The following is a 56,595-nucleotide window of genomic DNA, read 5'->3' as shown; positions in this document are numbered from 1 at the left end:
CCGCGAGCAGGGGGCCGCGGTGGCCGTCCGCGGCCGGGCCGCGGATCTCGATGAAGCGGCCCTGCGACCAGCGCCCGATCAGGAACTGGTCGAACTCGTGCGGGCCGTGCTCGTCCATGCCGCCCTGCGCGTGGCGGTGGGTGAGGTAGCGGTGGTACAGCGCGAACTGCTCGTCGGTCTGCTCGGCCGCGACGATGCGCACTTCCAGGTCCGCATTGCGGGCCAGGCAGCGGCGCTGGCTGCGGTCCGGCGCGAAGCGGGCCACGGGGATGCGCACGGCCACGCAGGCGTGGCAGTCGGCGCAGTGTGGGCGGTAGACCAGATCGCCGGAGCGGCGGAAGCCCCAGCCCAGCGCCATCGGGTACAGCGTGCCCAGGCGAGGATCGTTGGGATCGAGCACCAGATCGCGTGCGGCCCGTTCCGGCCAGTAGCCACAGGGGTGGTCGCCGGTCTGGAACAGTCGCAGCTCGTCGTCGCGGTCGCCGTGTATTGCCATGCCCACAGCATAGCCCCGTGCCGTCGCAGCCGGCACGACTGTCTGCCAAATGAATGTGGCCGGCCGGGCTGTCAACGCTGCTGGCGTCCACGCGTTGTTACCGGTGTGGGTGCCATGCACCACACGCAGAACCCCTTACGAACCGGAGTTACCCATGCGCAACCGCAAATCCCTCCTGCTGCTGGCCCTGCTGCTGTCCACCGGTGCTGCCGGCCTGGCGGTCGCCGCCGATACCCCCGTCGCCGGCGACAAGCCTGCCCGCGCCAAGCTGGATACCAATGGCGATGGCTTCATCGACCGCACCGAAGCGGCGAAGGCCCCGCGCCTGGCCGCGCAGTTCGACACCCTGGACACCAACAAGGACGGCAAGCTCTCCCGCGAGGAACTGCCGCGCGGGCACGGCAAGCGCCACGGGCGTGGCCCGGGTGGCCATGGCGACTGGATGGCCAAGCTGGACACCAACAAGGATGGCCGCATCAGCCGTGAGGAAGCCAAGGCCGATCCGCGCCTGGCCGCGCGCTTCGATGAGATGGACGTCAACAAGGATGGCTACCTGGACAAGGCCGACCGCGAGCTGCGCATGAAGCAGCATCGTGACGCCTGGTTCGCCGCGGCCGACACCAACAAGGACGGCCAGCTGAGCAAGGCCGAGTTCGATGCAGCCAAGGGCCCGTTCGGTGGCCCGCGTGGCGATCATCGCGATGGCAAGCACCGCGACGGCAAGCCGCCGATGGCGCCGAAGGCACCGGCGGCGAAGTAAGCATCCCGCTGAAGCTGCGCAGGACGAAAGCGCCGGTCATCGACCGGCGCTTTTCTGTGTCAGATCCGGCCGTTCCTGTACATCGCCCAGACGATGGTGCCGACCACGAACAGGTTCATCACCCACAGCGCCTTGCGGCCGTACAGCGACTCGTACTTCCAGTTCGGGCCGGTGCGTCCATGGCGCGCCGCATCGCGCGCGATCATCGGGGCCATGATCCGCTGCAGCGGAACGAGACACTGATAGTTGATCAGGCCAAGCCCGATCGCCAACGCCACCACGGGCCAGTACCAGGCAAGCGGCAGGAAGCTCAGGGCGAAGACGGCGACGCACGTCAGCATGGCAGTGAACGTGCTGTAGTGCACGAACCCGCGGATGGCGGTTCGCTCACTCTCGTTCTCGGCGTACGAGAGCAGGTAACGGCCCCCCAGGTAGCTGCCCAGTACGCCCCCGACCACGCTGCCGGCGATCGCACCCCAGGCGAAATCCGGCGGCAGCACGTGGCTCTGGCTGGCTGCCGCACTCAGTGAACCCAGGGCGGCACCGCCGGAAACACTGGCACCGCCCAGCCCGAGCTTACTGGTGCCCAGCCCAGTGCCGAGCAGGATCGCGGCACTGGCCGTACCGGGCGCGGCGACCAGCACCATCGAGACCACCGTTGTGGCGAACGCGGCACTCGGCGCGCTGCTGCGCGCGAACTCGCTGAAGCGGCGCATCATCTCGTCGCGAACGGTGGCGCGAGCGCGCGAGAGGCGCTTGCGCACGGCGGCATCGCTGAGGCCGAGCAGATCGGCGACCTGCTGCGAGCTCTGGCCTTCGCGGTAATACAGCAGCAGGGTCTCGCGGCTGTCTTCGGGCAGCGCCGAGATGATCTCTTCGGCCGCCAGTTCCTCTTCCACCCGCTGCAGGTGCTCCGGGGCGCTCGGGCTGGGGTCGGCGGCCATGTTGATGGCGATTTCGGCGGCTTCGCCGGAGAGCGGACGGCCGCGGTTGGCGCGCAGCCAGTCGCGGGCCAGGTTGCGGGTGATCTGGCGCAGCCATGGCAGGAAGCTGGCATGGCTGTGCAGCTGGTTGAGCTGCTGCCAGGCCTTGATGAAGGCCTCCTGCGCGATGTCCTCACTGGCGTGCACGTCGCGGGTGATCGCCAGCGCGATCGCGGTGACCGTGTTCTGGCAGGCCAGCACGATGCGGCCGTAGGACTGCTGGCAGCCACCGGCGGCGGCGGGCAGCTCGCGTTCGAGCGTGGTGGTCAGCGGATGCGGCGTCATGGTGTCCTCCCCCGGGGATGGTCCCATCATGACGCGTGCCGGGCCCGGATGTGACCGGGTCGTGCCGGCCGCTGGCCGGCTCTGCAGGCTTCCAACCGCACGAGGAGCCGGCCAGCGGCCGGCACTACGTTATTCGGTGGGCTGGATCCGGACCCGCACTTCCTCTTCTTCCGGTGGGGTGGCCGCCGGTGCGGTCGGCGTCGAGGCCGGCTGGGTCACCGGTGCCGGGGCGGGCGCCACCACCGGCGCGCCGCGGTGGCGCATGACCACCACCATCGCCACGGCAGCGATCACCAGCAGCAGGCCGATGCGGATGCGCCAGGCCCAGTTGCGCGGGGCGTCGGCCTGGGCGACCTCGTCGCGGAACGCGAACTGCGCGGTCGGGTGGTCGCGGCGGGTGGTTTCCAGCAGGCGCGCATCACGCAGGATCTCGCGGGCGCGCGGCTGGTCGTCGGCATGCACCACCCACAGGGTCGGATGGGTCGTGGCCTTTTCCTTGTCCAGATAGCTGAACTGGCTGCCGCGCTTGCTGTGGTACGAGCGCCCGTTGGTGATGCGCACTTCAATGCCGGCGTCGCGCAGCAGCTGGGCCACGCCTTCGACGGTTTCCACGCGCTGGCTGTTGAAGATCTGTCTCATGTCAGTCCTTGGCCGGTACGGCGGCGGCCGCGGCACTGTCCTCGACCACCCGGATCAGGCCTTCCTGTGCGGTGCTGGCGACCAGGATGCCGTTGCGGGTGAAGAACTGGCCACGCGCCAGTCCGCGCGAATCCTGCGCGCTGGGGCTGTCGAGCGAGTACAGCAGCCAATCGTCGGCGCGGAACGGGCGGTGGAACCAGATCGCGTGGTCCAGCGAGGCCATCTGCACGTGCGGCTGGTAGTAGCTGATGCCGTGCGGGAAGGTCGCGGTGCCGAGCAGATGGAAATCCGAGGCGTAGGCGAGCAGCGCCTGGTGCAGCTCAGGGGCATCGCCAACGGTCTCGTTCAGGCGCAGCCACACCTGGTGGTACGGCGGACGCTTGGGCGGATTGAGTTCATCGCGCGGGTACACGTGGCGGAACTCGAACGGGCCGCCCCGCGAGAGCCAGCGCTGCACCTTGATCGGCAGGCGATCCAGGACCGCCTGCGGCAGCGGCTGGTTCGGCTCGATGTCTTCGGGCTGCGGCACTTCCGGCATCTTGTGCTGGTGCTCGGCGCCGGTCTCGGCCTGCTGGAACGAGGCCGCGCAGAAGAAGATCACCTTGCCGTGCTGGATCGCGGTGACCCGGCGCACGGAAAAGCTGCCGCCATCGCGGGTGCGGTCCACGTCATAGACGATGGGATGGTCGATGTTGCCCGCGCGCAGGAAGTAGGCGTGCAGCGAATGCACGTGGCGGCCGTTCTCGACGGTCTTCTGGGCGGCCGACAGCGCCTGGCCCAGCACCTGGCCGCCAAAGACGTACTTGGTGCCGATATCGCGGCTCTGGCCGCGGAACAGATTGTCTTCCAGGCGTTCGAGCGAGAGCAGGTCGATCAGCTCGGAAACGACGGGTTCGTGCGTGGCGGACAAGGGAAGCAACCTGGGGTGGGCGAACGCAAATTATAGGGTAGTGCCGGCCCATGGCCGGCAACCACGCACCACTTCGATCTTTCATTGCCTGGTTGCCGGCCAGCGGCCGGCACGACCGGTGTACATGGCGTCGAGAAGCGCCGGCCAGCGGCCGGCACTACCGGTGTGCGCGGGTGCGTCAGCCGTGGTGGGTCATCCCTTGCCCAGCCTGGCCACCAGCCCCTGCAGTGCCTGCTGGGCGTCCGGGGCGTACCAGGCCTCGACGAAGCGGTCGAGCTGGATCAGATCGGCGTGCAGGGCCTCGTGCAGGTCGGCGCGGGCGATGGTGCGGGTCAGCAGCATCGGCTGCCGCGGCAGCTTGAGCAGGCTCTGCAGCCAGGCCACGGCGCGGGCGACGACCAGGTCGGCATCGACCACCTCATCGACCAGCCCGATCTCCAGCGCACGCTCGGCCGGCACCATCTCGCCGCCGACCAGCAGGGTGGTGGCCCGGTGATGCCCGACGACGCGGCGCATCAGGCGCTGGATCCCTTCCGGCGCAACCAGCCCGACCTGGACCTCGTTCAGGCCGATCACGGTGGGATGGGCGGCATCGGGGCTGCGCGCGATGATCCGGTAGTCGCAGCACAGGGCGAGCACGCAGCCACCGGCCGGGGCGTGCCCGGTCAGGGCTGCCACTACCGGTACGCGGCATTCGGCCAGCGTGCGCACGGCGCCGAAGAAGGCCTGCCAGCTGTCCAGCAGCTTGTGCTTGTCCTCGCCGTGGCTGAGCAGGTGCGGCACGTCCATGCCAGCGCTGAAGATGCGCTCGCTGCCCGAGAGCACGATGCCGTGCACGTCATCGGCCATGGCCTGGTTGATCGCCTGGATCAGGTGCCGGCACAGCTCGGTGTCCAACGCATTGACCGGGGGACGCGCCAGCCGCAGTTCGCGGATGGGGCCATGGTTGATCACCTCGATGAGCGTCGTCATGCTGCAGTCTCGTTGCGGACAGGGAACGAAGCCGATGATAACCAAACCATTCGTGTGCGTATTGTTGGGGGTGTGTGCGTTCGCAGCATCGGCGGTGGCCATGGCGGCGGAGCCCGCCTGCGTGTCGCTGCGCGATGGTTGGCTTCGCCTGCCTCCGGGCGCGATGCCGATGGCGGCCGGCTACGGCCAGATCCGCAATGACTGTCGCGCCCCGGTGGTGGTGGTCGCTGCAGGCAGCAAAGCGTTCGGCGATGTGTCGCTGCACGAAACCACGCTGGTGGACGGGGTCAGCCGCATGCGCGCGGTGGAGCGCCTGCCCATCGCGGCGGGCGCGACGGTCGAGCTGAAACCCGGTGGCCTGCACCTGATGTTGATGCAGCCGGAGGTGGCGCTGAAAGCGGGGGCGCAGCTGCCGTTGCGGCTGAGCCTGGAAGACGGGCGCAAGGTGGATGGAACGTTGCAGGTGCGCAGCGCGCTACCGTAAACCTTCATGGGGCGTAGAAGGGTAGTGCCGGCCGATGGCCGGCATTACCTTTCAGTTCGGCGCGGCGAAACCTGTCAGCTTGACGCGGCGGAACCTGTCAGCTTGACGCGGCGGAACCCATCAGCTCGATGCCGTACGGATCGCCTCGGGCAACGGCGCGCTCTTGCCGGTCTGCGTGTCCATCCAGACCACCACCACGTTGCCGTCCGAATACAGCGTGCTGTCGTTCTTCTCGTCCACGATGCGGTGGCCGATGGTCACGCTGCTAAGGTAGCTCTAAGACCAGTCGAAGGAGAACAGCACCGTTCGGCTTACCGGTTCGTACAACATCACGATCGCATCGGCGCCTGCCGCGCACCAATTGTAGCCGGCCACCTCGGCCACGGCGAAGAATTTGTGGCCGTCGCGGGTAACGGTTACGTCTTCCATATCCGCAGTACGGTCGCGTTCGTGCATGACTGGAAGAATCGAAATCTCGAAAGCTGGCGGGATTTCTGCCGTCTCTGTCCAGTTTCCCCATGAAATCGGCCCGCCCAACGTATCAAGGAATGCATGTTCCCTGGGCTCGCCATCGCCGTAACGTGAGTAGCTGGCCAGTTTGCTGTGCTGCTGGAAGTACGCTTTGGCTTTGGCATGGCTGTCACGCATTTCGGCGACGTGCGTGCGCCCACCTTCGTCTTCTACCGCATCTCCCTGAAAGTATCCCTCGTTGCCGAGAAAGCGCATGCGGTCATCCGCAGTCAGCTCGAAGGCGATCCAGTTGCTGCCGGTGAAATCATTATGCTGATCTTCGGTGTTGTCACCGATGCAGCCCTCATACGGCTCGATCGGGCACAGCATGGTTGCCACCTGGCCAGCCAGTTCCGGGCGCAGCACGCCAAGGTCGATCTTCAGCAGCGGCAACAGGTGCTGGCTGAGCCAAGCCTGGTCGGCAGGGAAGACGTCGTTGGGGAAGGGGACCATGCCGGGCAGCAGGTCGCGCAGTTCGGTCTGGTGGATCATCTCAGTCCTTTGAAGGTTCTCGGTGGCAGAGTCGAGCAGCCTCGACTCTACCAAGTGCTGCCAGGCTCGTCAGCTCGATGCCGTACGGATCGCCTCGGGCAACGGCGCGCTCTTGCCGGTCTGCGTGTCCATCCAGACCACCACCACGTTGCCGTCCGAATACAGCGTGCTGTCGTTCTTCTCGTCCACGATGCGGTGGCCGATGGTCACGCTGCTGTTGCCGAGGCGCTCGACGAACAGCTCCACCACGATGTCGTTGGGCCACACGATCGGCAGGCGGTAGTTGACGTTGGTCGCCGCCACTACCGGTGCGATGCGGTCGGTCATCGAAACGCCCTCCACCCCCAGCATCCAGCGCACACGCGCTTCTTCCAGGTAGGAGATGTACTTGGCGTTGTTGACGTGGCCCATGCTATCCATGTCGCGCCAGCGGACGCTGATCGGTACGCGGGCGAGGATCTTGTGTTCGCTGCTCATTACTTCTTCTTCGCCTTCGTGGTCTTGGCAGGGCTGGTTTTGCTGGGGGTTGCCGCACGCGTGGCGGCAACCGCCTTCTTGGCCACCTTGGCCGGCTTTTCCGGCTTGGCCTTGCGCGGCGGGCGGGCGTCGGGCTTGTTGGCCACGGCCGCCGGCTGTTCCGGGCGCGCGCTGGTGGAAGGCAGCATCTTGGCAAGGAACTGGCCGGTGTACGAGGTCGGGCAGGCCGCCACGTCTTCCGGCGTACCTGTGACCAGGATGGTGCCACCGCGATGGCCGCCTTCCGGACCCAGATCGACGATCCAGTCGGCGGTCTTGATCACGTCCAGGTTGTGCTCGATCACCACCACCGTGTTGCCTTCGTCGCGCAGCTTGTGCAGCACGCCGAGCAGCGCCTCGATATCGTGGAAGTGCAGGCCGGTGGTCGGCTCATCCAGGATGTACAGCGTGCGGCCGGTATCGCGGCGCGACAGTTCCTTGGAGAGCTTCACACGCTGCGCTTCACCACCGGACAACGTCGTCGCGCTCTGGCCCAGCTTGATGTAGCTCAGGCCCACGTCGACCAGCGTTTCCAGCTTGCGCGCAATGCTCGGCACCGGCTCGAACAGCTTCAGCGCATCTTCGACGGTCATCTGCAGCACGTCGTTGATGTTGTAGCCCTTGTAGAGGATCTCCAGCGTTTCGCGGTTGTAGCGCTTGCCATGGCAGACATCGCAGGGCACGTACACGTCCGGCAGGAAGTGCATTTCCACCTTGATCAGGCCATCGCCCTGGCACGCTTCGCAGCGGCCGCCGCGCACGTTGAAGCTGAAACGGCCCGGCGAATAGCCACGTGCACGTGCTTCGGGCACCTGCGCGTACAGCTCGCGCAGCGGCGTGAACAGACCGGTGTAGGTGGCCGGGTTCGAGCGCGGGGTGCGGCCGATCGGCGACTGATCGATGTCCACCACCTTGTCGAACAGATCCAGCCCGTCCACTTCCTTGTAGGGAGCGATCGGGTGCGAGGAGCCATTGATCTCGTTGGCCGCCAGCGAGAATAGGGTGTCGTTGATCAGGGTCGACTTGCCCGAGCCGGACACGCCGGTGATGCAGGTCAGCAGGCCGGACGGGATGTCCAGGTCCACGCCCTTGAGGTTGTTGCCGCTGGCGCCGCGCAGGTGCAGCGTCATCTTCGGGTTGGGCTTGTGCCGGCGCGCGGGGATCTCGATGGCGCGCTTGCCCGACAGGTACTGGCCGGTCAGCGAACGCGGTGCATCCAGGATGTCCTGCAGGGTGCCCTGGCCGACGATCTCGCCGCCATGCACGCCCGCGCCCGGACCGATATCCAGCACGTAGTCGGCCAGACGGATCGCGTCTTCGTCATGCTCGACCACGATCACCGTATTGCCCAGGTCGCGCAGGCGGGTGAGGGTGCCGAGCAGGCGTTCGTTGTCGCGCTGGTGCAGGCCGATGGACGGCTCATCCAGCACGTACATGACGCCGACCAGGCCGGCACCGATCTGCGAGGCCAGCCGGATGCGCTGGGCTTCGCCACCGGAGAGGGTATCGGCCTTGCGCTCCAGGGTGAGGTAATCCAGCCCGACATCGACCAGGAAGCCGAGGCGTTCACCGATCTCCTTGACGATCTTGCCCGCGATCTCGCCGCGCCAGCCGGGCAGGGTCATGCCGCTGAAGAACTTCAGCGCGTCGTCGATCGGCATCACCACCAGTTCGGGCAGTGCACGGTCGGCCACGAACACGTTGCGCGCAGCCTTGTTCAGGCGCTGGCCGTTGCACTCGGGGCAGTTGCGTTCGCTGATGTACTTGGCCAGCTCTTCGCGCACCGCGGCCGATTCGGTTTCTTTGTAGCGGCGCTCGAGGTTGGGAATGATGCCCTCGAAGCGATGCTTGCGCTGGGTGCGGCCACCGGCTTCGGTGAAGTAGGTGAAGGTGATGGTTTCATCGCCGCTGCCGTACAGCACGGCCTGGCGCACATCCTCGGGCAGGCTCTGCCAGGGGGCGTCGGTGTCGAACTTGTAGTGCTTGGCCAGCGAGGCGATCAGCTGGAAGTAATACGCATTGCGGCGGTCCCAGCCGCGCACGGCACCGGCCGAGAGCGACAGCTCCGGGTGCACCACCACGCGCGAGGGATCGAAGAATTCGGCCATGCCCAAGCCATCGCAGCCCGGGCAGGCGCCGACCGGCGAGTTGAACGAGAACAGGCGCGGCTCCAGCTCCGGCAGCGAGTAATCGCAGACCGGGCAGCTGTACTTGGACGAGAACAGATGCGCAGGCGCATCCTCCACATCCAGCGACTGCACCGAGACCATGCCGTCGCCCAGCTTCAGCGCGGTTTCAAAGCTTTCGGCCAGGCGCTGCTTGATGTCCTCGCGCGGGCGGAAGCGGTCGATCACCGCTTCGATGGTGTGCTTCTGGCGCAGCGCCAGCGGCGGCACCGCATCGATTTCATGCAGCTGGCCATCCACGCGCACGCGCACATACCCCTGCGCGCGCAGCTGGTCGAAGACCTGGGCGTGCTCGCCCTTGCGCTCGCGGATCACCGGGGCCAGCAGCATGTAGCGCTGCTCGGCGTCCAGGGTGAGCACGTGGTCGACCATCTGGCTGACCGTCTGCGCCTCCAGCGGGTAGCCGTGGTCCGGGCAGCGCGGGCTGCCGACGCGGGCATACAGCAGGCGCAGGTAGTCGTAGATCTCGGTGATCGTGCCGACGGTCGAGCGCGGGTTGTGCGAGGTCGACTTCTGCTCGATCGAGATCGCCGGGGACAGGCCCTCGATGTGGTCCAGGTCCGGCTTTTCCATCACGCTGAGGAACTGGCGGGCATAGGCCGACAGCGACTCCACGTAACGGCGCTGGCCTTCGGCGTAAATGGTGTCGAACGCCAACGACGACTTGCCCGAGCCGGACAGGCCGGTGATGACAATGAGCTTGTCGCGGGGCAGGTCGAGATCGATGTTCTTGAGATTGTGCGTCCGCGCGCCGCGGATGCGGATGAAATCCATCGCCATGGGGGATCCGTTGTGGGGCTTCGGCTCAGGGAGCCGGCAAGCGGGTGGGGCAATCGGAAACGGCAATCGGTCAGCCTACCGAGCTTGGGATTTGGGGGCAATCGCGGACTTTGCCACCCCCATGTCTCATTCCCTGAGACCCCGCCAGCCGGTTTCCTGAACCGTATTCAGCCAAATCCGGGTCAGAGCAGGGGGTGGGTTGACCCGAAGTGGTTGAAGTCATTAAAATTCCGCTTCTGTCCGCCCTCGATGGCGGCAGTCCATAGACCACAATAACTACAGAGGAAGTCTGGTCATGTACGCAGTACTGGTAACCGGCGGTAAGCAATACCGCGTGGCGCAGGGCGAAACGCTCCGCGTTGAAAAGCTCGAAGTCGAAGTCGGCAACGAGATCAAGTTCGACAACATCCTGATGCTGGGCGACAGCGATGGCATCAAGCTGGGCGACGCGCTGAGCGGCGCTTCGGTCACCGCCAAGGTCGTGTCCCAGGGTCGTGCCGACAAGGTCCGGATCATCAAGTTCCGTCGCCGTAAGCACCACATGAAGCGCCAGGGTCACCGTCAGTACTACACCGAAATCGAGATCACCGGCATTGCCGGTGGCAGCAAGTAATAAGGAGAAGCAGTCATGGCACATAAGAAGGGCGTAGGCTCATCGCGCAACGGTCGCGACTCCAACCCGAAATACCTCGGCGTCAAGATCTTCGGTGGCCAGGCCATCGACGCCGGCAACATCATCGTGCGTCAGCGCGGCACCCAGTTCCACCCGGGTACCGGCGTTGGCCTCGGCCGTGACCACACCCTGTTCGCGCTCGTCGACGGCAAGGTGGAGTTCTCGGTCAAGGGCCCGAAGAAGCGTCGTACCGTCAGCGTCGTCGCCGAAGCCTGATCTTCAGCGGTACGCAGGCGCCCACGCCACGGCGTGGGGTCGCTGACGAAAGCCCCGCTTCGGCGGGGTTTTTCGTTGGTATCGAATATCGGGCGGGACATTTCCCGCCGCCGGCCCTGGATCGTACCGGGGCCGTTAGACTCTGCGGTGGGGTGCACCTCGCGCCCGCCGCCTCCAGATTGGCATCCAGAATCATGAAACTTGTAGACGAAGCAGAAATCCAGGTGATCGCCGGCAATGGCGGCAACGGCTGCATCGGTTTCCGTCGCGAGAAGTTCATTCCGCTGGGCGGGCCGGACGGTGGCGACGGCGGTAATGGCGGCAGCGTGTGGATCCGCGCCGACGAGAACCTCAACACCCTGGTCGACTTCCGCCATGACCGCATCTTCAAGGCGCAGCGCGGCGAGAACGGCATGGGCCGCCAGGCCTACGGCAAGGGCGGCGAAGACCTGGTCATCACCGTGCCGGTCGGCACCGTGATCATGAACGTCAGCACCGATGAAGTGATCGGCGACCTGACCGGCCATGGTGACCGCCTGCTGGTCGCCAAGGGCGGCCGCGGCGGCCTGGGCAACATGCATTTCAAGAGCTCCACCAACCGCTCGCCGCGCCAGGCGCTGCCGGGCGAAGAGGGTGAAGAGCGCCTGCTCAAGCTCGAACTGAAGCTGCTGGCCGACGTGGGCCTGCTGGGCTTCCCGAACGCCGGCAAGAGCACGCTGATCCGCGCCGTGTCCGCTGCGACGCCGAAGGTTGCGGATTACCCGTTCACCACGCTGTACCCCAATCTGGGTGTCGTGCGCGTGGAGAACTACCGCAGCTTCGTGATCGCCGACATTCCCGGTCTGATCGAGGGTGCGGCCGATGGTGCCGGCCTGGGCGCGCAGTTCCTGCGCCACCTGCAGCGCACCCGCCTGCTGCTGCACCTCGTGGACATCTCCCCGATGGAAGGTGGCGTGGAAGGTGTCTCGCCGATCGAGCAGGTCCGGGCGATCGAGCGCGAGCTGGAAAAGCACGACCCGGAGCTGCTGAACAAGCCGCGCTGGCTGGTGCTGAACAAGGCCGACCTGATGTTCGAGGACGAGGCCAAGGCTGCCGCCGAGAAGATCATCGCCGAGCTGGGCTGGACCCAGCCGTGGTACCTGGTCTCGGCCCTGGGCCGTGAAGGCACCTGGCCGATCATGAACAACATCATGGCCTTCTTCGATCGGCAGAAGGAAGACGAGGCGCAAGCGCGCGATGCGTACTGAGCGCACCCGCGCGCCCCTGAGAAACCCGGCTCCGGCCGGGTTTTTCTGTGGTGCCGCCGTCGCCGCCAGCCGGGCTGGACGTCGCAGATCGCAGGCAACAAAAAACCCGGCCGGGGCCGGGCTTTTCTCTGCGGCTGGATCGAAGCCACGCGTGGCGTGGCTCTACGACACCCGCAGCGCCGTATCAGGCGGCCTTGATGGCCTTGATGCGCGCGGTCAGGCGGCTCTTGTGGCGAGCAGCCTTGTTCTTGTGGATCAGACCACGCGAGCTGAAACGGTCGAGGATCGGCTGGGCAACAGCGAAGGCTGCCTCGGCGCCGGCGGCGTCATTGGCATCCAGAGCCTTGATCACCTTCTTGACAGCGGTGCGCAGCATCGAACGCTGAGCCGTATTGCGCGCGTTGCGCACGACGGTCTGCTTGGCGCGCTTCTTGGCGGACTTGATATTGGCCACAGTGGTGGTTTCCTGAAAAATCGGTGTAATGGGAACAGCAAGCTGGAAAGTATGATGGCTCGAAAAATGTACGTCAAGTCAATTGTCAAGAGGGAACACGGGTGAGTTCACCAAGGATGTTGCGGGGCCTGCTGTCTTTCAGCAGCATGACCATGATTTCGCGGGTGTTGGGGCTGGTTCGCGACCTGGTCATCACCACCACGTTCGGCACCAATGCGGTGACCGACGCCTTCTGGGTCGCCTTCCGGGTGCCCAATTTCCTGCGCCGCCTGTTCGCCGAGGGCTCGTTCGCCACCGCGTTCGTCCCGGTGTTCACGGAAGTGAAGGAAACCCGCTCCCACGCCGAACTGCGCGAGCTGATGTCGCGGGTGGCCGGCACCCTGGGCGGGGTCCTGCTGCTGGTCACCGCGCTGGCGCTGATCTTCGCGCCCCAGCTGGCGACCCTGTTCTCCAGCGGGGTGGATACCGACCCGGCCAAGCATGGCCTGCTGGTGGACCTGTTCCGGCTGACCTTCCCGTTCCTGCTGTTCGTCTCGCTGACCGCGCTGGCGGGCGGGGCGCTCAACAGTTTCCAGAAGTTCGCGATGCCGGCGCTGACCCCGGTCATCCTCAACCTGTGCATGATCGCCGGTGCGCTGTGGCTGGCCCCGCGGCTGGGCGGTACGCCGGAGAAGCAGATCCTGGCGCTGGGCTGGGCGGTGCTGGCGGCCGGGCTGCTGCAGCTGCTGTTCCAGCTGCCCTCGCTGAAGGGCATCAACCTGCTGACCCTGCCGCGCTGGGGCTGGCAGCATCCGGGCGTGCGCAAGGTGCTGACCCTGATGGTGCCGACCCTGTTCGGTTCTTCGATCGCGCAGATCAACCTGCTGCTGGACACCGTGATCGCCGCCAAGCTGACCGACGGCTCGCAGTCCTGGCTGTCGCTGGCTGATCGCTTCCTGGAGCTGCCGCTGGGCGTGTTCGGGGTGGCGCTTGGCACGGTGATCCTGCCGGCGCTGGCCCGCCACCATGTCAGCACCGACAAGGCCGGCTTCTCCAGCGCGCTGGACTGGGGCCTGCGCACGACCCTGCTGATCGCCGTTCCGGCCATGCTGGGCCTGCTGCTGCTGGCCGAGCCGCTGATCGCCACGGTGTTCCAGTACGGGCGCTTCACTGCCTTCGATACCCGGATGACCGCGCTGTCGGTGTACGGCCTGAGCTTCGCGCTGCCGGCGTTCGCGCTGCTCAAGGTGGTCCTGCCGGCCTTCTACGCCCGCCAGGACACCCGTACCCCGGTCCGCGCCGGCGTGGCCGCGCTGGTGGCCAACATGGTGTTCAACTTCATTCTGCTGGCCGTGCTGTACCAGGTGATGGTGCCCGACGCGCTCAAGGCGCAGGGCGTGTGGGTCGCGCTGGGCAAGCAGCCGGGCCTGCACCTGGCGCTGGGCATTGCCAGCGCGCTGTCCAGTTATCTGAACCTGGGCCTGCTCTGGTACTGGCTGGGCAAGACCGATGTGTATCAGCCCAAGCCGGGTTGGGGCGGCTATGTCACCAAGCTGGGGCTGGCCTGCGTGGCCATGGTGGCGGTGCTGCTGGCCCTGCGTTACGGGATGGCGGACTTCACCGGCATGGACAAATGGCACCGGATCGGCAACCTCGCGCTGCTGGTCGGCGGCGGTGGCCTGACCTACCTGGTGGCCCTGATCGCGACGGGCTTCCGCCCGCGCCACCTGCGGGAGCATTGATCCGGGGGCAGCCCGGCTATACTTCATGGCTATCTCTTGCAAAGCATCGGCCCTGGTGGGCCGCATTCCACGTAGATGAGCAGGCTGTTTAGAAGCGTCGAAGGCGGGCAGTTGTTCCCGCACGGAAGCGTGGTCTGCATCGGCGCATTCGACGGCCTGCACCTGGGTCATCGTGCGTTGGTGCGCCACGCCGTTTCGCGCGCGCGCGCATTGGGTGTGGCCGCCGTGGCAGTGGCCTTCGAGCCGCTGCCGCGCGAGTACTTCGCCCAGGGCGAGCCGCCGCCGCGGTTGACCCTGGCCCGCGACAAGGTCGCGATGCTGCGCGAGCTCGGCGTCGATGCGATCGGCCTGCTGCGCTTCGACGCGCGCATGGCCGCGATGCAGGCCGAGGATTTCGTCGAGCAGCTGCTGGTGCACCGGCTGAGCGCGCGCGAGGTGTGGATCGGGCCGGAGTTCTGCTTCGGCAACCGCCGCCGCGGCGATCTGGCCCTGCTGCAGGCGATGGGCCGCGAGCGTGGCTTCAGTGCCGACGAGATCGAACCGGTGGATCTGCACGGTGAGCGCATCTCCAGCACCCGCATCCGTCAGTTGCTGCGCGCCGGTGATTTCAGCCACGCCGGCGATCTGTTGGGCAGGCCGTATACGATTGGAGGCAGGGTAGTGCGCGGCCGCCAGTTGGGCCGTACGCTGGGGTTCCCGACCGCCAACCTGCGCTTCCCGAAGACGCCGGCGTTGTCGGGGATCTATGCCACCTGGGTCCACGGCGTGTTCGACCAGCCGTGGCCCTCGGTCTCCAGCTTCGGTACGCGTCCCACCGTGGATGGCGTGGAGCCGCTGCTGGAGGCGCACCTGTTTGATTTCCAGGGCGACCTGTACGGTCGCCACATCGATGTCGAATTCGTCGCCAAGTTGCGCGACGAAGAAAAGTTCCACGATCTGGCCGCGTTGACCGACCAGATGCACCGTGACGCCGAACAGGCCCGTCACATCCTTTCCGAACACAGATTGCGAGCCACTGCGTGAGCCAGGACTACAAAGCCACCCTTCATCTGCCGGCAACCGAATTCCCGATGCGCGGCGACCTGCCCAAGCGCGAGCCGGGCATTCTGTCGCGCTGGGAGGACGAGGGCCTTTACGCCCGCCTGCGCGACAACGCGCAGGGCCGCCCGCTGTTCGTGCTGCACGACGGCCCGCCCTACGCCAATGGCCAGATCCATCTGGGCCACGCGGTCAACAAGATCCTCAAGGACATCATCGTCAAGTCGCGCTACCTGGCCGGCTTCGATGCGCCGTACGTGCCGGGCTGGGATTGCCACGGCCTGCCGATCGAGATCGCGGTCGAGAAGAAGTGGGGCAAGGTCGGCGTCAAGCTCGATGCGGTCGCGTTCCGCCAGAAGTGCCGCGAGTTCGCCGAAGAGCAGATCGAACTGCAGCGCCGCGACTTCAAGCGCCTGGGCGTGATCGGCGATTGGGACAACCCGTACAAAACGCTGAGCTTCGATTTCGAAGCCAACGAGATCCGCGCGCTGTCCAAGGTCTTCGCCAACGGTCACATCGTGCGCGGCGCCAAGCCGGTGCACTGGTGCTTCGACTGCGGCTCGGCGCTGGCCGAAGCCGAGATCGAATACCAGGACAAGACTTCCCCGGCGATCGACGTGGCCTACGTGTCGCGTGATTCGCAGCAGCTGGCCGCGCGCTTCGGCGCGACCCTGCCGGCTGATGTCGAGGTTGCGGTGCCGATCTGGACCACCACCCCGTGGACGCTGCCGGCCTCGCTGGCGGTGTCCCTCGGTGCGGAGATCGAGTACGTGCTGGCCGAAGGCCCGGCCCACCACGGCAAGCGCCGTTGGCTGGTGCTGGCCGCCGCGCTGGCCGAGCGTTCGCTGCAGCGCTATGGCGTGGACGGCCTGGTCGTGCACGGCCGTGCCACCGGCGCCGCGCTGGAAAACCTGCTGCTGGCCCATCCGTTCTATCCGCAGCGCGACATCCCGCTGCTCAACGGCGAGCACGTCTCCGACGAAGACGGTACCGGTGCGGTGCATACCGCCCCGGGCCATGGCCAGGAAGACTTCGTGGTCAGCCAGCAGTACGGGCTGATGGACAAGTACAACGCCGGCCAGATCAATCCGGTCGACGGCCGTGGCGTGTACCTGTCCTCGACCCCGCCGGCCGGCGATGTCGAGCTGGCCGGCGTGCACCTGTGGAAGGCGCAGCCGCTGATCGTCGATGTGTTGCGTGCGTCCGGTGCGCTGCTGGCGTATGTCGAGATCGTGCACAGTTACCCGCACTGCTGGCGCCACAAGACCCCGGTCGTGTTCCGTGCCACCCCGCAGTGGTTCATCTCGATGGACAAGGCCAACCTGCGCAGCGATGCGATGGCCGCGATCGACAACGTCGGCTGGTTCCCGAGCTGGGGCAAGGCGCGCATCGGCTCGATGGTCGATGGCCGTCCGGACTGGTGCATCAGCCGCCAGCGCACCTGGGGTGTGCCGATCGCGCTGTTCACCCATCGTGAAACCGGTGAGCCGCACCCGCGTACCGTCGAGCTGATGCAGCAGGTCGCCGACCGCGTGCAGGCCGAAGGCATCGACGTGTGGTACTCCCTGGACAGCGCCGAGCTGCTGGGCGATGAAGCGCCGCACTACGAGAAGGTCACCGACATCCTCGATGTCTGGTTCGACTCGGGCGTGACCCATGAAGGCGTGCTGCTGGCGCGTGGCTTCGGCAAGCCGGCCGATCTGTACCTGGAAGGCTCGGACCAGCACCGCGGCTGGTTCCAGTCCTCGCTGCTGACCGGCGTGGCCATCGACAAGCAGGCCCCGTACAAGCAGTGCCTCACCCACGGCTTCACCGTGGATGAGAAGGGCCGCAAGATGTCCAAGTCACTGGGCAACGGCATCGAGCCGCAGGACATCATGAAGACCCTCGGCGCGGACATCCTGCGCCTGTGGATCGCCTCGGCCGACTACAGCAACGAAATGTCGCTGTCGCAGGAAATCCTCAAGCGCAACGCGGATGCCTACCGGCGCCTGCGCAACACCGCGCGCTTCCTGCTCGGCAACCTGGACGGCTTCGACCCGGCCCAGCATCGGGTGGCCCCGGCCGACATGGTCGCGCTGGACCGCTGGATCGTGCATCGCGCCTTCGAGGTGCAGGAGAAGATCAAGGCGGCGTACACCGGCTACAACATGGCCGAGATCGTGCAGCTGCTGCTGAACTTCTGCAGCGTGGATCTGGGCTCGGTGTATCTGGATGTCACCAAGGACCGCCTGTACACCATGCCGGTGGACTCGCGCGGCCGCCGCTCGGCGCAGACCGCGATGTACCACATCGCCGAAGCGTTCACGCGCTGGATCGCGCCGATCCTGAGCTTCACCGCCGATGAGCTGTGGGGGTACCTGCCGGGCGAGCGCAAGGAGAACGTGCTGTTCGCCACGTGGTACGAGGGCCTGGCTCCGTTGCCGGCCGATGCACCGCTCAGCGCGGCCGATTTCGACCAGCTGCTGGCCCTGCGCGAGCAGGTCGCCAAGGTGCTTGAGCCGATGCGCGCCAATGGTGCGATCGGTGCGGCGCTGGAAGCGGAGATCACCGTCGCCGCGGATGGCGAGACCGCCGCGCGCTGGCAGCCGCTGGCCGAGGAGCTGCGCTTCCTGCTGATCAGCGGTGACGTGCAGGTGCGCCCGGCGACCACCGACGAGGTGTTCGTCAGCGCCCAGCCGACCGGCAAGCAGAAGTGCGTGCGCTGCTGGCATTACCGCGCCGATGTCGGCTCGGTCGCTGCGCATCCGGAACTGTGTGGCCGCTGCGTGACCAACATCGATGGGGCCGGCGAAGACCGGCGGTGGTTCTGATGGCCGCCGCCCGTCCGCGTCCGAACGCGCTGATCTGGCTGCTGCTCTCGGCGGCGATCATCATCGCCGACCAGTGGAGCAAGGCCTGGGTGCTGTCCAGCCTGCCCGAGTACGAGCCGGTGGTGGTCATCGAGGGCTTCTGGAACTGGTTCCGCACCTATAACACCGGTGCGGCATTCAGCTTCCTGAGCGATGCCGGTGGCTGGCAGCTGTGGTTCTTCACCGCACTGGCGGTGGGCATCAGCGGCCTGATGGCCTACTGGATGTGGGGCACCGCTCGCGGCGCCTGGCGCAGCGCCGTGCCTTACGCGCTGGTGATCGGCGGGGCGATCGGCAACGTGATCGACCGCCTCATGCACGGTCATGTGGTCGATTTCATCCAGTGGCATATCGGGGACCATTACTGGCCCTCGTTCAATATCGCTGATTCGGCGATCGTGCTCGGCGCGGTGGGTATCGCCCTGTTCGGCCTGTTCGACGGCAAGGCTGCCAAAAAAGCGGGATAATTCCCTCCTGTATCCGTAACAACCCGGCTCACGCCGGCCGGAGTATCTGACCGATGGATGTGTTGCTCGCCAATCCGCGTGGTTTCTGTGCCGGTGTCGATCGTGCGATCGAGATCGTCAAGCGCGCGATCGAGACCCTGGGTGCGCCGATCTACGTGCGCCACGAGGTCGTGCACAACCGGTTCGTGGTTGATGACCTCAAGGCCCGCGGCGCGATCTTCGTCGAGGAGCTCGACGAAGTGCCCGACGACAACACGGTGATCTTCAGTGCCCACGGCGTTTCCCAGGCCGTGCGCCAGGAAGCCGACCGACGTGGCCTGAAGGTGTTCGACGCGACCTGCCCGCTGGTCACCAAGGTGCACCTGGAAGTGGCCCGCCACTGCCGCGCCGGCCGCGACGTCGTGCTGATCGGCCACGCCGGGCACCCGGAGGTGGAAGGCACGATGGGGCAGTGGAGCCGCGAGCGCGGCACCGGCCAGATCTACCTGGTGGAAGACGTGGAGGACGTCGCCACGCTGGTCATCGACCAGCCGGAGAACTTCGCCTACACCACCCAGACTACGCTGTCGGTAGATGACACCCGCGGCATCATCGACGCCCTGCGCACCCGCTTCCCGGCGATGCAGGGCCCGAAGAACGACGACATCTGCTACGCCACGCAGAACCGCCAGGACGCCGTGCGCGACCTGGCCAAGCGGTGCGACCTGGTGCTGGTGGTCGGCTCGCCGAACAGCTCCAACTCCAACCGCCTGAGTGAACTGGCGCGCCGTGATGGCGTGGAGTCCTATCTGATCGACGGTGCCGACGAGATCGATCCGGCGTGGGTCGCCGGCAAGAAGCACATCGGCCTGACCGCCGGTGCCTCGGCCCCGCAGGTGCTGGTGGATGGCGTGATCGCGCGGCTGAAGGAACTCGGTGCCACCGGCGTCGGCGAACTGGACGGTGAGCCGGAATCGATGGTGTTCGCGCTGCCGAAGGAACTGCGCCTGCGACTGGTCGACTGACCAGGCATCGCGACGCCACGCATGCCGTGGCGCTGCCCCGGTAGTGCCGGCCGCTGGCCGGCAGCACACCCCGGTTGGCCCTGATCCCATCCGGCAGACAGAACGTCACCGCACTCGGCTGTGCCAATCATGGCCGCAACGCGACGCATGACCTTTGGCCATGGGGCAGGGCGGTAACGCAGGGCTAGGATCGAGGCTTCCCCCGCTGGAGCCTGCCTGATGAAGATGCGTGCCATTGCCCTGTCCGTGTTGCTGGCCGTGTCCGCCACCGGCGTACAGGCGCAGACACCGCCGCCGCAGGATGTGGCCTTCCCCGGCCTGCTGCGCATCGACGTGGACGCACGTGACATCGGCCGACGGATCTTCAAGGTCAAGGCCACGGTGCCGGCCAGACCCGGCCCACTGACCCTGCTGTACCCGCAGTGGTTGCCCGGGGCACATTCACCGAGTGGCCCGATCGACAAGCTCGCCGGCCTGGTCGTCACCGCCAACGGCAAGCCACTGCAGTGGACGCGTGATCAGTACGACGTCTATGCCTTCACCGTGGAGGTGCCGCAGGGCGCCAGCGAAGTGGTGGCCGAGTTCAAGTTCCTCTCTTCGCAGGGCAACCAGGGCCGCGTGGTGATGACCCCGGACATGCTCAATCTGCAGTGGAATGCCAATTCGCTGTATCCGGCCGGGGTGATCACCCGCAACATCCAGGCGCAGGCCACCGTCACGCTGCCGCCGGGCTGGTCATATGCCACCGCGCTGGATACCGAGCGCCGCGAGGGTGACACGGTGGTGTTCAAGCCGATCAGCTACGACCACCTGGTCGACTCGCCGCTGTTCGCCGGGCGCCACTTCCAGCGCTTCGACCTGGACCCCGGCGCGAAGGTGCCGGTGCACCTGAACGTCTTCGCCGATGAGGCCAGATCGCTGGCCGCCAAGCCCGAGCAGATCCAGGCGCACCGCGCGCTGGTGCAGCAGATGTACAAGCTCTACGGCGCACGCCACTTCGACCGCTACGAGTTCCTGCTTGCGCTGACCGACAAGCTCGGTGGCATCGGCCTGGAGCACCAGCGCTCCAGCGAGAACAGCGGTGACACGGGTTACTTCACCGAGTGGGACAAGACCTGGCTGGGCCGTGATCTGCTGCCGCACGAGTTCAACCACTCCTGGAACGGCAAGTACCGTCGTGGCGCCGATCTGACCACCGCCAACTTCAACGTGCCCATGGGCGACAGCCTGCTGTGGTTGTATGAAGGCCAGACCCAGTTCTGGGGCCAGGTGCTGGCCGCGCGTTCCGGGCTGTGGAGCCAGCAGCAGACCCGTGACGTGCTGGCCAATGTGGCGGGCACCTACGATCGTGGTCGCCCGGGCCTGGCCTGGCGCAACCTGCAGGACACCACCAACGACCCGACCATCGCCCAGCGCCGCGCATTGGCCTTCCGCAACTACCAGATGAGCGAGGACTACTACTCCGGCGGCCAGATGGTCTGGCTGGAGGTGGAGGGCAAGCTGCGCGCGCTGACGGGTAACAAGCGCGGCCTGGACGACTTTGCCAAGGCGTTCTTCGGCATGAATGACGGCGACTGGAATGTAAATCCCTACACCTTCGACGAGGTGGTGAGCACGCTCAACGGCGTGGCGCCGTTCGACTGGGCCAGCTTCCTGCGCGAGCGCCTGGACGGGCATGGTCCGCTCACCGGGGGCCTGGAAGCGGCTGGCTGGAAACTGGTGTACACCGATACACCGAACGAGGCGTTCAAGGCACAGGAAACCCGCGGCAAGAACAGCAACCTGCTCTACTCCATCGGAATGTCGGTCAGCGAATCCGGCTACATCGGCGATGTGCTGTGGGACAGCCCGGCCTTCAATGCCGGCCTGACCCCCGGCATGAGCGTGGTCGCGCTCAATGGCCGGGTGTTCAAGGCCGAGCAGTTGAAGGAGGCGATCACCGCAGCCAAGACCGACAAGGCGCCGCTGACGCTGCTGGTGAAGAGCTTCGACCGCATCGATACGGTCACGCTGGATTACCACGATGGGCTGAAGTACCCGTCGCTGGAGCGCATCGCAGGCAAGCCGGATCGACTGGCGGAGTTGTGGAAGGCGCGGTGAGTGCGCTGCGTGGAGGCCGCCGGATCAGTCTGCGGTCTCCACCTCCTCTGCACTGTTGCATACCCGCTTCGGCGCGCACAGCCGATCCAGCAGGGCCAGCGTGACGCCATTGCTCCAGCCGAAACCGTCCTGCAGCGGGTACTCGCCGCCACCGCCGCCGGCGGCCGAACCGTCCACCACATATTTCTCCACCAGCTTGCCCTCGCGGTCATACACCGTCTGCACCGTGCGCAGGAAGCGCGTGCCGATCCGGCGGGCGAGGGCGTCCTGCCCATAGCGCTGCAACCCGTCCACCGCGACCCACTGCAACGGCGCCCAGCCATTCGGGGCATCCCATTGCTGACCGGTCACCAAGGTGGTGCTCAGCAGCCCGCCATCGCGCAGCAACTGAGCCTGGACGGCCTCCGCAGTACGGCGTGCCTGCGTGCGCCCGGCGACGTCCAGCCACAAGGGAAACAACGCCGCCGCGGTCAGGGCAGGGCGGGTCTGGCCACGCTCCAGATCGCGATCCACGTACCAGCCTTGCTGGTCATCCCAGAGCAGCTGGTTGATGGCGTGCTGACGTGCCTTCGCCAGCTGGGTGAAGGTGCGCGCAGCGGCGCGATCACCGGCCGCCTTGCTGGCGCGGGCCACGGTCATCTCGAGATGGAACAGCAGGCTGTTCAGATCCACCGGCACGATCGCGGTGGTGTGGATGCTCGCCAATGCAGACGGCTCGGCGAGCCAGCGCGAGCTGAAATCCCAGCCGGACTCCGCGCCGGCGCGCAGATCGCGATAGATCTGTGAGGGCGTGCGCTGCGGTGCCTGCGCAGCCGTGGCGAGGTCGTCCATCCAGGATTCGGTGCGCGGCACCGCGCGGTCGTCCCAATAGCGGTTGAGCAGCTGGCCATCGGCCAGCCTGACCACCCGCTCGCGTGCCTCGCCAGGTGCCAGGCTTTCCGCGCCGCGCATCCAGAATGCATGCTCGATGCGCAACTGCGGCAGATAGCGGCGGTAGGCCTCAACGCCTTCATGCGTGGCGAGCAGATCCACCATCAGGCTGAAGAAGGGGGGTTGCGAGCGGCTCAGGTAGTAGCTGCGGTTGCCGTTGGGGATATGGCCGTAGCTGTCGAGCTGGAACGCGAAGTTGTCCACCATGTCGCGCACCTGCTGCCAGCGACCACTGGAGGCCAGCCCGAGCAGGGTGAAGTAGCTGTCCCAGTAGTACACCTCGCGGAAGCGCCCGCCGGGCACGACGTAGGGCTTGGGCAGCGGCAGCAGCGAGCCGTTCGGATCCACCGTGTCGGTGGTTCGGGTCAGCACGGGCCACAGCCCCTCGATGTGCGCGCGCAGCGTCTCGCCCGCTGGCGGCACGTAGGGCTGGGTGTCACCAGGCACTGCGAAGTGCTCGGCTACGAAGGCTGCCAGGTCGAACCCGGGCTGCGTCCTGGCGCGCTGCCACTCGGTCAGTACGGTCGCCGCCGGCTGGCGGGGGACCGCATCGGCGAAGGTCTTCTGATCCTTGAACAGGTGCGCGCCCTGGACCTGCTGGAACAGGGGCTGCCACTGCTGGTCCGGTGTCTGCGGCGTCGGCACCGTGCCTTGTGCCTGCGCGGCGGCGCTCAAGAACAGGGATGACAGCAGCAGGCCGGCCAGGCGGGAACAGGGGCGCATGGGATACCTCCGGAAGTGGGGAGCCCACTGTAGGGGCCGGCGCGTCAAGGGCTGGTGCGGCGGCAGCGGGTCGTGCCGGGGCATTGGGGCATGGGCGCTTCCATGGTGGGGCGCTTCCCTGATTGACCAAAGTGGTCGACACCCCCTAGAATTCACGACCTCGCCGGAATAGCTCAGTTGGTAGAGCGGCGCATTCGTAATGCGTAGGTCGTAGGTTCGATTCCTATTTCCGGCACCAGATACAGCAAAAAGCCCCGGCCTTGGTCGGGGCTTTTTGTTTGGGGCGGCGTGGCGGGTCAGCTCACTCCGCACCGCCGACGGCCGGATGCGACGACCGCCGCCGGAACTTCCGCGACAACCAATCCCCCGCATCATCCACCACGGTGAAGGCCGCCGGAATCACGATCAGGCTCAACAGCGTGGAGGTGATCAGACCACCGATCACGGCGATCGCCATCGGTGCACGGAAGCTGGAATCGCCGGCAAAGCCCAGCGCGATCGGCATCATGCCTGCGCCCATCGCCAGCGTGGTCATGATGATCGGCTGTGCACGCTTGCGGCAGGCATCGATCAACGCGTCGTGCTGGCTCATGCCGTGTTCGTCTTCGGCCATCACCGCGTAATCCACCAGCAGGATGGAGTTCTTGGTGGCGATGCCGATCAGCATCAGCAGCCCGATCAGCGCCGGCAGCGAGAGCATGTTCTGGGTGATCAGCAGCGCGCCGAACGCGCCACCGGCACAGAGCGGCACCGCGGCGAGGATGGTGATCGGCATCAGCGCATGGTTGAACAGCAGCAACAGCACCATGTAGATGCAGATCAACCCGGCCGCCATGGCCAGCATGAAACCGATGAACAGCTCGACGAACACTTCCGCATCGCCGGTGTTGAGGAAGGTGACGCCCGGCGGCAACTGCTTGACGCCCGGCAGGGCCTGCACTTCGGTCATCACATCGCCCAGTGGGCGGCCGTTGAGTTCGGCGGTGAGGGTCACGTTGCGCTGGCGCTGGTAGCGTGAGATCTGCGAAGGGCCACTGCCTTGCTGGATGTCAGCCACGGCCGCCAGCGGGACCGGGCCATTGCGGCCGGGCACGCGCAGCTGGCTGATCAGGCCCGGGTTGGCGAGCGTGGCTTCGGCGAAGCCGACCCGGATCGGCACCTGCCGGTCGGGCAGGTTGAGCTTGGCCAGGCGCTGTTCGTAATCGCCAGCCGTGGCGATGCGGGCGGCCTCGGCGATATCGGCCGTCGCCACGCCCAGGTCGGCGGCGCGGGCGGGGTTCGGCACGATCTGGAGTTCCGGGCGCAGCAGCGAGGCCGTGGAGGTGACGCTGCCCAGGCCCTGGATGCCGCGCAGGTCGCGCTCCAGCGCAGTGGCGGCATCCTGCAGGCGCTGCGGGTCGTCACCGGAGAGCACCAGCTGCAGCAGGTTGCCGGGCTCGGAGCTGACATAGCTGACCCGCACGCCGGGGAGGTCGGCCAGGCGCTCGCGGGCCTCACGCTCCAGCACGCGCTGGTCGCGGTCCCGTCCGTCGGCGCTGCCCCAGTCCAGCACCAGGGTGGCCTTGCGCGGTTCGCCGATGCCGGTCGCACCGGGGTCGCCCAGGTCCAGCACGCTGCCGACGGCGCTGTAGACCTGCTTGAGTTCGGGCATGTCCTTGAGCAGGCCGCGCGCATGCTCGGCGACGGCCACGGTCTCCTGCAGGCGGGTACCCGGCGGCAGTTCGAGGTTGAGGTTGCTGCGGCCCAGATCGGACTGTGGAATGAAGGTAGCCGGGATAAACGGCACCAGCGCCAGCGAGGCCACGAACAGGCCGGTGGCGATCCACAGCGTGCGTCCGCGATGGCGCAGTGCGGCGTCCACCCAGCCCAGGTACCACGTCATCAGCTTGGATTCTGGCTTCTCCTCGCCATGTGGCTTGAGCAGGTAGGCGGCCATCATCGGGGTGAGCAGGCGCGCCACCAGCAGCGAGAACAGCACGGCAGTGGCGGCGGTCCAGCCGAATTCGCGGAAGAACTTGCCGGCGATGCCCGGCATGAAGGCGACCGGCACGAACACGGCAGCCAGGGTCAGCGACGTGGCGATCACCGCGTTGCCGATCTCGCCGGCGGCCTCGCGCGCGGCTTCCAGCGGCGGCTTGCCCATGCGCAGGTGGCGCACGATGTTCTCGATCTCCACGATCGCATCGTCCACCAGGATGCCGACCACGACGGAGAGCGCGAGCAGCGTGATGATGTTGAGGGTGAACCCGAAGAAGTACATCACCGCGAACGTCGGGATGATCGACAGCGGCAGCGCCAGCGCCGACACCCACGTCGCGCGCCAGTCGCGCAGGAACAGCCACACCACCAGCAGCGCCAACAGCGCGCCTTCCCAGAGCATGGTCATCGAGGAATCGTAGGAGCGGTGGGTCTCATCGATCGCCGTGGTGACCAGGCGGAAGTCGATGCCCGGATGCTCGGCCTTGATCTTGTCCAGCGCGTCATGCACGCCGGCTTCCACCTTGACCTCGCTGGAGCCGCGCGTACGCGACATCGAGAAGGCCACCACGCCCTTGCCATCCAGCAGGGCGGCCTCGGTGGGGTCAGCGGCGCCGTCGGTCACGGTGGCCAGCGTGGAGAGCCGCACCGCGCGCCCGTCCGGCAGCGCAATGGAGTAGTCACGCAACGCCTGCGCGTCACCGACAGTACCCAGCGTGCGGATGGTCTGCTGCGCGCCTTCAACCTCGGTCTTGCCGCCGGCACGCTCCACCTGGATGCGGGCCAGTTGCTGCGAAACATCGCCGGCGGTGATGCCCATCGCGATCAGCGCATTGGGATCCAGATCCACCCGGACCTGGCGCTGCACGCCGCCCACGCGGGTAACGCGTGCGACACCGGGTACGCCGTACATCGCACGCGAGATATCACGGTCGACGAACCAGCTGGCCTCATCGGTGGTCATGTGCGGGGCGACCAGCGCATAGGTCATCAGCGAACCGCCGATATCGACCTTGGAGATCACCGGCTCCTGGATGTCCTGCGGCAGATCGGTGCGGATGCGGGTGACCGCGTCGCGGGTGTCGTCCAGCGCGGTGGCCAGATCGGCTTCCAGCTGGAACTCGATGGTGGTGGTGCTGACGCCTTCGCTGACCGAAGACATCACGCGCTTGACGTTGTTGACCGTCGCCACCGAGTCCTCGACCTTGCGGGTCACCTCGGCCTCCAGCTGGCTGGGCGAGGCGCCGGGCTGGGTGACGGTGACGGTGGTCATCGGGAAGGCGATGTCCGGGAAGCGCGCCACCGGCAACTGATGGAAACCCCACAGGCCGGCCACGCACAGCACGAAGAAGATCAGCAGCGCAGGCAACGGGCGTTTGATCGCCCAGGCGGAGATGTTCATCGTGCGGCGGCCTTGGTCGCAGCGACCACACGCACGCGGTCGCCCTCACCGAGGAAGCCGGCGCCATCCACCACGACCTGGTCACCGGCCTTCAGGCCTTCAAGGATCGCAGTGCGGCCCTGCACGGCCTGGCCGGTGCTGACGCGGTGGCGGGTGGCCTGCTGCTTGTCGTTCACGGTGAACACATAGTTGTGGCCGTCGCGCTGCACGATCGCCGCGGTCGGGATGGTCAGCACCGGGCCGTCGCCGGTGACGATGCGGCCATCCACGTAGATGCCCTGCTTGAGTGGGCCGGGGGCTGGCAGGTCGGCATAGATCGTGCCGGTGCGGGTCTGTCCATCGACACCCGGGGTGACCGCGCGGATGCGGCCACTGACCACCTGGCCCGCATACGGCAGCTCAACCGTGTTGCCGACGGCGACATCGGCCAGCTGGTTTTCCGGCAGCTCCGCACGCCACTCCAGGCGGCCATCGCGGATCAGGCGCAGCAGCTCGGTACCGGCGGAGACCACCTGGCCCGGCTGCACCAGGCGCTTGGAAATCAGGCCGTCGGCGGGTGCGCGCAGGTCGGCGAAATCGCGGCGCAGCTTGGCCGCGTCGCGCGCGGCACGTGCGGTGGAGGTCTGCGCTTCGGCATTGATGCGTGAGGCGCGCAGCTCATCCAGGCTGCTTTCGCTGATCAGCTGCTGGGCGGCCAGCTTGGCGCTGCGCTCGTAGTTCATGCGGGCCAGTTCCTGCGAGGCCTGCGCCTGTCGCAACGAGGCGTCGGCCTGCGCCAGCTCGCTGTCCAGGGTGCGGTGGTCCACCTGCAGCAGCACCTGGCCCCGCTTGACCCATTGCCCCACGTCCACCAGCAACGCGGTCACGCGCTGGCCACTGATCTCCACGCCCAACTGCATTTCTTCATAGGCGGTCACCGGCCCGGAGACCAGCACCGTGCGGGCCATGGTCTGCTGCTGCGCGGGCGCCAGCGAGACCGGCAGCGCGGAGCTGGCGGCCGTGGCGTCGGCCGCGGCCTTGTCGTCCTTGCCGCCGCAGGCGGACAGCAGCGCGACAGCCAGGATCAGGGAAAAACTGCGGAGGTAGGGTGCACGCATCGAGAGGCTTTCCGGGTCGGAACAGCGGGAAAAGAAAGGCATCGGGAAATCAGGATTCGCGCGACAGGCGTCGTTCGATGCCATCGAGCATCAGGCCCAGCCCCTGCTCGAAGCGGGCGTCGAAATCGACCTCGCTCCATGCATCACGGGCCTGCCAGCAATGGGGGAAGCGCGCCTCGGCCAGCGCCATGAAGGCCTCACCCAGCGCTTCCATGCTGCCGTCGCCGGGCCAGGACTGCTCCTCGATCACGAAGCCCATCGTGTAGTACACCAGGTCCATCGCCGCGGTCGCGGCAAAGCGTGCCGGCGCGCCGGCGCCCATCAGCGCGGCGATGCTGGCCTCACCTACCCGCAGCACGTTCTCGGTGGCCAGGAAGGTGCCCGCATACACCCGCGCACCATCGCGGCGCGCTTTAAACGCCAGGCGGAACTCACGCCCGATCTGCAGCAGCGTCTGCCGCCATGGCTGTCCGTCGGGAATCACGCGAGCCACGTCGCAGATCATGGCGTCGGCCATGGCGTCGATCAGCGCCTGTTTGCTCTTGAAGTGCCAGTACAACGACGGCGCCCGGATGCCCAGCGAGCAGGCCACTTTGCGCAGGGTAATGCCCTCCAGGCCGGCCTCGTCGAGGATCCGGAAGGCCGCCTTGACGATGTCTTCCCGCGCGATGGGTTGGCGCACTGTGTTCTGGCCTAACGTTGTTAGGGGGCGAATCTAACAGTGTTAGGTTCGCGCCGACAAGTGCCCGTGCACAGATCTCCAATGGGCCCGCGGGACGTGGCTGATGGGTTCAGGCGCGCCCAGGGAGGGGGCCGGGGCCCCAAGCGCCCGGTTGGCTCAGGGGTCGATCAGGTCAGGCTCCAGGACCGCCATCCGGACCCGGTTGCGCCCGCTGGTCTTGGCGTCATACAGCGCCTCATCCGCCCGGGCGATCAGCGCCTCCAGCAGCCGCTGGTCGCGACCTGGCAACGCCTCGCCGATCGCGCCCCCGACGCTGACGGAGACGGCAACGCGCTCGCTGCCCACGAGGATCGGCTCAGCGGCCACCGCACTGCGCAGTCGCTCGGCGGCGGCGGGAATCTCATCGACGGGCGACGCCGCCAGCAGGGCGATGAACTCTTCGCCGCCGAAGCGGGCGAACAGATCGCGCTCCCGCAGGGCGTCGCGGCAGCGCTTGGCGACTACTTTGAGGACTTCATCGCCGACCGGATGGCCGTAGGTATCGTTGATCTTCTTGAAGTGGTCCACGTCCACCATCAGCACCGCCACCGCACGGCCGTTGGCTTCGCGGGCGGCGATGATCTGGGCCGAGCATTCTTCGAAATGACGGCGGTTGGGGACGCCGGTCAACGGGTCCGAGGACGCCAGGCGGCGCAGCTCGGCGGCCATCAGCAGGTCCGCGGTGACATCGGTGAACAGCCAGATGCGCCCGTGTGCGCCGTTGCCGCGTACCGGATGGGTGTCCACTTCGAAGGTGCGTTCGCCCAGGGTCCAGTTCTGCTTGGCGGCGAACTGATCGTTGTTCATCTGAGCGCTGTAGGCCAGTTCCAGCTCGGCGTGGTTGTCGCAGCGTTGGCGCAGGGCGCGCATCGGGCCGGCCAGATCCGCCGCCCGGTGATTGCCAGCCGTGCAGCCCAGCAGCTCCGCGGCGTGCTCGTTGACCGCCGCGCCGACGCCATCCCCGTCGATCAGCACGATGCCCGCCGGCACGCTTTCAAACAGGTCCAGGAACTGATTGCGGACGATCGTGCCGCGCGCGGCTTCGCGCCGTGCGGACAGCAGTCGGGCCACGCTCGTGGCCAGCAGTGGCACCTGTGCCGTCAAGGTTGCAGGGGCAGGGACGCTCCGCCAGAGCAGCAGCAGGCCACTCAGCGGCGCGCCGTGGGAGGGGGCCGGAACGTACAGCAGGCGGGCGGGACGGCCTTCCAGGGCATGGATGATCGCCGTCGGCAGCCGGAAGTCCGCTGCGTCCATGGCCTCGCCGCTCCAGCGCGCCTCGAGGATGCCGCTGCGCGCCAGGTTGAAGCTCGACGAGGGCAGTGCCGGGGCCGAGACAGCCCAGGTCGCCCTCCCGCCGGCGTCCACCTCCACTGCCATCACCAGGTCGGCGTGGGAGGCGAGACGGGCGAACTGGCACAGCGCGGCAAGCGCTTCACTGTCGGAGGTCGTCACCGCGTGGGGCCTGCCAAACGCTGTTCGAGAATGCGCATGACGTCATCGGGTGCCGTCATGTGCGGGATGTGACCGGAAGCATCGATCACATCCAGGGTGGCGCCATCGATCGCGTTGGCCAGCCACTGGCCGACGGCGACCGGTACCGCCACGTCGTGCGCGGTCTGGATCAGGTGGACCGGCGTGGAAACCCGCGCAGCCAGGCTGCGCAGATCTGAGGTGAAGATCGTGCGCGAGGTATTGAGCGCGATGTCCGGGCGCATCTGGAACAGGGTGTTGGAGAAATCGGCAACGACCGCGCTGTCTTCCACGCCGACGACCATCGGGGCGAAGCCGGCGATCCAGGCCTGGTAGTTGGCGCGCATGCTCTCGAACAGTTGCTCCAGGTCCTGCGGTTTGAAACCGCCGGTGTAGCCGTCATCGTCGAGATAACGCGGCGACGCACCGATGATGACCAGCCGCTCGAACAGCTCCGGCCGTGCCACCGCAGCGGCCGCGCCGATCATGCCGCTCATCGAATGGCCGACGTAGGTGCAGTTGTGCACGTCGAGCTCATCCAGGATGTCGAGCAGATCGTCGGCGTAGCCGAACAGCGAACCATGGCGTTCGAAATCGTAAGTCTGCGCACCTTGCGGGCCACAGCCGGCAAGATCGAAGGAGATCACGTCATAGCGCGCTTCAAACCACGGGCGCAATGCATTCCATGCGGTCTGATCGGTACCAAAGCCGTGTGACAGGATCGCGACCGCCTTGCCCTCACCACTACGGCGCCCGTTGAACCGCTCGAAACTTTCCACGCACATCCACCCATGGCGTCTTGCAAGGGCCGAATACTAGGTCACGGGCGCGCGTGGGTCCAACGCGTGGCCATGGCGAATACCAGTTGCCGCAGATAGCCGCCGATGAAACTGGCGATGGCACCGGCGAGGGTACCCAGCAGCAAACGCAGGGTGATGCGCGCGATACGACGGGCATGCAGCCGCACCCATGGCAGCAGTGCCATCGCCTGCGCACCCATGAGCAGGACCAGTACATCCAGACCCAGCGCATCCACCACGGGCAGCAAGGGCGCCAGCAATGGATTGCAGGCCATCACGATCACGGCCGCGCACGTGAGCACGAACAGGCCGCGCCGGGCCATCGGCGTGGCGGTCCAGCGGAGAAGGCGGGCAGTCAGGGACACGGCAGGCTCCAGGCAGTTGGCCGGAGTGTACTGCGGTATCGTGATGCTCGAACTCCCGGGGATCGCCTCATGAAGATCGCAGTATTCAGCGCCCGCCCGTACGACCAGCAGTTTCTCGATGAGGCCAAGCAACGCCGCGGGGCAGGGACGTCCTTCGAGTTCCTGTATTTCGATGCCGCGCTGGAGGTACATACCGCGGCACTGGCGCAGGACTGCGAGGCGGTCTGTGTGTTCGTGAACGACCGGTTGGACGCCCCGGTACTGCAGGCGCTGCATGCACAGGGGGTGCGCGCGATCCTGCTGCGCTGTGCGGGCTTCAACAATGTCGACCTGGCCGCGGCGGAGCAGTTGGGCCTGTTCGTGGCACGCGTGCCGGCTTACTCCCCCGAAGCCGTGGCAGAGCATGCCCTGGCCATGGTGATGACGCTCAACCGGCAGACCCACCGCGCCTACAACCGGGTGCGCGAGGGCAACTTCATGCTCGATGGGTTGCTCGGCCGCACCCTGCACGGCAAGACCGTGGGCATCGTCGGCACCGGTCAGATCGGCCTGGCCACCGCCCGCATCTTCAAGGGCATGGGCTGTACCGTGCTGGGCCACGATCCGTATCCATCGCCCGGATTCACCGCCGTTGGCGCATCGGTCGCGCTGGAGGACCTGCTGGCCCGATCAGACATCGTCTCGCTGCACTGCCCGCTGACGCCGGACACCCATCACCTGATCGACGACGCCTCACTGGCCGCAATGAAGCCCGGGGCGATGCTGGTCAATACCTCGCGCGGCGGGCTGGTGGATACCCATGCGGTGATCCGCGCGCTGAAATCGCGCCGCCTCGGCCACCTGGCCATCGATGTCTACGAGCAGGAGAGTGGGCTGTTCTTCCAGGACCGGTCCGGCGAGATCATCGACGATGACGCGTTCCAGCGCCTGATGACCTTCCCCAACGTGCTCGTGACGGGGCACCAGGGCTTCTTCACGGTCGAGGCGCTGCAGGAGATTTCCGACATCACGCTGCGCAACCTGGCGGACTTCGCCAGTGGGGCGGCGTGCGCGAATCGGGTGCGGGCGGTCTGAGCGGCGCCGCGGGTGACGTGGGGCGTCGGTACGTGTACCGTGGCCGCCCGCCGGCCGTTGCGCAGCACGCGCCGGGACACTGCAACCGGGTCCGCGCTGGCCAGCCCCGGAACTGACCCGTTCATGTCTATACAAGGGCCGGAATGTTGCCGAATCGGGTCATTGCCCGGCACTGCGACAACGTGTCGCAGCCCAAAACAGGCCTTTCCTGCGCTGGATCATTGTCAATGCCTTTCTTAAATGATGCGTGACGGCCTAAAATTGGAAGGCTGACATGATCGTCCTCCGTGCCTGTCCCCTTGGACCGGCACCACCGGCTTTGGCTGGGACGGAGGCGGGCTTGAACTGGCATTCCCTACGCAATTGGATCGACCGATGATTCCGTTGAAACCCCTTGGACGCTTCCTGCGTCCGGGCCTGCTGTTTGCGTTGTCCGTGTTCCTGACGGGCTGCAACTCGGCCATCCTCAACCCCAAGGGCCAGATCGGCCACGACGAGAAGACCCTGCTCATCACGGCGACCGTGCTGATGCTGCTGGTTGTCGTGCCGGTCATCATCATGACCCTCACCTTCGCGTGGAAGTACCGTGCGACCAATACCAAGGCCCGTTATGAGCCGAAGTGGTCGCACTCCACGGCCATCGAAGTGGTGGTCTGGTCGATCCCGTGCATGATCGTGCTGGTGCTGGCCGTGCTGACCTGGCGTTCCTCGCACGCGCTGGATCCGTACCGTCCGCTGGACTCGGACAAGAAGCCGGTGGTGATCGAAGCCATCTCGCTGGACTGGAAGTGGCTCTTCATCTATCCCGAAGAGAACATCGCCACCGTCAACGAGATCACCTTCCCGGTCGATACCCCGCTGAACTTCAAGATCACGTCCGATTCGGTGATGAATGCGTTCTTCATCCCGCACCTGGGCAGCATGATCTACTCGATGACGGCCATGGAGACCAAGCTCCACCTGATCGCAAACGAGACCGGTGAGTTCCCGGGCATGTCCTCGCACTACAGCGGCGCGGGCTTCAGCAAGATGCATTTCTCCGCGCACTCGGTGACCGAGGCGGAGTACCAGCAGTGGCTGACCAAGGTGCGTGCCCAAAGCGCGACCCTGGACAAGACCGCCTTCGCTGCGCTGGTTGCCGAGAAGAACCACGACTGGCACCCGGTGACCTATTACGGCACCACCGAGGCCGGCCTGTTCGACTGGGTCATCGCCAAGCACATGGGCGACAACCAGCACTACGGCATGAAGCACGACCACAAGGCCATGAAGCATGACGGCGCCGAAGGCGAAAGCCATGAAGGCCACGACATGCAGGCCATGAGCGGAGCCCACGACGAAGCGAAGCTGCCGGTCCATGCCGACCAGCCCGCTGCCGCGGACGCCGCACACACTGCAGACGAGCACGCCGCAGCCGGTCACGCCGGTCACGACGGCTCGGGAGAATGACCATGAATCTGTTGGGTAAACTGACCTTTGCCGACATCCCGCACGACCCGATCATCATCACCACGCTGATCGGCGCGGGGATCGGTGGCCTGCTCGTGCTGGCCCTGATCACCAAGTTCAAGCTGTGGGGCTATCTCTGGAAAGAGTGGTTCACCTCGGTAGACCACAAGAAGATCGGCGTGATGTACCTCATCGTCGCCTTCGTCATGCTGCTGCGCGGCTTCGCCGACGCGATCATGATGCGCGTCCAGCAGGCCATGGCCGCTGGCGGCAACGAGGGCGTCCTGCCTCCCCATCACTACGACCAGATCTTCACCGCCCACGGCGTGATCATGATCTTCTTCGTGGCGATGCCGCTGATCACCGGCCTGATGAACGTTGTCGTGCCGCTGCAGATCGGCGCACGCGACGTGGCCTTCCCGTTCGTCAACTCGCTCAGCTTCTGGCTGTTCGTGGCGGGCGCGGGCCTGGTGATGATCTCGCTGGGTGTCGGTGAGTTCGCGCAGACCGGCTGGCTGGCCTTCCCGCCGTTGTCAGGCAAGGAATACAGTCCAGGGGTAGGTGTCGATTACTACATCTGGGGCCTGCAGGTAGCAGGCCTGGGTACCACGCTGAGCGGCATCAACTTCTTCATTACCATCCTGAAGATGCGTACCCCCGGCATGAAGCTGATGCAGATGCCGGTGTTCACCTGGACCGCGCTGGTCACCAACGTGCTGATCATCGCCGCCTTCCCGGTGCTGACCATCACCCTGGTGCTGCTGACCCTGGACCGTTACCTGGGCACGCACTTCTTCACCAACGATGGTGGCGGCAACGCCATGCTGTACATCAACCTGATCTGGATCTGGGGTCACCCGGAAGTCTATATCCTGGTCCTGCCGGCCTTCGGCGTGTTCTCCGAGGTCATCGCCACGTTCTCGCGCAAGGCGCTGTTCGGCTACAAGGGCATGGTCTACGCCACCGCCTGCATCGGCGTGCTGTCGTTCATCGTGTGGCTGCACCACTTCTTCACCATGGGCTCGGGTGCCAACGTCAATGCCTTCTTCGGCATCACGACGATGATCATCTCGATCCCGACCGGCGTGAAGATCTTCAACTGGCTGTTCACCATGTTCCGCGGTCGCGTGCAGTTCACGACCCCGGTGCTGTGGACGATCGGCTTCATGGTCACCTTCACCATCGGCGGCATGACCGGCGTGATGCTGGCGATCCCGGCCATCGATTTCGTGCTGCACAACAGCCTGTTCCTGATCGCCCACTTCCACAACGTCATCATCGGCGGCGTGGTGTTCGGCATGTTCGCCGGCATCACCTACTGGTGGCCGAAGATGTTCGGCTTCCGCCTCAATGAAACCTGGGGCAAGCGCGCGTTCTGGTGCTGGTTCATCGGCTTCTATGTCGCGTTCATGCCGCTGTACATCCTGGGCTTCATGGGCATGACCCGCCGCATGCAGAGCTACCCGAACATGGAGTACCAGCCGCTGCTGATCATCGCCATGTGCGGTGCCTTCATCATCGGTGCCGGCATCCTGTGCCAGATCATCCAGATCGCCGTGTCGATCCGCGACCGCAAGAAGACCGCCGACCTGACCGGCGACCCGTGGGACGCGCGTACGCTGGAGTGGGAAACCTCTTCGCCGCCGTCGTTCTACAACTTCGGCTCGCTGCCGCGCGTCACCGAACTGGACGAGTTCTGGGAGCGCAAGCAGCGTGGTGAGGCGTGGGAACGCCCGGCCAAGTACACCGACATCCACATGCCGCGCAACACCGGCACCGGTGTGGTGATCGGCGCCTTCAGCCTGGTGTTCGGCTTTGCGATGATCTGGCACATCTGGTGGCTGGCCATCGTGGGTCTGGTCGGCATGATCGGCACCTTCATCTGGCGCACCTTCGACAAGGACGTGGATTACTACGTGCCGGCCGCGGAAGTGGAGCGGATCGAAAATGAGCACCGTCGCCACCTCGTGGCGCAGGGCCTGGTGAAATCGGAGCTGAAGGCATGAGCACCACTATCCCCAACACCATGAACCATGGGCACGCCGCGCACGCGGCGGCCCACGGCCTTGACGACCACGAGCACCACGACACCGGCGGCAATACCGTCTTCGGTTTCTGGGTGTACCTGATGAGCGATTGCCTCATCTTCGCCACCCTGTTTGCGACCTACATCGTGCTGTCCGGCGGCACCGACGGTGGCCCCGGCCCGAAGGACCTGTTCGAACTGTCCTTCGTCGCCTGGGAAACCACGCTGCTGCTGGTCTCCTCGCTGACCTTCGGCCTGGGCATGATCGCCATGCACAAGCAGAAGGTGGGCCAGATGTATGCATGGCTGGCCCTGACCTGGCTGCTGGGCTTTGGCTTCATGTGCATGGAAGTGTGGGAGTTCAACCACCTGATCCATCAGGGCTATGGTCCGGACCACAGTGCGTTCCTGTCGGCGTTCTTCGCGCTGGTCGGTACCCACGGTCTGCACGTGAGCGCGGGTCTGCTGTGGCTGCTGATCATGTTCATCCAGATCAAGCAGAACGGCCTGACCCAGACCAACAAGACCCGCATGGCGTGCCTGAGCCTGTTCTGGCACTTCCTGGATCTGATCTGGATCGGCGTGTTCTCCGTCGTCTATCTGAATGGAGCGCTGTAATGGCCGCACATGACAATCACGCACACGATCATGGCCACGGTGCCGCCGGCGAAAGCCACGGCAGCGTCAAGTCCTACCTGATCGGCTTCCTGCTGGCCGCGGTGCTGACCATCATCCCGTTCTGGGCGGTCATGCATGGCGACCTGCCGCGCTTCACCACCGGCGTCATCATCGTCGTTGCGGCGGTGCTGCAGATCCTGGTGCACCTGGTGTTCTTCCTGCACCTGGACCGCTCCTCGGAACAGCGCTGGAACGTCAGCGCGGCGGCCTTCACCGTCGTGGTGATCGGCATCATCGTCGCCGGTTCGCTGTGGGTCATGCACAACATGAACGTGCACATGATGCACTGACGTCTTCGCGACGTTGCCACACACGGAAAGGCCGCCCTCGGGCGGCCTTTCTGTTTGGCGCGCATGACGACGCAGCAAACGTTGTTCAGGGGGGGGCGTTCCACACGCGGCCGATGGGGGAGGGCCCAGCGTGTCCAGACTACTGGTGCCCGGCAACGGGCTGCTCTCCGCGCGTTATGCCACTTTCGCCAGCCGCATGAACTCCACGGCGTCGACCGGCCGCCCGAGGTGATAGCCCTGCAGCTGGTCGCAGCCCATGTCGCTCAGGTACTGGCGTTGACCGGCCGTTTCCACGCCCTCGGCGACGATCTGCAGCTGCAGGGACCGGCCCAATGCAATGATCGAGGAAACGATCGCCGCGTCTTCGGCGTTGTCTTCCAGGTCGTGCACGAAGGCGCGGTCGATCTTCAGCTCGGTGGCCGGCATGCGCTTGAGATACAGCAGGCTGGAGTAGCCGGTGCCGAAGTCGTCGATGGAGATGTTCACGCCCATCGCGGTCAGCCCGTGCAGGATCAGCAGGCTGGCTTCCACATCGCGCATCGCGGTGGTCTCGGTGACCTCCAGGGTCAGCCGCTTCGGGTCCAGCCCGTGTTTGTCCAGCGTGCGGCGCACAGTCTCCAGCAGCGTGCTCGACCCGAACTGCAGCGGTGAGAGGTTCACCGCCATGGTCCAGTCCGGGTGGCCGGCGTCGTGCCAGTGGCGCAGCTGCGCGCAGGCCTGGTCCAGCACCCAGTCACCGATGGAGAGGATCAGGCCGCTGCGTTCGGCGATCGGAATGAACGCGTCCGGTGACAACAGGCCCAGCTCGGGATGTTGCCAGCGCACCAGCGCCTCGGCCCCGATCGGCGATGTCCCGCTGGCCTGGAACTTGGGCTGGTAATGCAGCACCAGCTCGCCGCGGCTGACCGCCTTGCGCAGTTCCTGCAGCAGTTTCAGCTGGCGGTTCGCGCTCACGTTGAGCGACTGGGTGAAGAAGGTATAGCCGTTCCGGCCCGAATCCTTGGTGTGGTACATCGCCGCATCGGCGTGGGCCATCAGGTCGCGTTCGGTAGTGGCGTCAGCCGGGTACAGCGCGATGCCCAGGCTGGCACTGACCTGCAGTTCCAAGGCATCGATCTCGAACGGCTCGGCCACGCTGGCGATGATCCGTTCGGCGACCACGGCCGCATCTTCCGGATCCTCCACCTGGAACACGATGACGAACTCATCGCCCCCCAGTCGCGCGAAGGTGTCCTGTGCACGCAGCAGCGCGGTGATCCGCTTGCTGACCTGGATCAGCAGTTGGTCACCAAGCTGGTGACCGTAGGCATCGTTGATCGCCTTGAAGCCGTCCAGGTCGCAGAACATCACCGCGAAGCTGAACTGCCGGCGCTGCGCCTTCTCGATCGCCTGCTCGATGCGGTCCTGCAGCAGCATCCGGTTGGGCAGCTGGGTCAGCGGATCATGCAGGGCGGCCTGCATCAGCTTCTCGTTGGCCTGGGCCAGCGAATCGGCGAGCAGGCCGGTGCGGGTGCGCATCTGGCGGTCGAACACCGATGCGATCAGTGCGATCCCCAGAGTCGCCAGCGTCGTGACGATCACCAGCACCGCCAGCCACTTGGTCTCGATGCCCTCGCCATACGCCGCGCCACACATCGCGCCCTCGGGGAAGTGGGCCGCGCCCATGCCGGTGTAGTGCATGCCGACGATCGCCAGGCCCATCACCAGGGAGGCCAGCCCGCGCAGCACGAACGGGCGGCGCTGTTCCAGGCGCAGGCGGAAGGCGATCCACAGCGCCGCACCGGCCGCGCCGATGGCGATCAGGACCGAGGCGGCAAACCACAGGGGGTCGTAGTCGATGCCCGGCTGCATCTCCAGCGCGGCCATGCCCAGGTAATGCATGGCCGCGATCCCCAGGCCCATCAGCACCGCGCCGGCGCACAACCTCGACCACGGCAGCTCCGCGCGTGAGACCAGCCACAGCGCATAGGCCGAAGCCCCGACCGAGACGGCCAGCGAGTACAGGGTAATGGCCAGGTCATAGCCGACCGGGATCGGCAGGTGGAAGGCGAGCATGCCGATGAAATGCATCGACCAGATGCCCAGCCCCATCGCACCGGCGCCACCGGCCAGCCACCAGCGTGCCACCCGGCCGCGGGTGGTGGCCAGGCGGCCGGCCATGTCCAGCGCGGTGTACGAGGCGAGGATGGCAACCAGCAGCGAGAACACGACAAGACTCTGGCTGTAGGTGCCGGTCATGGAAAAGCCTGGAAAAATGGAAAGGAGGGGCAGTGGCCCGCCGGAGTATCGGCCTCGGGGCCGGAAACTTGAGCCCACCCGCCCGGCGTCTCGGTTGCTGCGACGCGGCTCGGCTATCCTGCCTGACAATTGATGATGTGGAAGTGGACATGGCCAAGCGACTCACCGCTTACGTCTGCAGCGAATGCGGCGCCGAATTCAGCAAGTGGCAGGGCCAGTGCACCGAGTGCGGCGTCTGGAACACGCTGAGCGAGATCACGCTGGAAAGCGCCACGCCCACCAAGGCGTCGCCGGCGTCGCGGCGCTCCGGCTGGGCCGGCAAGGTCGATGCGCCGAAGATCATGGCGCTCAAGGACGTGCAGCAGACCGAACACCTGCGGGTGAGCACGGGCATCGGTGAGTTCGACCGCGTGCTCGGCGGTGGCCTGGTCGAAGGTGCGGTGGTGCTGGTCGGTGGCGATCCGGGCATCGGCAAGTCCACCCTGCTGTTGCAGGCTGTGGCGAAGATGGCCGCGTCGCTGCCGGTGCTGTACATCACCGGTGAGGAATCGCTGTCGCAGGTGGCAGGCCGTGCAGTGCGTCTGGACCTGCCGCTGGACAACGTCAACGCGTTGGCCGAAACCCAGGTGGAGGCGATCCTCCAGCATGCCAGCGTGGCCAAGCCGCGGCTGATCGTGGCCGACTCGGTACAGACGCTCTGGACCGAATCGCTCACCGCCGCGCCGGGCTCGGTCAGCCAGGTGCGCGAGAGCGCCGCACGGCTGGTGCGCTTCGCCAAGGAAACCGGCACCGCCGTGTTCCTGGTCGGTCACGTGACCAAGGAAGGCGGCATCGCCGGCCCGCGCGTGCTCGAGCACATGGTCGATGCGGTGCTGTACTTCGAAGGCGAGAGCGGCAGCCGATTCCGCCTGCTGCGCGCCTTCAAGAACCGCTTCGGCGCGGTCAACGAACTGGGCGTGTTCGCCATGGGCGAGAAGGGCCTGAAAGAGGTCTCCAATCCCTCGGCGATCTTCCTCTCCGGCGGCAGCACCCAGCAGCCGGGCAGCTGCGTGATGGTCACCCGCGAGGGCACGCGCCCATTGCTGGTGGAGGTGCAGGCACTGGTGGATGCCTCGCCGCTGTCCAACCCGCGCCGCGTCGCGGTGGGTCTGGAGCAGAACCGCCTGGCGATGCTGCTGGCGGTGCTGCACCGTCATGGCGGCGTGCTCGTGGGCGACCAGGACGTGTTCGTCAACGTGGTGGGCGGCATCCGCGTGCAGGAGACTGCGGCCGATCTGCCCGTGCTGCTGGCGGTGCTGTCCTCGTTGCAGGACCGGCCATTGGCAGAGAAGACGATCGCCTTCGGCGAGGTGGGCCTGTCCGGCGAGATCCGCCCGGTGCCCAACGGTGAGGATCGCCTGCGCGAGGCCGCCACGCATGGCTTCAAGCGCGCCATCGTACCCAAGGCGAACGCGCCGAAGACCGGCAGCGTGAAGGGGATGGAAGTGATCGCAGTGGAGCGGCTGTCCGAGGCGATCGACGCGCTGTAAGCGGGGCCGGGCAGACGCGGGGTGCCACGGGAAAGTGCGTCAGCGCTCACCCGGCCTGTGCTAGTTTTCCCGGCTCGACGAAGGCGCCCTCCGGCGCTTTCCGTGGCAAGGAGTAACCGATTACATGCAGGACCCGATGTTCAGCGCCCCCGCCGCCGAAATCCGCCGCGCCGGGGTCGATCTCAATGGACTGATGACGGTGCTGGGCAAGCACCTGTATTCCACGCCGATGGTGGCGCTGCGCGAGCTTGTGCAGAACGCGCACGATTCGATCATCCGTCGCCGTATCGAGCAGCCCGGCAGCCAGAGTGTGTCGCGCATCGACGTGCAGGTCGATGTCGCCGCCGGCGTGCTGCGCATCACCGATACCGGTGCCGGCCTGACCCGGCAGGAAATCCACGATTACCTGGCCACGGTCGGTGTCGGTTACACCCGGGGCCTGCGCCAGGACGGCGAGGACGATGAAGGCCTGATCGGCATGTTCGGCCTGGGTTTCCTGTCGGCCTTCGTATTGGCGCGCCGTGTCAGCGTGCGCACCACCTCCTACCAGACACCAGAGCTGGGCCACCTGTACGTGTCCAGCAACGCCGAGCAGTACACCGTCAGCGACGTGCCGGCGCGCGCGATCGGCACCGAGGTCGAGCTGGAACTGCATCCGGACTTCCTGCCGCTGGCCAACGAAGCGCGCCTGCACGAGGTGCTGGGCCGCTACTGCGCGCTGCTGTCCGAGCCGATCTTCATCGGTGCGGCGACCACCGCGATCAATCCCGAACCGCCGCCGTGGCGCGGGCAGGGTGACGTCGCCCTGCATCCGGTGCAGGCACGCCGCCAGGCGCAGCAGTTCGCGGCCCGTTTCGAACACGATTTCGAGCCCATCGTGACGATGCCGCTGCAGTCCGATGGCAGCAGCGACGCCGTCGGCATGCTCTGGGTGCAGGACGGTGCCACCTATGGCACCAGCGACAACCGCAACCTGTCGGTGTTCGTGCGCGGCATGCTGCTGGACGACGATGCACGCGACCTGCTGCCGCCGTGGGCCGGTTTCATCGGCGGGGTGATCGAATCGTCGAAGCTGACCCCGACCGCCAGCCGCGAGGACCTGCAGCGCGATGACCACTATCGCGCCGTGCAGCATGCCCTGCTGGAAGCGCTGATCGATGGCCTGGCCGATGTCGCGCGGCAGCAGCCGGAAGCCTGGCGCCGCGTGCTCAGCCGCCACAATGAAGCCCTGCTGGGCGCGGCGCTGTGCGATGAGCGCCTGTTCGAGCTGCTGCTGGAACACGTGCGCGTGCCGACCTCGCAGGGTGACCTGCCGGCCAGCGCGTTGCCGGCGCGCGGTGCGGTGCATGTGATCCTCGACAACGGTGGTGGCTTCGAGGAAATGCTGTTCCGCGCGATGGGCGTGCCGGTCGCGCATGGCCATCGCTACGCGGTGGTGCCGTTCCTGCGGCGCTGGGCCCAGGCCAAGGGCCTGCGCCTGGTCGAACTCGGTACCGAGCAGGGCAACCGCGCCCTGTTCCGCACCGACGACAGTCTTGACGATACGCAGTTGGCCTGGCTGCGCGAGCACCTGGGCGATGGCGAGCAGCTGCTGCCGGCGCGGTTCAGCCCCGAGGCACTCCCGGTGGTGGTGGTGCCCGACCGCGAAGCCGAACTGAAGCAGCGCCTGGAAGACGACGAGAACGACAAGCGCGTATCGATGGCCGCATTGCGACTGGCCCGCCAATTCACCGCGCGCATCGAGGCACGTGCGCCGTCGCGGCTGTACCTCAACCTGGACAATCCAGCGGTGCAGGCGTTGCTGCAGGCCCAACGCGAGGGCCACCCGCAGGCCGGGGCGGCCGCGCGCCTGCTGCGCTCACTGAAGATCATCGTGTCTGCGCAGGGCCGGCCGTTGCAGCGGAGCACCGCGACGCCAGGCCCCGATCTCAACGGTGCATTTACCGATATTGCCGGTGCCCTGCAGCAGATGCTGCGCTGAGTACCGCCCCCTCTCTCATCAAGCCTTCGCTAGACAGGAGCCTCAACCCCCATGGATATCTGGAACTGGGTCGAAAAACTGCAGGAAGACCTGCGCCAGGCAGGCCAGGCACAGAACGCCCACCTGCTGACCCGCCTTGCCGATGACGTCAGTGAACTGCAGGTCGACCGCGTCGATGCACTGCTGCCCGAAGCGCGCGCGCTGGGCAAGGCATTGGACAACCCCTGGGTCGACGTCTATGTCGGCCACTGGGCCCTGCGCAACCGCGTCGGCAACCGCATGGAAGGTGAAAGCGCGCTGGGCGAGTCGGTGGCGCTGTTCGAGCGCGCACACCGCGCCGATACCCTGGACTGCCCGCAGTCGATCTGCGTCACCCAGGATCTTGCCGCCTGCTACGGCAACATCGATGGTCCGGGCTGGGTGCCCGAACGCATCGAGGTCTGCGACGAGACGCTGGGCCGCATCGACCCGAGCTGGGCCTGCTTCCAGTGCCTGAGCTGCGAGAAGGCCGACGCGCTGCTGGACGACGGCCGCGGCCAGGACGCGCTGGAGTACCTGCAGGTGCAGGCGGCGGCGATCCAGGCGCGCGGCAAGGAAGTGTTCGACAGCTTCCCTGAAATGCAGATCAAGATCCTGCTGGCCAGCGGTCGTGCGCAGGAGGCGCTGGCGCTGATCGAGACGCGCGAAGCCGAAGTGGCCGCTGCGGGCGAATACGAGCCTGCCAACTGCACGGTGCCGCGCCGGCTGTCCAAGGCCTGGGCACTGGCCCAGCTGGGGCGCGATGAAGAGGCGCTGCAGCAGCTGGTGCCCTGGAGCGAGCTGACGCCGAATCACTGGCGGCTGTGGGCCAATACCGCTTCGACACTGTGCAGCCGTGATGGCGCACGCAATACATGGGATCTGGGGACGCGCTTCAACACGATCATCGAGCACTTCGCCGCTGTCGGCGCGCATCGCCTGGTGATCGAGATCGCCGCGTTGAGCCTGGAGCTGGCCCTGCAGCGCGGTGCACGCTGGGTGGCGCAGCGCCAGCTTGGACTGGCCCGCACCCATCTGGCGCAGCTGCGGCAGGATCGTGGCGCTGCCGCGCTGGTGAGTGGATTGGCGGCGCGGATCGAGGCGCTGCCGGAGATGGCACCCTTGCCGGTGCCGGCCGATGAACTGCTGGCGTGGCTGCAGGCTCAAGGCGAACAGCACCAGTCGCGCGATCCCGAGCGTGAAGCGCAGTGGCTGCTGCAGGCGCACGCCGAGCGGCCGGACGACGGCGCACTGGCCGAAGTTGCCGCCTCGGCGTTGCATGCCTGTGGCGCGAAGACCGAAGCGCAGGCGCTGCTGTGGGACTTCGTGCGCGGCCACGCGCAGGAAGATGGCGCAGCGGCCTACACGCTGATGCGTTGGCTGGCCGAGCAGGGCGATGATGACGGCCTGCGCAGGCTGGCGGCGACCTACCGCGACAGCGTGCCGGTGTTCGCGCACTGGTGCGAGGTGCAGCGTGCCCGGCGCGCGTCCGACTGGCCGGCGCTGGAACAGGCCGCGCAGGCGTTGCTCACGCTGTCGCCAGGCTCGAACGGCGCACGCGGGACGCTTGCCCGCATGTACATGGAGACCGGCCGCTTCAGCGACGCCCAGGCCTGCTATGCGCAGCTGGTGGAGACGCTGGATGAGCCCAACGCCGCGCACTGGGACCACATGAGTGCGGCCAGCGCGGCGCGCGACTGGGAGGCGGTGCGCCGCTCGGCGGCGGCGATCGGCATGGAACTGTCCAGTCAGCAGGGCGTGGTCGAAGAGTCCTGGGGCTGGGTGATCATCCGCAGCGAAGAGGGCGGCGAGCCGATGGAGTACTACGGCCGCCGCACCGGACCGGTGACCGCGCGCATCGTCGAGAACGCACCGGCCAACCGCGCGCAGCAGGTGGGGGACTGGGTGGTGTTTGACGCCGGCCTCGTACACCCCGCGCCGGAGGACGAAGCGGAGCGCGAGCACTTCATTCCGACCTATGCGCAGGTGCACGTGCTGGAGCGGGGCGGTTTCGCACGCAGCTGGCTGGTCGACGGCGCGCACCCGGGCGAGGAGGCGTGGAACGCTCTGGTAGCAGCGGCAGAGGCACAGGGCTGGAAGGTGTGGGCGCACAGCCGGCCGGACTACACGGTGACCGATCCGGATGCGGAAGGCGGGACGCTGCCGGGCCTGCTGTTCACTATCGCCCAGCCACAGGATCACGCGCCGCTGGCACTGCATCGCTTCCTGCAGCAGGTGACGGCGGAGTGGGCGCACCCGCACTGCTGGCTGCGCCTGGCCGAGGCCTGCGACCAGGACCGTCAGCCGCATCTGGACGCGATCGAACGGTACGGGTTGTGATCAACGGATAGCGGATTGGTGCCCGCCAGCGGCCTGCCGGCCAACAGTCGGCAGCTCCCCTTGCGAGGTTCGGGCAGGTGCCGACCGTTGGTCGGCACGCCTCTATCGCGTGCGGCCGAACACCAATTCGATCACGAACTGGCTGCCGAAGAACGCCAGCAGCAGCAGCGCCATCGCGGTCAGGGTCCAGTGCACCGCCTTCGCGCCGCGCCAGCCATAGCGGCGGCGGCCGATCAGCAGGGTGCCGAACACGATCCAGGACAGGATGCTGAGCACGGTCTTGTGGACCAGCTTCTGCGCCAGCAGGTCATCGACGAACAGCACGCCGGTCACCAGGGTGAGCGTCAACAGTGCAAAGCCGACCGCGATCACGCGGAACAGCAGGGCTTCCAGATCGGCCAGCGGGGGCAGGGCGCGCAGCCACGGCCGGAAATCGCGGCGGCGCAGGGCGCGCTCCTGCAGCCACAGCATGATCGCCAGCAGCGCGGCCACGCTGAGGGTGGCGTAGGCAAGCAGGGCCATCCACGCGTGGGTGGCCAGCTGCCAGCCCAGCGGCCTGCTCGGCTCGTGGCCGTAGGCGTGATAGATCCACAACACCGCGGCGGCCATCGGGAACACCAGCACGCCAAGTGCTGCCATGCGCCCGCGCGCGGCGACCAGCGAGGTCAGCCACGCCATGCCCAGGCCGACCAGCGACAGGGCCGCGAAAAAGTGCATGTCCGGGCCGCCGCTGGTGCGCATCGCCACCAGCACGTGATAGCCGCCGTGCAGCAGCATCGCCGGGAGCGCCGGCCACAGCCAGGCCGGGGAGGTCACCGCATCATCGCGGACGACCGCGCGCACCAGCAGGCCGGTGGCGGTCAGGTACAGCAGGGTCGCGATGAGAACGATTGTCATCGTGTCAGTTTCGCATACCCCCGGGGTGCTGGCGATGCCCGGCGGGCGGCAGCTTGCGGCCGGTCCGGGAGCCGGGGCGGAACCGTTATACTGGCGGTCTCATTGTCTTTTGTTCTGAACAGGTCGCTTCCATGTTCGAGTCCCTGACCCAGCGCCTCTCCGGCACCATCGAGCGGCTGCGCGGCCGCGGTCGCCTGACCGAGGAAAACATCCGCGAGGCCACCCGCGAAGTCCGCATCGCGCTGCTCGAGGCCGATGTCGCGCTGCCCGTGGTGCAGGCGCTGGTCGAGCGCATCAAGGTGCGCGCGGTCGGCCAGGAAGTGCTCAAGTCGCTGACCCCGGGCCAGGCGCTGATCAAGGTCGTGCGCGACGAGTTGACCGCGGTCATGGGCTCGGCCGCCTCGGACCTGAACCTCAACGTGCCGGCCCCGGCGATCATCCTGATGGCCGGCCTGCAGGGTGCGGGCAAGACCACCACCGTGGGCAAGCTGGCCAAGCACCTGAAGGAAAAGCGCAAGAAGAAGGTGATGGTGGTCTCGGCCGACGTCTACCGTCCGGCCGCGATCGAGCAGCTCAAGACCCTGGCCGACCAGGTGGGCGTGCTGTTCTTCCCGTCCACTGCCGACCAGAAGCCGGAAGCGATCGTCCGCGCCGCGATCGATGACGCGCGCAAGTCGTTCGTCGATGTACTGATCGTCGATACCGCCGGTCGCCTGGCCATCGACGAAGCGATGATGGCCGAGATCAAGGCGCTGCACGCCGCGGTCAACCCGGCCGAAACGCTGTTCGTGGTCGACGCCATGACCGGCCAGGATGCCGCCAACACCGCCAAGGCCTTCGGCGATGCGCTGCCGCTGACCGGCGTGGTGCTGACCAAGACCGACGGTGACGCCCGCGGTGGTGCCGCGCTGAGCGTGCGCTACATCACCGGCAAGCCGATCAAGTTCGTCGGTGTCAGCGAAAAGCCCGACGGCCTGGATGTGTTCCACCCGGACCGTATCGCCAGCCGCATCCTGGACATGGGCGACGTGCTGTCGCTGGTGGAGCAGGTCGAGCAGCAGGTCGACAAGGACAAGGCCCAGAAGCTGGCCGAGAAGGTCGCCAAGGGCAAGAAGTTCGATCTGAACGACATGCGTGACCAGCTCGAGCAGATGCAGAACATGGGCGGCATCGGCGGCCTGATGGACAAGCTGCCGGGCCTGGGCCAGATTCCCGAGCATCTCAAGCAGCAGGTCAGCCAGGGCAAGGAAGTGCCGCGCATGATCGCGATCATCAACTCGATGACCAAGAAAGAGCGCCGCAACCCGGGCCTGCTCAACGGCTCGCGCCGCGCCCGCATCGCGCGTGGTTCCGGCCTGACCCCGGCCGACGTCAACAAGCTCATGAAGCAGTTCCAGCAGATGGAAAAGATGATGAGCAAGATGGCCGGCGGCGGCATGAAGGGCATGATGCGCAGCATGAAGGGGATGATGGGCGCCATGGGCGGCCGCGGCGGCATGCCGTTCGGCTGAGTCCTGCGCGCATGCATTCCGGGTGGGGGCGGTGCGGCGTATGCTGGCACCGTCTCCTTCCCCAGGTGCGCCGCGCGTGAATGGTTCCCCGCTTCTCGAACGCGCCGACAGCTTCTGTCGGCGTTTTGCATTGCAGGCCCCGATCCTGCTCGCGCCGATGGCCGGCGCCTGCCCGGTGCCGCTGTCGGCCGCGCTGGCCAACGCCGGCAGCATGGGCGCGATGGGCGCGGTGCTGTCCCAGCCGCAGGACATTGTGGCGTGGATGACCGATTTCCGCGCGCAGTCCGCAGGGCCGGCGCAGGTCAATGTCTGGATTCCTGATCCGCTGCCGCGGCGCGATGCCGATGCGGAAGCCGCGACACGTCGCTTCCTGGCGCAGTGGGGGCCGGAGGTGCCGGCCAGTGCGGCCGATGCCGGGCCAGCCGATTTTGATGCGCAGTTCGATGCCCTGATCGAGGCGCGCCCGGCAGTGGCCTCGACCATCATGGGCGTGTTCTCCGCAGCGCAGGTGCAGCGCCTGAAAGACGTCGGCATCGCCTGGATCGCGTGCGCGACCACCCTGGCCGAAGCGCGCGCCGCACAGGCTGCCGGCGCCGACGCGGTGGTTGCGCAGGGGTTTGAAGCCGGCGGGCATCGGGGCGCGTTCGATCCCGATGCGGCCGAGCGCCAGCTGGTCGGGTTGTTCGCGCTGCTGCCGCGGCTGGCTGATCATCTGGACATCCCGGTCATCGCCGCCGGTGGCATTGCCGATGGTCGTGGCATCGCCGCGGCGCTGACGCTGGGCGCCAGTGCGGTGCAGGTGGGCACCGCGTTCCTGCGTACCCCCGAGTGTCATTTGAATCCGGCGTGGTCGCAGGCATTGGCCGAGGCCGAACCCGAAGATACCTGGCCGACCCGCGCCTTCAGTGGTCGCCTCGGCCGTGGCCTGGCGACCGCGTATGTACGTGCCGCCGCGTCTGCCGATGCGCCGCCGCCGCGCCCGTATCCGGTGCAGCGTGGCCTGACCGCACCGATGCGCGCGCAGGCGGGCCGCGACAGCAACCTCGATGCGATGCAGGCCTGGGCCGGGCAATCCGCGTGGATGGCACCGGCACGCCCCGCCGCCGAGGTGCTGCAGCAGATGTGGTCCGACGCCAAGGCGTTGCTGGGATGACGCCGTACTGCAATGGCCGGCCGGCCACGGTCGATGATCTTGCCGGGGCGCTGACCAACTACGGCCATTTCACCTCGTTGCAGGTGCGCGGTGGTGCGGTGCAGGGCCTGGACCTGCATCTGCAGCGCCTGCAGCAGGGCACGGCCGAGCTGTTCGGCAGCGCACTGGATCCGCTGCAGGTGCGGGCCTGGATGCACGGCGCGCTGCGGGTCGAGGACGTGGTCGATGCGTCGCTGCGGGTGACTGTGTTCTCGCGCCAGTTCGATTTCCGGCGGCCGCTGCAACCGGTGGCCGTCGATGTGCTGGTCGCCGTGGCGCCACCGGTCGATCTACCGGCGATATCGCGGCGGCTGCGGACGGTGCGCTATCAGCGCGAGCTGCCGCACGTGAAGCATGTCGGTACGTTCGCACTGTTCCAGCATCGTCGCGAGGCATTGCAGGCTGGCGTGGACGACGCGCTGTTCGTTGGCGACGACGGGCATATCAGCGAAGGCACCACCTGGAACATCGCCTTCGCCAGTGGTGGCACGCTGGTCTGGCCGCAGGCGCGCGCGCTGCGCGGCACCCACGAACGCCTGCTGCAGGCAGGGTGGGGCGGCGATCAGCAGGTGCGGCCGGTCGCGCTGGCGGACCTGGCCGGGTTCGACGCCGCCATCGCCTGCAATGCCGCCGGCATCTGGCCGATCGCGAGGGTCGATGACGTCGCACTGGGGAACTCGGAAGCCCTATGCGCCAACGCCCGGCGGGTGCTCGCCGGGACACCCTGGCAGCCCTTGTCGTCGTGAACGCGCCGATCAGTGAGCCCTGTTCAGCTTTCACGGCCTTCACAGGCTTGGAATGGCGGGAGGCCGCCGCTATAATCGCCGGCTTACCGCGCCATCCTGGCGACTGGGCAATTGAGGAAACAACACCATGGTCAAGATTCGACTGACCCGCGGCGGCGCCAAGAAGCGTCCGTTCTACCACATCATCGTGACCGACTCGCGCAGCGCCCGTGATGGCCGCAACATCGAGCGCGTCGGTTACTACAACCCGGTTGCCCAGGGTGCCGAGTCCCGCATCGTGCTGGACCTGCCGCTGGTCGACAAGTGGGTCGCCAACGGCGCCCAGATGACCGACAAGGTCCGCAACCTGTACAAGGAAGCGACCAAGGCCCAGGCCTCCGCGGCCTGATCCTGAAGGGCCGCGCCTGCCGCGGCCCATTCGGTCTATTCAGATGAAAGATACCGAGCGCCGGATCCTGCTGGGCAGGATTGTCGGCGCTTTTGGTGTGCGAGGCGAGATCAAGCTCGAGTCCTGGACCGAGCCGCGTACCGCCATTTTCCACTATCAGCCCTGGATCCTGCGGACCCCCGCCGGCCAGGAGAGCACGCTCACCGGTGCGCGCGGACGTCAGTCCGGCAAGCATCTGGTTGCCGTGTTTCCCGGCATCACCGACCGCGACGTGGTCGAGGCGATGTACGGGACCGAAGTCTATGTCGCGCGCAGCGCACTGCCGCCGCCGAAGCCCGATGAATATTACTGGGTGGATCTGGAGGGCCTGCAGGTGCGTACCGTCGATGGCGTCGAACTTGGGCGGGCATCCCACCTGTTCTCGACCGGCTCCAACGATGTGCTCGTGGTGCAGGGTGACCGTGAGCGGATGATTCCGTTCGTGCAGCCCGAATTCGTGGTCTCGGTGGATTTCGAGGCCAACCTGATCGTGGTCGACTGGGATCCGGAGTTCTAGGCCGGATGCGTATCGATGTCGTCACGTTGTTCCCCGAGTTCATGGCGCAGTCGGCCGCGCTGGGCGTGGTCGGCCGTGCCGCTGAGCGCGGTCTGCTGGACCTGCACGGCTGGAATCCGCGTGACTATGCCGAAGGCAACTACCGCCGGGTGGACGACCGTCCGTTCGGGGGTGGCCCGGGCATGGTCATGCTGATCGAGCCGCTGCGGGCCTGCCTGGCTGCGGCCAAGGCGGCGGACCCGGCGCCTGCGCCGGTGATCTACCTCAGCCCGCAGGGCAGGCCGCTGACCCAGGCCAAGGTCCGGGAACTGGCGGCACTGCCGCGCATGATCCTGCTCTGCGGCCGCTATGAAGGCATCGACGAGCGTTTCCTCGAGGCCGAGGTCACCGAGGAGATCTCGCTGGGCGATTACGTCCTGTCCGGCGGAGAGCTGGGCGCGGCGGTGATCGTCGATGCGGTCACCCGCCTGCAGGACGGGGCCCTCGGCGATGCCGAATCGGCCGCCCAGGACAGTTTCGAAGGCCCGCAGGGGCTGCTGGACTGCCCGCACTACAGTCATCCCGCGCAGCATGAATGGGGCACTGTCCCGGACGTGCTGCGCTCGGGCAACCATGCCGCCATTGCCCGTTGGCGACGGCAGCAGTCGCTGCTGCGTACCGCGCTGCGGCGGCCGGATCTGCTCGATGAAAGCCAGTTGCCCAAGGCCGACCGTCTCCTGCTGGAGCAGGCACGGCAGGCCCTTGCCAAGGATCCGACCCCCTAGCGCGGGGGCGGGATCTTGTTTACAATTCGGGATTGCCATCGGCCTTTTGGGCGCGGTGGCATGAATCCCTACAAAAAACGTGCAGCACAGTCCGGTGACTGCATGAGCCCACGTTGTCGAATGACACGACCACCCGAACACTATCGGTGCACCCATGAGCAAGCTGAACAAATCCATCCTCTCGGACTTCGAATCCGCCCAGATCACCCGCGAGCTGCCGAAGTTCAGCCAGGGTGACACCGTCGTCGTCAACGTGAAGGTGAAGGAAGGCAACCGTGAGCGCGTGCAGGCTTACGAAGGCGTCGTCATCGGCACCAAGAACGCCGGCCTGAACTCCGCGTTCACCGTCCGCAAGATCTCGCACGGCTACGGCGTCGAGCGCGTCTTCCAGACCCACAGCGCCATCATCGACTCGGTCGAAGTGAAGCGTCGTGGCAAGGTCCGCGCCGGCAAGCTGTACTACCTGCGTGGCCTGGAAGGCAAGGCTGCCCGCATCAAGGAAGATCTGGCTGCTGCTGCGCAGGCCAAGGCCGCGCGCCTGGCTGCCAAGGCTGCCCAGTAATTCCCGGCCGGCAACTTCGGTTGTCGCCTCAAACGGCCACCTTCGGGTGGCCGTTTGCGTTTGTGGCCTCGTGATGGAGAAGCACATGGACCCTTATCCCGCCGACGTACGTTTTGCCCTGCAGGCCATGGCCGACGCCAGGGTGCCCGCCGGCATGCGCGCACCGCCGATGCATCGGCTGCTGTGGCGCATGGGGCTGCGCGTGCCGCCCCCGCTGCTCGCCAGCTTCAGCAGCAACCTGTTCGTGATGGGCGGACTGTTCGGGGTGCTGTGGGGCGTGCTGTGGCGTCTGTTGATGGGGCTGGTGCTTGACCTTGGCTCGCTCACGCTGGGCATCACTGTGGGCAGTGCTGTCATGGCCGGGCTGTTGTTCGGCCTGCTGATGGCGCTGCTCATGCGCTACCAGCGCCGGCGCTACAGGCTGCCGGCCTGGAAGACCCTGCTGCAGGGTCGCGTGGCCTAATCCGGACGTGCGTTGCCCGCCGCGGCGGGCTGCAACGTGGTGGGATTCGGGTCCGCCACGGGCGACGGCGGCGACGCCGGGATCTCGGCCGGGGCTGCCAGCTCTTCATGATGGCTGGGCAGCATGCGGGCCTTGCGCCAGCCGCCCCAGCGGTAATACGCCAGCGACATCAGCATCGCGCAGAACGAGCTGACCGGGAAACTCCACCACACCGCGTCGGCGCCCCAGCGGTCCTGCAGCAGCTCGGCGAACGGCACGCGGATGCCCCACAGCGAGGCGGCCAGGATCAGCAGCGGCGGGATCACCGCGCCGGTGGAGCGCACCACGCCGGAGATCACGAAGTTCACGCCGAAGAACAGGAACGACCACACCGCGATGTGGTTGAGGTGGCGGGCCACTTCCAGCGCCTGGCTGCCCTCGGGCAGGAACAGCGCGAGCGTGTAACGATCAAGCAGGATCAGTGGCAGGATCAGCACGCCGGTCAGCAGGAAGTTGTAGAGCACACCGCTGCGGGCGGTGCCACGGACGCGGTCCCATCGCTGCGCGCCGACGTTCTGTGCCGCCATGGTCGAGCACGCCGCGCCGATCGCCATCGCCGGCATCTGCACATAGGTCCACAGCTGCAGCGAGGCGCCATACGCGGCCGCGGTATCGGTGCCGTAGCCGTTGACCATGGTCATCATCAGGATCATCGACAGCGAGATCAGCACCATCTGCAGGCCCATCGGCACGCCCTTGACCACCAGGGCGCGCAGGATCTCCCCATCGATCTTGAACAGCGCCATGTCCTTGCGCCCCAGCCAGAGCACATGGCGCTTGTTGCGCATGTACCAGAGCAGGCCGAGCAGCGAGAGGGTCTGCGCGATCAGCGTGGCCCAGGCCGCGCCGGCGATGCCCAGCTGCGGGAACGGGCCGATGCCGAAGATCAGCAGCGGGTTGAAGCCGATATCCAGCAGCACCGAGAGCAGCAGGAAGCGGAACGGCGTGCGTGAATCGCCCACGCCGCGCAGTGCCGAGCTCAGGAAGGCGAAGGCATACAGCGTGGGCATCGCCAGGAAGATGATGCGCAGGTAGGCCTCGGCCAGTGGCAGGGATTCGGCCGGTGTGCCCATCGCCGCCAGCAGCGGGTGTGAGAGCCACCAGCCGGCAATCGCGATCACCACCGACAGGCCGATGAAGAAGGTCGCGCTGGTGCCCATCACGCGCCGCGCCTGCGGCAGGTCGCGTGCGCCCATCGACTGGCCGATCAGGATCGAGGCGGCCATGCCGATGCCGAACACCGAGCCGATCAGGAAGAACATGATGTTGTTGGCGTTCGCGGTGGCGGTGAGCGCCGCTTCGCCGAGGAAGCGGCCGACCCAGATCGCGTTCACCGAGCCGTTCAGCGACTGGGCGATGTTGCCGGCCAGGATCGGCAGGGCGAACAGGAACAGATTGCGCCCGATCGGGCCGGTGGTCAGGTCAAGCGGCGCTTTGGCCATGTGCGCTGGAGATCATGCTCAGAGAGCGGCACACTAGCACCAAGCCCATCAAGGGGATATCGCGATGCGCACTTCCGCGTCTCAACGCACGTCAGCCGCTCCCCCGGCAGTGCCGGCCGCTGGCCGGCTGCCGATCCTCCTGGATGACCGGTTCATCCGCACCACGCTGGCCCTCTTGATTGCCGCCTCGCTGGCCGCATGTTCGAGTACGGACGACCGCCTGCGCGACGCACAGGTAAGGCCCATGGACCGACCGGAATGCCAAGTCGGCAGTCAGCGCCGTGATCTGGATGCCGGAGTGCCGGCGCTGATCGGTGGCACGGGGTGCCGCGGCAATCCGGACGCGACGCAACCGCTAAATCGACAACCGGCCAACGCCGTGGAGCTGGGTAGAACGCATGACTGAAGCAACACCGGTAGCCGCCGTGCGGCTGGACGTGTGGCTGTGGGCCGCACGGTTTTTCCGGACCCGCAGCCTGGCCAAACAGGCGGTGGAAACCGGCAAGGTGGACGTGGCCGGGCAGCGTCCGAAATCCTCGCGCGCGGTGCGCGTGGGCGAAGCCCTGCAGATCAGCCGGGGCGATGAAGTGTTCGAGATCGAGGTGCGTGGCCTGAGCGATATGCGCGGCCCGGCACCGGTGGCGCAGCAGTTGTATCTCGAAAGTGAAGCGTCGCTGGCTCGCCGCGCGGAGGTGCGCCTGCAGCGTGCGGCGGCGAAGAACGGTTACCTGCCGCCGGAGCACAAGCCGGACAAGCGTGCGCGTCGATTGATCCGTGCGCTGGGCGATCTGGACGCGCTGTAAGGGGCACCCTGCAGAAATGAAAAGACCGGGCCAGTGGGCCCGGTCTTCGTGTGTGCCTGCGACGGCGGATCAGCGCAGGTCGTAGCGGTCCAGCTCCATCACCCGCGCCCAGGCAGCGACGAAGTCGCGGACGAACTTCTTCTCGCCGTCCGCGCTGGCATAGACCTCGGCCAGTGCACGCAACACCGAGTTCGAGCCGAACACCAGGTCCACGCGGCTGCCGCTCCAGCGCGGCGCGCCGGTGCTGCGGTCGCGGCCGCTGTAGCCATCGCCGTTGGCCACCCACTGCGTGCGCATGTCGAGCAGGTTGACGAAGAAGTCGTTGCTCAACGTGCCGACGCGATCGGTGAACACGCCGTCCTGGCTGCCGCCGACGTTGGTGCCGATCACGCGCAGGCCACCGACCAGTGCGGTCATTTCCGGGGCGGTCAGCGTGAGCAGCTGTGCGCGGTCGATCAGCAGCGCCTCGGCAGGCACGGCGTAACGGCCCTTGACGTAGTTACGGAACCCATCGGCGTACGGTTCCAGCACCGCGAACGAGTCCACATCGGTCTGCGCCTGGCTGGCATCGGTGCGGCCCGGGTTGAACGGCACGCTGACCTCATGGCCACCGGCCTTGGCCGCCTGCTCGACGCCGACATTGCCGGCCAGCACGATCAGGTCGGCCAGCGACACCTGTGCACCGCCATCGCCCTTGAAGCCGCTCTGGATCTTCTCCAGCGCGGCCAGCACCTTGCCCAGCTGCTGCGGCTGGTTGACCGCCCAGTCCTTCTGCGGGGCCAGGCGCACGCGCGCACCATTGGCGCCACCGCGTTTGTCCGAACCGCGGAAGGTGGACGCCGACGCCCACGCGGTGGAGACCAGCTCACCTACGCTCAGCCTGGCCGCAGCAATCTGCTGTTTCAGCGAGGCGATGTCCTGCGCGCTGATCGTGGCCTGGGGGGCCGCCGGCACCGGGTCCTGCCAGACGAATTCTTCGGCCGGAATCTCCGGCCCCAGGTAGCGTGTGCGCGGGCCCATGTCGCGATGGGTCAACTTGAACCACGCACGGGCGAAGGCATCGGCAAAGGCCTGCGGGTCGGCCAGGAAGCGACGCGAGATCTTTTCGTACGCCGGGTCCACCCGCAGCGACAGGTCGGTGGTGAGCATGGTCGGGCGATGCTTCTTCGACGGATCGTGCGCGTCGGGAATGATCGCCTCGCTGTCCTTGGCCACCCACTGATGCGCACCGGCCGGGCTCTTGGTCAGCTCCCACTCGTGGCCGAACAGGATCTCGAAGAAGTCATGGCTCCACTGCGCCGGTGTGCGCGTCCAGGTCACTTCCAGGCCACTGGTGATGGTGTCGCCGCCCTTGCCGGTGCCGAATCGGTTGGCCCAGCCCAGGCCCTGGCTTTCCAGCCCGGCCGCTTCCGGTTCGACGTCGACATTGTCGGCCGGGCCGGCGCCGTGGGTCTTGCCGAAGCTGTGGCCACCGGCGATCAGGGCGACGGTTTCCTCGTCGTCCATGGCCATGCGGCCGAAGGTATCGCGGATGTCGAATGCTGCCTTGAGCGGATCGGGGTTGCCGTCCGGGCCTTCCGGATTGACGTAGATCAGGCCCATCTGCACGGCGGCGAGCGGGTTCTCGAGATCGCGTGAGTGGATGTCGCCGTCCGCGTCGTCATCGGAGACCAGCACACCGTGGTCTTCCTGCACGCCTTCGGAGCCGTGCGCATACCGCACGTCGCCGCCCAGCCAGGTGGTTTCACGGCCCCAGTACACGTCCTGGTCCGGTTCCCAGGTATCGGGGCGGCCGCCGGCGAAGCCCAACGTCTTGAAGCCCATCGATTCCAGTGCGACGTTGCCGGTCAGCACCAGCAGGTCGGCCCAGGAGATTGCCTGGCCATACTTCTGCTTGATCGGCCACAGCAGGCGGCGGGCCTTGTCCAGGCTGACATTGTCCGGCCAGCTGTTGAGCGGTGCGAAGCGCTGCTGGCCGCGGCCGGCGCCACCCCGGCCATCGCCGATGCGGTAGGTGCCGGCGCTGTGCCAGGCCATGCGCACGAACAGGCCGCCGTAATGGCCGAAGTCGGCCGGCCACCAGTCCTGCGAGTCGGTCATCAAGGCCTTGAGGTCGGCCTTGAGCGCGGCGTAATCCAGGCCCTTGAAGGCCTCGGCGTAATCGAAGGTGTCATCCAGCGGATGCGAGCGGCTCGAGTGCTGGTTGAGCAGATCCACCCGCAGCTGCTTGGGCCACCAGTCCCGGTTGGTGGTGGCATCGCCGACGAGGGCGTGGTTGAACGGACACTTGGCTTCGCTTTTCATGGGTATCTACCTGTGGACTGGCGAACGTGAAGACC

The 56,595-nt window shown here is 66.8% G+C and carries 49 protein-coding genes, 1 tRNA gene and 1 pseudogene (1 of these 51 cut by a window edge); 30 read left to right on the top strand and 21 right to left on the bottom strand.

Annotated features, from left to right (window positions below; genetic code table 11):
* Positions 1-496, bottom strand: partial view of an arginyltransferase gene (locus POS15_RS12125; protein WP_019184527.1) — the 5' portion only. The gene continues 260 nt to the left of window position 1, outside the view; 496 of the gene's 756 nt are visible here — the first part of the coding sequence; its start codon is at positions 494-496; its stop codon lies beyond the left edge, outside the window.
* A gap of 154 nt (positions 497-650) precedes the next feature.
* Between POS15_RS12125 and POS15_RS12120 the strand changes: the two genes are divergently transcribed.
* Positions 651-1,256, top strand: coding sequence for an EF-hand domain-containing protein (locus POS15_RS12120; RefSeq protein ID WP_046272200.1), 606 nt, complete (start codon positions 651-653; stop codon positions 1,254-1,256).
* Positions 1,257-1,315: 59 nt separating this feature from the next.
* Here the strand turns inward: POS15_RS12120 and POS15_RS12115 are convergent, their stop codons facing one another.
* The 4 genes from POS15_RS12115 to POS15_RS12100 form a co-directional block, all read right to left on the bottom strand.
* The gene (locus POS15_RS12115) at positions 1,316-2,524 is read right to left on the bottom strand and encodes an RNA polymerase sigma factor (protein WP_261997829.1); all 1,209 of its coding nucleotides are present in this window, start codon (positions 2,522-2,524) and stop codon (positions 1,316-1,318) included.
* A 129-nt stretch (positions 2,525-2,653) separates the two neighbouring features.
* Positions 2,654-3,163: a DUF2007 domain-containing protein gene (locus tag POS15_RS12110; RefSeq protein WP_070473420.1), complete on the bottom strand. Its 510-nt coding sequence runs from the start codon at positions 3,161-3,163 to the stop codon at positions 2,654-2,656.
* Position 3,164: 1 nt separating this feature from the next.
* Positions 3,165-4,073 carry an acyl-CoA thioesterase II gene (gene tesB, locus POS15_RS12105; protein WP_026069994.1) on the bottom strand — a complete coding sequence of 303 codons (909 nt, stop codon included), beginning with the start codon at positions 4,071-4,073 and terminating at the stop codon, positions 3,165-3,167.
* 192 nt (positions 4,074-4,265) lie between these two features.
* Complete coding sequence (locus tag POS15_RS12100) at positions 4,266-5,045, bottom strand: enoyl-CoA hydratase/isomerase family protein (RefSeq protein ID WP_019184522.1); 780 nt, start codon at positions 5,043-5,045, stop codon at positions 4,266-4,268.
* A 34-nt stretch (positions 5,046-5,079) separates the two neighbouring features.
* Here POS15_RS12100 and POS15_RS12095 point away from each other — a divergent pair, with 34 nt between their 5' ends.
* Positions 5,080-5,529, top strand: a complete 450-nt coding sequence (locus POS15_RS12095; protein WP_070426860.1) for a copper chaperone PCu(A)C — start codon at positions 5,080-5,082, stop codon at positions 5,527-5,529.
* Positions 5,530-5,649: 120 nt separating this feature from the next.
* Here POS15_RS12095 and POS15_RS12090 read toward each other — a convergent pair.
* The 4 genes and pseudogenes from POS15_RS12090 to uvrA all read right to left on the bottom strand — a co-directional run.
* Positions 5,650-5,796, bottom strand: a pseudogene (locus tag POS15_RS12090) (acyl-CoA thioesterase); the annotation flags it as partial.
* Between the two features lie 9 nt (positions 5,797-5,805).
* On the bottom strand, positions 5,806-6,531 hold the full coding sequence (locus POS15_RS12085) for a hypothetical protein (RefSeq protein ID WP_019186285.1): 726 nt from the start codon (positions 6,529-6,531) through the stop codon (positions 5,806-5,808).
* 69 nt (positions 6,532-6,600) lie between these two features.
* A complete protein-coding gene (locus tag POS15_RS12080; protein ID WP_019184520.1) occupies positions 6,601-7,008 on the bottom strand; it encodes a thioesterase family protein in 408 nt (135 codons plus the stop codon).
* A complete protein-coding gene (gene uvrA / locus POS15_RS12075) occupies positions 7,008-10,013 on the bottom strand; it encodes an excinuclease ABC subunit UvrA (protein WP_019184519.1) in 3,006 nt (1,001 codons plus the stop codon). Before uvrA ends, POS15_RS12080 begins: the two co-directional genes overlap by 1 nt.
* Before the next feature lie 295 nt (positions 10,014-10,308).
* On the opposite strand from uvrA, the gene rplU reads away from it, so the two are divergent.
* The 3 genes from rplU to obgE all read left to right on the top strand — a co-directional run bounded on the left by rplU (position 10,309) and on the right by obgE (position 12,149).
* The gene (gene rplU, locus POS15_RS12070) at positions 10,309-10,626 is read left to right on the top strand and encodes a 50S ribosomal protein L21 (RefSeq protein ID WP_019184518.1); all 318 of its coding nucleotides are present in this window, start codon (positions 10,309-10,311) and stop codon (positions 10,624-10,626) included.
* Between the two features lie 15 nt (positions 10,627-10,641).
* Positions 10,642-10,902 (top strand): 50S ribosomal protein L27, encoded by a 261-nt coding sequence (gene rpmA / locus POS15_RS12065; protein WP_019184517.1) that lies wholly within the window; start codon positions 10,642-10,644, stop codon positions 10,900-10,902.
* A 194-nt stretch (positions 10,903-11,096) separates the two neighbouring features.
* On the top strand, positions 11,097-12,149 hold the full coding sequence (gene obgE / locus POS15_RS12060; RefSeq protein ID WP_046272194.1) for a GTPase ObgE: 1,053 nt from the start codon (positions 11,097-11,099) through the stop codon (positions 12,147-12,149).
* 184 nt (positions 12,150-12,333) lie between these two features.
* Here obgE and rpsT read toward each other — a convergent pair whose 3' ends face one another.
* Complete coding sequence (gene rpsT, locus POS15_RS12055; protein WP_019184515.1) at positions 12,334-12,603, bottom strand: 30S ribosomal protein S20; 270 nt, start codon at positions 12,601-12,603, stop codon at positions 12,334-12,336.
* Positions 12,604-12,719: 116 nt separating this feature from the next.
* Between rpsT and murJ the strand changes: the two genes are divergently transcribed.
* The 6 genes from murJ (at position 12,720) to POS15_RS12025 (ending at position 21,785) form a co-directional block, all read left to right on the top strand.
* Positions 12,720-14,324, top strand: a complete 1,605-nt coding sequence (gene murJ / locus POS15_RS12050; protein WP_284129639.1) for a murein biosynthesis integral membrane protein MurJ — start codon at positions 12,720-12,722, stop codon at positions 14,322-14,324.
* Positions 14,325-14,399: 75 nt separating this feature from the next.
* Entirely contained in the window at positions 14,400-15,347 is a 948-nt protein-coding gene (locus POS15_RS12045; protein ID WP_019184513.1) for a bifunctional riboflavin kinase/FAD synthetase, read from the top strand.
* Positions 15,344-18,175 carry an isoleucine--tRNA ligase gene (gene ileS / locus POS15_RS12040; RefSeq protein ID WP_284128218.1) on the top strand — a complete coding sequence of 944 codons (2,832 nt, stop codon included), beginning with the start codon at positions 15,344-15,346 and terminating at the stop codon, positions 18,173-18,175. Before POS15_RS12045 ends, ileS begins: the two co-directional genes overlap by 4 nt.
* Entirely contained in the window at positions 18,175-18,681 is a 507-nt protein-coding gene (gene lspA / locus POS15_RS12035; protein WP_019184511.1) for a signal peptidase II, read from the top strand. The genes ileS and lspA overlap by 1 nt, the downstream gene beginning before the upstream one ends.
* Before the next feature lie 53 nt (positions 18,682-18,734).
* Positions 18,735-19,685: a 4-hydroxy-3-methylbut-2-enyl diphosphate reductase gene (gene ispH, locus POS15_RS12030; protein WP_284128217.1), complete on the top strand. Its 951-nt coding sequence runs from the start codon at positions 18,735-18,737 to the stop codon at positions 19,683-19,685.
* Positions 19,686-19,904: 219 nt separating this feature from the next.
* Positions 19,905-21,785: a peptidase M61 gene (locus POS15_RS12025; RefSeq protein WP_284128216.1), complete on the top strand. Its 1,881-nt coding sequence runs from the start codon at positions 19,905-19,907 to the stop codon at positions 21,783-21,785.
* Between the two features lie 24 nt (positions 21,786-21,809).
* On the opposite strand, the gene treA is transcribed toward POS15_RS12025, so the two are convergent.
* On the bottom strand, positions 21,810-23,438 hold the full coding sequence (gene treA / locus POS15_RS12020) for an alpha,alpha-trehalase TreA (protein WP_019184508.1): 1,629 nt from the start codon (positions 23,436-23,438) through the stop codon (positions 21,810-21,812).
* A gap of 162 nt (positions 23,439-23,600) precedes the next feature.
* On the opposite strand from treA, the gene POS15_RS12015 reads away from it, so the two are divergent.
* Positions 23,601-23,676: transfer RNA gene (locus POS15_RS12015), tRNA-Thr, on the top strand.
* Between the two features lie 63 nt (positions 23,677-23,739).
* Here POS15_RS12015 and POS15_RS12010 read toward each other — a convergent pair.
* From POS15_RS12010 to POS15_RS11985, 6 genes are all read right to left on the bottom strand, one after another.
* Positions 23,740-26,817 carry an efflux RND transporter permease subunit gene (locus POS15_RS12010; protein ID WP_284128215.1) on the bottom strand — a complete coding sequence of 1,026 codons (3,078 nt, stop codon included), beginning with the start codon at positions 26,815-26,817 and terminating at the stop codon, positions 23,740-23,742.
* The gene (locus POS15_RS12005) at positions 26,814-27,914 is read right to left on the bottom strand and encodes an efflux RND transporter periplasmic adaptor subunit (RefSeq protein WP_284128214.1); all 1,101 of its coding nucleotides are present in this window, start codon (positions 27,912-27,914) and stop codon (positions 26,814-26,816) included. Before POS15_RS12005 ends, POS15_RS12010 begins: the two co-directional genes overlap by 4 nt.
* 49 nt (positions 27,915-27,963) lie before the next feature.
* A complete protein-coding gene (locus tag POS15_RS12000; protein ID WP_019184505.1) occupies positions 27,964-28,596 on the bottom strand; it encodes a TetR/AcrR family transcriptional regulator C-terminal domain-containing protein in 633 nt (210 codons plus the stop codon).
* A 156-nt stretch (positions 28,597-28,752) separates the two neighbouring features.
* Positions 28,753-30,087, bottom strand: coding sequence for a sensor domain-containing diguanylate cyclase (locus POS15_RS11995; RefSeq protein WP_019184504.1), 1,335 nt, complete (start codon positions 30,085-30,087; stop codon positions 28,753-28,755).
* Entirely contained in the window at positions 30,084-30,890 is an 807-nt protein-coding gene (locus POS15_RS11990; protein WP_284128213.1) for an alpha/beta hydrolase, read from the bottom strand. Before POS15_RS11990 ends, POS15_RS11995 begins: the two co-directional genes overlap by 4 nt.
* 35 nt (positions 30,891-30,925) lie before the next feature.
* Positions 30,926-31,270, bottom strand: coding sequence for a hypothetical protein (locus tag POS15_RS11985; RefSeq protein ID WP_046272185.1), 345 nt, complete (start codon positions 31,268-31,270; stop codon positions 30,926-30,928).
* 69 nt (positions 31,271-31,339) lie between these two features.
* On the opposite strand from POS15_RS11985, the gene POS15_RS11980 reads away from it, so the two are divergent.
* The 5 genes from POS15_RS11980 (at position 31,340) to cyoD (ending at position 36,787) form a co-directional block, all read left to right on the top strand.
* A complete protein-coding gene (locus POS15_RS11980; protein ID WP_284128212.1) occupies positions 31,340-32,344 on the top strand; it encodes a 2-hydroxyacid dehydrogenase in 1,005 nt (334 codons plus the stop codon).
* A 375-nt stretch (positions 32,345-32,719) separates the two neighbouring features.
* On the top strand, positions 32,720-33,793 hold the full coding sequence (gene cyoA, locus POS15_RS11975) for a ubiquinol oxidase subunit II (RefSeq protein WP_019184500.1): 1,074 nt from the start codon (positions 32,720-32,722) through the stop codon (positions 33,791-33,793).
* Between the two features lie 8 nt (positions 33,794-33,801).
* Positions 33,802-35,799 carry a cytochrome o ubiquinol oxidase subunit I gene (gene cyoB / locus POS15_RS11970; RefSeq protein WP_026069991.1) on the top strand — a complete coding sequence of 666 codons (1,998 nt, stop codon included), beginning with the start codon at positions 33,802-33,804 and terminating at the stop codon, positions 35,797-35,799.
* A 20-nt stretch (positions 35,800-35,819) separates the two neighbouring features.
* Complete coding sequence (cyoC, locus tag POS15_RS11965) at positions 35,820-36,437, top strand: cytochrome o ubiquinol oxidase subunit III (RefSeq protein ID WP_284129638.1); 618 nt, start codon at positions 35,820-35,822, stop codon at positions 36,435-36,437.
* Positions 36,437-36,787, top strand: a complete 351-nt coding sequence (gene cyoD / locus POS15_RS11960; protein WP_019184497.1) for a cytochrome o ubiquinol oxidase subunit IV — start codon at positions 36,437-36,439, stop codon at positions 36,785-36,787. Before cyoC ends, cyoD begins: the two co-directional genes overlap by 1 nt.
* Positions 36,788-36,961: 174 nt before the next feature.
* Here cyoD and POS15_RS11955 read toward each other — a convergent pair whose 3' ends face one another.
* Positions 36,962-39,025: a bifunctional diguanylate cyclase/phosphodiesterase gene (locus POS15_RS11955; RefSeq protein ID WP_284128211.1), complete on the bottom strand. Its 2,064-nt coding sequence runs from the start codon at positions 39,023-39,025 to the stop codon at positions 36,962-36,964.
* A gap of 149 nt (positions 39,026-39,174) precedes the next feature.
* Between POS15_RS11955 and radA the strand changes: the two genes are divergently transcribed.
* From radA to POS15_RS11940, 3 genes are all read left to right on the top strand, one after another.
* Positions 39,175-40,554 carry a DNA repair protein RadA gene (radA, locus tag POS15_RS11950; RefSeq protein ID WP_026069989.1) on the top strand — a complete coding sequence of 460 codons (1,380 nt, stop codon included), beginning with the start codon at positions 39,175-39,177 and terminating at the stop codon, positions 40,552-40,554.
* A gap of 124 nt (positions 40,555-40,678) precedes the next feature.
* On the top strand, positions 40,679-42,535 hold the full coding sequence (locus tag POS15_RS11945; protein WP_284128210.1) for an ATP-binding protein: 1,857 nt from the start codon (positions 40,679-40,681) through the stop codon (positions 42,533-42,535).
* Between the two features lie 51 nt (positions 42,536-42,586).
* On the top strand, positions 42,587-44,893 hold the full coding sequence (locus tag POS15_RS11940; RefSeq protein ID WP_284128209.1) for a tetratricopeptide repeat protein: 2,307 nt from the start codon (positions 42,587-42,589) through the stop codon (positions 44,891-44,893).
* Between the two features lie 102 nt (positions 44,894-44,995).
* Here POS15_RS11940 and ccsA read toward each other — a convergent pair whose 3' ends face one another.
* The gene (gene ccsA, locus POS15_RS11935; RefSeq protein WP_019184492.1) at positions 44,996-45,790 is read right to left on the bottom strand and encodes a cytochrome c biogenesis protein CcsA; all 795 of its coding nucleotides are present in this window, start codon (positions 45,788-45,790) and stop codon (positions 44,996-44,998) included.
* Positions 45,791-45,921: 131 nt separating this feature from the next.
* On the opposite strand from ccsA, the gene ffh reads away from it, so the two are divergent.
* The 8 genes from ffh (at position 45,922) to POS15_RS11895 (ending at position 51,972) form a co-directional block, all read left to right on the top strand.
* On the top strand, positions 45,922-47,301 hold the full coding sequence (gene ffh, locus POS15_RS11930; RefSeq protein WP_284128208.1) for a signal recognition particle protein: 1,380 nt from the start codon (positions 45,922-45,924) through the stop codon (positions 47,299-47,301).
* Between the two features lie 76 nt (positions 47,302-47,377).
* Positions 47,378-48,454, top strand: a complete 1,077-nt coding sequence (locus POS15_RS11925; protein ID WP_019184490.1) for a nitronate monooxygenase — start codon at positions 47,378-47,380, stop codon at positions 48,452-48,454.
* The gene (locus POS15_RS11920; RefSeq protein WP_046272177.1) at positions 48,451-49,239 is read left to right on the top strand and encodes an aminotransferase class IV family protein; all 789 of its coding nucleotides are present in this window, start codon (positions 48,451-48,453) and stop codon (positions 49,237-49,239) included. The genes POS15_RS11925 and POS15_RS11920 overlap by 4 nt, the downstream gene beginning before the upstream one ends.
* A 127-nt stretch (positions 49,240-49,366) precedes the next feature.
* Positions 49,367-49,627: a 30S ribosomal protein S16 gene (gene rpsP / locus POS15_RS11915; RefSeq protein WP_017356068.1), complete on the top strand. Its 261-nt coding sequence runs from the start codon at positions 49,367-49,369 to the stop codon at positions 49,625-49,627.
* 43 nt (positions 49,628-49,670) lie between these two features.
* Positions 49,671-50,183, top strand: a complete 513-nt coding sequence (gene rimM, locus POS15_RS11910) for a ribosome maturation factor RimM (protein WP_019184488.1) — start codon at positions 49,671-49,673, stop codon at positions 50,181-50,183.
* 5 nt (positions 50,184-50,188) lie between these two features.
* On the top strand, positions 50,189-50,947 hold the full coding sequence (gene trmD, locus POS15_RS11905; RefSeq protein ID WP_019184487.1) for a tRNA (guanosine(37)-N1)-methyltransferase TrmD: 759 nt from the start codon (positions 50,189-50,191) through the stop codon (positions 50,945-50,947).
* A 154-nt stretch (positions 50,948-51,101) separates the two neighbouring features.
* Positions 51,102-51,509, top strand: coding sequence for a 50S ribosomal protein L19 (gene rplS, locus POS15_RS11900; RefSeq protein ID WP_019184486.1), 408 nt, complete (start codon positions 51,102-51,104; stop codon positions 51,507-51,509).
* Positions 51,510-51,594: 85 nt separating this feature from the next.
* Positions 51,595-51,972: a DUF6404 family protein gene (locus tag POS15_RS11895; RefSeq protein WP_284128207.1), complete on the top strand. Its 378-nt coding sequence runs from the start codon at positions 51,595-51,597 to the stop codon at positions 51,970-51,972.
* Here POS15_RS11895 and POS15_RS11890 read toward each other — a convergent pair.
* Complete coding sequence (locus tag POS15_RS11890) at positions 51,969-53,453, bottom strand: MATE family efflux transporter (protein ID WP_266084885.1); 1,485 nt, start codon at positions 53,451-53,453, stop codon at positions 51,969-51,971. The two genes, POS15_RS11895 and POS15_RS11890, sit on opposite strands and share 4 nt — an antisense overlap.
* 64 nt (positions 53,454-53,517) lie before the next feature.
* On the opposite strand from POS15_RS11890, the gene POS15_RS11885 reads away from it, so the two are divergent.
* Together POS15_RS11885 and POS15_RS11880 are read left to right on the top strand one after the other, a co-directional pair.
* Positions 53,518-53,859: a hypothetical protein gene (locus tag POS15_RS11885; RefSeq protein WP_237740321.1), complete on the top strand. Its 342-nt coding sequence runs from the start codon at positions 53,518-53,520 to the stop codon at positions 53,857-53,859.
* Positions 53,852-54,256, top strand: coding sequence for a S4 domain-containing protein (locus POS15_RS11880; protein ID WP_019184482.1), 405 nt, complete (start codon positions 53,852-53,854; stop codon positions 54,254-54,256). Before POS15_RS11885 ends, POS15_RS11880 begins: the two co-directional genes overlap by 8 nt.
* A 69-nt stretch (positions 54,257-54,325) precedes the next feature.
* Here POS15_RS11880 and katG read toward each other — a convergent pair whose 3' ends face one another.
* Positions 54,326-56,560, bottom strand: coding sequence for a catalase/peroxidase HPI (gene katG, locus POS15_RS11875; RefSeq protein ID WP_284128206.1), 2,235 nt, complete (start codon positions 56,558-56,560; stop codon positions 54,326-54,328).
* Positions 56,561-56,595 lie beyond the last annotated feature (35 nt).

Source organism: Stenotrophomonas sp. BIO128-Bstrain (assembly GCF_030128875.1).
In the GTDB taxonomy this organism is placed as follows: domain Bacteria; phylum Pseudomonadota; class Gammaproteobacteria; order Xanthomonadales; family Xanthomonadaceae; genus Stenotrophomonas; species Stenotrophomonas bentonitica_A.
Note: the sequence above shows the minus strand (reverse complement) of the source record. Positions and strands in the feature narration are given on the sequence as shown.

What these genes read in the sequence shown, in the direction of transcription:
- POS15_RS12120 (WP_046272200.1), top strand. Translation starts at nt 651, where the DNA reads ATGCGCAACCGCAAATCCCTCCTGCTGCTGGCCCTGCTGCTGTCCACC.
- POS15_RS12115 (WP_261997829.1), bottom strand. Translation starts at nt 2,524, where the DNA reads ATGACGCCGCATCCGCTGACCACCACGCTCGAACGCGAGCTGCCCGCC.
- POS15_RS12110 (WP_070473420.1), bottom strand. Translation starts at nt 3,163, where the DNA reads ATGAGACAGATCTTCAACAGCCAGCGCGTGGAAACCGTCGAAGGCGTG.
- POS15_RS12100 (WP_019184522.1), bottom strand. Translation starts at nt 5,045, where the DNA reads ATGACGACGCTCATCGAGGTGATCAACCATGGCCCCATCCGCGAACTG.
- POS15_RS12095 (WP_070426860.1), top strand. Translation starts at nt 5,080, where the DNA reads ATGATAACCAAACCATTCGTGTGCGTATTGTTGGGGGTGTGTGCGTTC.
- POS15_RS12085 (WP_019186285.1), bottom strand. Translation starts at nt 6,531, where the DNA reads ATGATCCACCAGACCGAACTGCGCGACCTGCTGCCCGGCATGGTCCCC.
- POS15_RS12080 (WP_019184520.1), bottom strand. Translation starts at nt 7,008, where the DNA reads ATGAGCAGCGAACACAAGATCCTCGCCCGCGTACCGATCAGCGTCCGC.
- uvrA (WP_019184519.1), bottom strand. Translation starts at nt 10,013, where the DNA reads ATGGCGATGGATTTCATCCGCATCCGCGGCGCGCGGACGCACAATCTC.
- rplU (WP_019184518.1), top strand. Translation starts at nt 10,309, where the DNA reads ATGTACGCAGTACTGGTAACCGGCGGTAAGCAATACCGCGTGGCGCAG.
- rpmA (WP_019184517.1), top strand. Translation starts at nt 10,642, where the DNA reads ATGGCACATAAGAAGGGCGTAGGCTCATCGCGCAACGGTCGCGACTCC.
- obgE (WP_046272194.1), top strand. Translation starts at nt 11,097, where the DNA reads ATGAAACTTGTAGACGAAGCAGAAATCCAGGTGATCGCCGGCAATGGC.
- murJ (WP_284129639.1), top strand. Translation starts at nt 12,720, where the DNA reads ATGTTGCGGGGCCTGCTGTCTTTCAGCAGCATGACCATGATTTCGCGG.
- POS15_RS12045 (WP_019184513.1), top strand. Translation starts at nt 14,400, where the DNA reads ATGAGCAGGCTGTTTAGAAGCGTCGAAGGCGGGCAGTTGTTCCCGCAC.
- lspA (WP_019184511.1), top strand. Translation starts at nt 18,175, where the DNA reads ATGGCCGCCGCCCGTCCGCGTCCGAACGCGCTGATCTGGCTGCTGCTC.
- ispH (WP_284128217.1), top strand. Translation starts at nt 18,735, where the DNA reads ATGGATGTGTTGCTCGCCAATCCGCGTGGTTTCTGTGCCGGTGTCGAT.
- POS15_RS12025 (WP_284128216.1), top strand. Translation starts at nt 19,905, where the DNA reads ATGAAGATGCGTGCCATTGCCCTGTCCGTGTTGCTGGCCGTGTCCGCC.
- treA (WP_019184508.1), bottom strand. Translation starts at nt 23,438, where the DNA reads ATGCGCCCCTGTTCCCGCCTGGCCGGCCTGCTGCTGTCATCCCTGTTC.
- POS15_RS12010 (WP_284128215.1), bottom strand. Translation starts at nt 26,817, where the DNA reads ATGAACATCTCCGCCTGGGCGATCAAACGCCCGTTGCCTGCGCTGCTG.
- POS15_RS12005 (WP_284128214.1), bottom strand. Translation starts at nt 27,914, where the DNA reads ATGCGTGCACCCTACCTCCGCAGTTTTTCCCTGATCCTGGCTGTCGCG.
- POS15_RS11990 (WP_284128213.1), bottom strand. Translation starts at nt 30,890, where the DNA reads ATGTGCGTGGAAAGTTTCGAGCGGTTCAACGGGCGCCGTAGTGGTGAG.
- POS15_RS11980 (WP_284128212.1), top strand. Translation starts at nt 31,340, where the DNA reads ATGAAGATCGCAGTATTCAGCGCCCGCCCGTACGACCAGCAGTTTCTC.
- cyoA (WP_019184500.1), top strand. Translation starts at nt 32,720, where the DNA reads ATGATTCCGTTGAAACCCCTTGGACGCTTCCTGCGTCCGGGCCTGCTG.
- cyoC (WP_284129638.1), top strand. Translation starts at nt 35,820, where the DNA reads ATGAACCATGGGCACGCCGCGCACGCGGCGGCCCACGGCCTTGACGAC.
- cyoD (WP_019184497.1), top strand. Translation starts at nt 36,437, where the DNA reads ATGGCCGCACATGACAATCACGCACACGATCATGGCCACGGTGCCGCC.
- POS15_RS11955 (WP_284128211.1), bottom strand. Translation starts at nt 39,025, where the DNA reads ATGACCGGCACCTACAGCCAGAGTCTTGTCGTGTTCTCGCTGCTGGTT.
- radA (WP_026069989.1), top strand. Translation starts at nt 39,175, where the DNA reads ATGGCCAAGCGACTCACCGCTTACGTCTGCAGCGAATGCGGCGCCGAA.
- POS15_RS11945 (WP_284128210.1), top strand. Translation starts at nt 40,679, where the DNA reads ATGCAGGACCCGATGTTCAGCGCCCCCGCCGCCGAAATCCGCCGCGCC.
- POS15_RS11940 (WP_284128209.1), top strand. Translation starts at nt 42,587, where the DNA reads ATGGATATCTGGAACTGGGTCGAAAAACTGCAGGAAGACCTGCGCCAG.
- ccsA (WP_019184492.1), bottom strand. Translation starts at nt 45,790, where the DNA reads ATGACAATCGTTCTCATCGCGACCCTGCTGTACCTGACCGCCACCGGC.
- ffh (WP_284128208.1), top strand. Translation starts at nt 45,922, where the DNA reads ATGTTCGAGTCCCTGACCCAGCGCCTCTCCGGCACCATCGAGCGGCTG.
- POS15_RS11920 (WP_046272177.1), top strand. Translation starts at nt 48,451, where the DNA reads ATGACGCCGTACTGCAATGGCCGGCCGGCCACGGTCGATGATCTTGCC.
- rpsP (WP_017356068.1), top strand. Translation starts at nt 49,367, where the DNA reads ATGGTCAAGATTCGACTGACCCGCGGCGGCGCCAAGAAGCGTCCGTTC.
- rimM (WP_019184488.1), top strand. Translation starts at nt 49,671, where the DNA reads ATGAAAGATACCGAGCGCCGGATCCTGCTGGGCAGGATTGTCGGCGCT.
- trmD (WP_019184487.1), top strand. Translation starts at nt 50,189, where the DNA reads ATGCGTATCGATGTCGTCACGTTGTTCCCCGAGTTCATGGCGCAGTCG.
- rplS (WP_019184486.1), top strand. Translation starts at nt 51,102, where the DNA reads ATGAGCAAGCTGAACAAATCCATCCTCTCGGACTTCGAATCCGCCCAG.
- POS15_RS11895 (WP_284128207.1), top strand. Translation starts at nt 51,595, where the DNA reads ATGGACCCTTATCCCGCCGACGTACGTTTTGCCCTGCAGGCCATGGCC.
- POS15_RS11890 (WP_266084885.1), bottom strand. Translation starts at nt 53,453, where the DNA reads ATGGCCAAAGCGCCGCTTGACCTGACCACCGGCCCGATCGGGCGCAAT.
- POS15_RS11885 (WP_237740321.1), top strand. Translation starts at nt 53,518, where the DNA reads ATGCGCACTTCCGCGTCTCAACGCACGTCAGCCGCTCCCCCGGCAGTG.
- POS15_RS11880 (WP_019184482.1), top strand. Translation starts at nt 53,852, where the DNA reads ATGACTGAAGCAACACCGGTAGCCGCCGTGCGGCTGGACGTGTGGCTG.
- katG (WP_284128206.1), bottom strand. Translation starts at nt 56,560, where the DNA reads ATGAAAAGCGAAGCCAAGTGTCCGTTCAACCACGCCCTCGTCGGCGAT.